General features: G+C 58.5%; 49 protein-coding genes and 1 pseudogene (2 of these 50 running past the window's edge). 28 read left to right on the top strand and 22 right to left on the bottom strand.

The window, feature by feature from the left end; genetic code table 11:
* The 18 genes and pseudogenes from HJ583_RS01810 to HJ583_RS01895 form a co-directional block, all read left to right on the top strand.
* Window positions 1-787, top strand: partial view of an FkbM family methyltransferase gene (locus HJ583_RS01810; protein ID WP_170020004.1) — the 3' portion only. The gene continues 467 nt to the left of window position 1, outside the view; 787 of the gene's 1,254 nt are visible here — the last part of the coding sequence; its start codon lies beyond the left edge, outside the window; its stop codon occupies window positions 785-787.
* Window positions 787-3,300, top strand: coding sequence for a glycosyltransferase family 4 protein (locus HJ583_RS01815; RefSeq protein ID WP_170020006.1), 2,514 nt, complete (start codon window positions 787-789; stop codon window positions 3,298-3,300). Before HJ583_RS01810 ends, HJ583_RS01815 begins: the two co-directional genes overlap by 1 nt.
* Window positions 3,290-4,645 (top strand): nucleotide sugar dehydrogenase, encoded by a 1,356-nt coding sequence (locus HJ583_RS01820; protein WP_328824799.1) that lies wholly within the window; start codon window positions 3,290-3,292, stop codon window positions 4,643-4,645. The genes HJ583_RS01815 and HJ583_RS01820 overlap by 11 nt, the downstream gene beginning before the upstream one ends.
* A gap of 21 nt (window positions 4,646-4,666) precedes the next feature.
* Window positions 4,667-5,314: a class I SAM-dependent methyltransferase gene (locus tag HJ583_RS01825; protein ID WP_170020008.1), complete on the top strand. Its 648-nt coding sequence runs from the start codon at window positions 4,667-4,669 to the stop codon at window positions 5,312-5,314.
* A complete protein-coding gene (locus HJ583_RS01830) occupies window positions 5,311-6,285 on the top strand; it encodes a glycosyltransferase family 2 protein (protein WP_170020010.1) in 975 nt (324 codons plus the stop codon). The genes HJ583_RS01825 and HJ583_RS01830 overlap by 4 nt, the downstream gene beginning before the upstream one ends.
* Before the next feature lie 17 nt (window positions 6,286-6,302).
* The gene (locus tag HJ583_RS01835; protein WP_170020012.1) at window positions 6,303-8,228 is read left to right on the top strand and encodes a hypothetical protein; all 1,926 of its coding nucleotides are present in this window, start codon (window positions 6,303-6,305) and stop codon (window positions 8,226-8,228) included.
* Window positions 8,229-8,232: 4 nt separating this feature from the next.
* On the top strand, window positions 8,233-8,616 hold the full coding sequence (locus tag HJ583_RS19390; RefSeq protein WP_170020014.1) for a GtrA family protein: 384 nt from the start codon (window positions 8,233-8,235) through the stop codon (window positions 8,614-8,616).
* A gap of 3 nt (window positions 8,617-8,619) precedes the next feature.
* Window positions 8,620-11,121 (top strand): hypothetical protein, encoded by a 2,502-nt coding sequence (locus HJ583_RS01845; RefSeq protein ID WP_170020016.1) that lies wholly within the window; start codon window positions 8,620-8,622, stop codon window positions 11,119-11,121.
* Window positions 11,122-12,146: pseudogene (locus HJ583_RS01850) on the top strand (UDP-glucose dehydrogenase family protein).
* A complete protein-coding gene (locus tag HJ583_RS01855) occupies window positions 12,146-13,084 on the top strand; it encodes a UDP-glucuronic acid decarboxylase family protein (RefSeq protein ID WP_170020018.1) in 939 nt (312 codons plus the stop codon). Before HJ583_RS01850 ends, HJ583_RS01855 begins: the two are co-directional and overlap by 1 nt.
* On the top strand, window positions 13,081-14,049 hold the full coding sequence (locus HJ583_RS01860) for a glycosyltransferase (protein ID WP_170020020.1): 969 nt from the start codon (window positions 13,081-13,083) through the stop codon (window positions 14,047-14,049). Before HJ583_RS01855 ends, HJ583_RS01860 begins: the two co-directional genes overlap by 4 nt.
* Complete coding sequence (locus HJ583_RS01865) at window positions 14,042-14,419, top strand: GtrA family protein (RefSeq protein ID WP_170020022.1); 378 nt, start codon at window positions 14,042-14,044, stop codon at window positions 14,417-14,419. Before HJ583_RS01860 ends, HJ583_RS01865 begins: the two co-directional genes overlap by 8 nt.
* Window positions 14,416-15,006 carry a hypothetical protein gene (locus HJ583_RS01870; protein WP_170020024.1) on the top strand — a complete coding sequence of 197 codons (591 nt, stop codon included), beginning with the start codon at window positions 14,416-14,418 and terminating at the stop codon, window positions 15,004-15,006. The genes HJ583_RS01865 and HJ583_RS01870 overlap by 4 nt, the downstream gene beginning before the upstream one ends.
* Window positions 15,000-17,015 (top strand): hypothetical protein, encoded by a 2,016-nt coding sequence (locus HJ583_RS01875; RefSeq protein WP_170020026.1) that lies wholly within the window; start codon window positions 15,000-15,002, stop codon window positions 17,013-17,015. Before HJ583_RS01870 ends, HJ583_RS01875 begins: the two co-directional genes overlap by 7 nt.
* Window positions 17,016-17,019: 4 nt before the next feature.
* Window positions 17,020-18,054 (top strand): GDP-mannose 4,6-dehydratase, encoded by a 1,035-nt coding sequence (gene gmd, locus HJ583_RS01880; RefSeq protein ID WP_170020028.1) that lies wholly within the window; start codon window positions 17,020-17,022, stop codon window positions 18,052-18,054.
* Window position 18,055: 1 nt separating this feature from the next.
* Window positions 18,056-18,958, top strand: a complete 903-nt coding sequence (locus HJ583_RS01885; RefSeq protein ID WP_170020030.1) for an NAD-dependent epimerase/dehydratase family protein — start codon at window positions 18,056-18,058, stop codon at window positions 18,956-18,958.
* Window positions 18,898-20,115: a glycosyltransferase family 4 protein gene (locus tag HJ583_RS01890; RefSeq protein WP_328824800.1), complete on the top strand. Its 1,218-nt coding sequence runs from the start codon at window positions 18,898-18,900 to the stop codon at window positions 20,113-20,115. The genes HJ583_RS01885 and HJ583_RS01890 overlap by 61 nt, the downstream gene beginning before the upstream one ends.
* A gap of 66 nt (window positions 20,116-20,181) precedes the next feature.
* Window positions 20,182-21,369 (top strand): glycosyltransferase, encoded by a 1,188-nt coding sequence (locus tag HJ583_RS01895; protein WP_217423234.1) that lies wholly within the window; start codon window positions 20,182-20,184, stop codon window positions 21,367-21,369.
* Between the two features lie 77 nt (window positions 21,370-21,446).
* Here the strand turns inward: HJ583_RS01895 and HJ583_RS01900 are convergent, their stop codons facing one another.
* Window positions 21,447-22,679 carry a D-amino acid dehydrogenase gene (locus tag HJ583_RS01900; RefSeq protein ID WP_170020034.1) on the bottom strand — a complete coding sequence of 411 codons (1,233 nt, stop codon included), beginning with the start codon at window positions 22,677-22,679 and terminating at the stop codon, window positions 21,447-21,449.
* 221 nt (window positions 22,680-22,900) lie between these two features.
* On the opposite strand from HJ583_RS01900, the gene HJ583_RS01905 reads away from it, so the two are divergent.
* Entirely contained in the window at window positions 22,901-24,514 is a 1,614-nt protein-coding gene (locus tag HJ583_RS01905; RefSeq protein ID WP_170020036.1) for a methyl-accepting chemotaxis protein, read from the top strand.
* A gap of 3 nt (window positions 24,515-24,517) precedes the next feature.
* Here HJ583_RS01905 and HJ583_RS01910 read toward each other — a convergent pair whose 3' ends face one another.
* From HJ583_RS01910 to HJ583_RS01930, 5 genes are all read right to left on the bottom strand, one after another.
* On the bottom strand, window positions 24,518-25,387 hold the full coding sequence (locus HJ583_RS01910; protein ID WP_170020038.1) for a lysophospholipid acyltransferase family protein: 870 nt from the start codon (window positions 25,385-25,387) through the stop codon (window positions 24,518-24,520).
* Window positions 25,388-25,544: 157 nt separating this feature from the next.
* Window positions 25,545-26,303 (bottom strand): GNAT family N-acetyltransferase, encoded by a 759-nt coding sequence (locus HJ583_RS01915; RefSeq protein ID WP_101941849.1) that lies wholly within the window; start codon window positions 26,301-26,303, stop codon window positions 25,545-25,547.
* A 107-nt stretch (window positions 26,304-26,410) separates the two neighbouring features.
* Entirely contained in the window at window positions 26,411-26,944 is a 534-nt protein-coding gene (locus tag HJ583_RS01920) for an outer membrane lipoprotein (RefSeq protein ID WP_217423235.1), read from the bottom strand.
* Window positions 26,945-26,963: 19 nt separating this feature from the next.
* Window positions 26,964-27,899: a carbohydrate kinase family protein gene (locus HJ583_RS01925; protein ID WP_101941848.1), complete on the bottom strand. Its 936-nt coding sequence runs from the start codon at window positions 27,897-27,899 to the stop codon at window positions 26,964-26,966.
* A gap of 85 nt (window positions 27,900-27,984) precedes the next feature.
* The gene (locus HJ583_RS01930) at window positions 27,985-28,353 is read right to left on the bottom strand and encodes a diacylglycerol kinase (RefSeq protein WP_170020040.1); all 369 of its coding nucleotides are present in this window, start codon (window positions 28,351-28,353) and stop codon (window positions 27,985-27,987) included.
* Between the two features lie 113 nt (window positions 28,354-28,466).
* Here HJ583_RS01930 and HJ583_RS01935 point away from each other — a divergent pair, with 113 nt between their 5' ends.
* Window positions 28,467-29,066 (top strand): DUF4254 domain-containing protein, encoded by a 600-nt coding sequence (locus HJ583_RS01935; protein WP_235943690.1) that lies wholly within the window; start codon window positions 28,467-28,469, stop codon window positions 29,064-29,066.
* Window positions 29,067-29,318: 252 nt separating this feature from the next.
* The gene (locus HJ583_RS01940; RefSeq protein WP_170020044.1) at window positions 29,319-30,365 is read left to right on the top strand and encodes a hypothetical protein; all 1,047 of its coding nucleotides are present in this window, start codon (window positions 29,319-29,321) and stop codon (window positions 30,363-30,365) included.
* 43 nt (window positions 30,366-30,408) lie between these two features.
* Here HJ583_RS01940 and HJ583_RS01945 read toward each other — a convergent pair whose 3' ends face one another.
* The 4 genes from HJ583_RS01945 to HJ583_RS01960 are packed head-to-tail and all read right to left on the bottom strand — an operon-like array spanning window position 30,409 to window position 34,547.
* Complete coding sequence (locus HJ583_RS01945) at window positions 30,409-31,623, bottom strand: FtsX-like permease family protein (RefSeq protein WP_170020046.1); 1,215 nt, start codon at window positions 31,621-31,623, stop codon at window positions 30,409-30,411.
* Window positions 31,616-32,305: an ABC transporter ATP-binding protein gene (locus HJ583_RS01950; RefSeq protein ID WP_170020048.1), complete on the bottom strand. Its 690-nt coding sequence runs from the start codon at window positions 32,303-32,305 to the stop codon at window positions 31,616-31,618. Before HJ583_RS01950 ends, HJ583_RS01945 begins: the two co-directional genes overlap by 8 nt.
* Before the next feature lie 4 nt (window positions 32,306-32,309).
* Window positions 32,310-32,768 (bottom strand): hypothetical protein, encoded by a 459-nt coding sequence (locus HJ583_RS01955; RefSeq protein ID WP_170020050.1) that lies wholly within the window; start codon window positions 32,766-32,768, stop codon window positions 32,310-32,312.
* Window positions 32,769-32,771: 3 nt separating this feature from the next.
* Window positions 32,772-34,547, bottom strand: a complete 1,776-nt coding sequence (locus HJ583_RS01960; RefSeq protein ID WP_170020051.1) for an alkaline phosphatase — start codon at window positions 34,545-34,547, stop codon at window positions 32,772-32,774.
* A gap of 172 nt (window positions 34,548-34,719) precedes the next feature.
* On the opposite strand from HJ583_RS01960, the gene HJ583_RS01965 reads away from it, so the two are divergent.
* From HJ583_RS01965 to HJ583_RS01975, 3 genes are all read left to right on the top strand, one after another.
* On the top strand, window positions 34,720-35,748 hold the full coding sequence (locus HJ583_RS01965; RefSeq protein ID WP_170020053.1) for a threonine aldolase family protein: 1,029 nt from the start codon (window positions 34,720-34,722) through the stop codon (window positions 35,746-35,748).
* A gap of 160 nt (window positions 35,749-35,908) precedes the next feature.
* The gene (locus HJ583_RS01970; RefSeq protein ID WP_170020055.1) at window positions 35,909-36,526 is read left to right on the top strand and encodes an OmpW/AlkL family protein; all 618 of its coding nucleotides are present in this window, start codon (window positions 35,909-35,911) and stop codon (window positions 36,524-36,526) included.
* A gap of 160 nt (window positions 36,527-36,686) precedes the next feature.
* A complete protein-coding gene (locus HJ583_RS01975) occupies window positions 36,687-40,064 on the top strand; it encodes an EAL domain-containing protein (RefSeq protein ID WP_170020057.1) in 3,378 nt (1,125 codons plus the stop codon).
* A 48-nt stretch (window positions 40,065-40,112) separates the two neighbouring features.
* Here the strand turns inward: HJ583_RS01975 and HJ583_RS01980 are convergent, their stop codons facing one another.
* Window positions 40,113-41,486, bottom strand: coding sequence for a phosphomannomutase/phosphoglucomutase (locus tag HJ583_RS01980; protein WP_170020059.1), 1,374 nt, complete (start codon window positions 41,484-41,486; stop codon window positions 40,113-40,115).
* Between the two features lie 176 nt (window positions 41,487-41,662).
* On the opposite strand from HJ583_RS01980, the gene HJ583_RS01985 reads away from it, so the two are divergent.
* From HJ583_RS01985 to HJ583_RS01995, 3 genes are all read left to right on the top strand, one after another.
* Window positions 41,663-42,145 (top strand): MarR family winged helix-turn-helix transcriptional regulator, encoded by a 483-nt coding sequence (locus HJ583_RS01985; protein ID WP_170020061.1) that lies wholly within the window; start codon window positions 41,663-41,665, stop codon window positions 42,143-42,145.
* 98 nt (window positions 42,146-42,243) lie between these two features.
* A complete protein-coding gene (locus HJ583_RS01990; protein ID WP_101941836.1) occupies window positions 42,244-42,669 on the top strand; it encodes an organic hydroperoxide resistance protein in 426 nt (141 codons plus the stop codon).
* A gap of 206 nt (window positions 42,670-42,875) precedes the next feature.
* Window positions 42,876-45,449, top strand: coding sequence for a pectinesterase family protein (locus tag HJ583_RS01995; protein ID WP_170020063.1), 2,574 nt, complete (start codon window positions 42,876-42,878; stop codon window positions 45,447-45,449).
* Between the two features lie 60 nt (window positions 45,450-45,509).
* On the opposite strand, the gene cynS is transcribed toward HJ583_RS01995, so the two are convergent.
* The 6 genes from cynS to HJ583_RS02030 all read right to left on the bottom strand — a co-directional run bounded on the left by cynS (window position 45,510) and on the right by HJ583_RS02030 (window position 50,856).
* Window positions 45,510-45,953: a cyanase gene (gene cynS / locus HJ583_RS02000; protein WP_170020065.1), complete on the bottom strand. Its 444-nt coding sequence runs from the start codon at window positions 45,951-45,953 to the stop codon at window positions 45,510-45,512.
* Window positions 45,954-45,964: 11 nt separating this feature from the next.
* Window positions 45,965-46,837 (bottom strand): ABC transporter ATP-binding protein, encoded by an 873-nt coding sequence (locus HJ583_RS02005; RefSeq protein WP_170020067.1) that lies wholly within the window; start codon window positions 46,835-46,837, stop codon window positions 45,965-45,967.
* 3 nt (window positions 46,838-46,840) lie between these two features.
* Window positions 46,841-47,683, bottom strand: coding sequence for a nitrate ABC transporter permease (gene ntrB / locus HJ583_RS02010; RefSeq protein ID WP_170020069.1), 843 nt, complete (start codon window positions 47,681-47,683; stop codon window positions 46,841-46,843).
* A 138-nt stretch (window positions 47,684-47,821) separates the two neighbouring features.
* Entirely contained in the window at window positions 47,822-49,171 is a 1,350-nt protein-coding gene (locus tag HJ583_RS02015; RefSeq protein WP_170020071.1) for a CmpA/NrtA family ABC transporter substrate-binding protein, read from the bottom strand.
* Between the two features lie 20 nt (window positions 49,172-49,191).
* Window positions 49,192-49,869, bottom strand: coding sequence for a DJ-1/PfpI family protein (locus HJ583_RS02020; RefSeq protein ID WP_170020073.1), 678 nt, complete (start codon window positions 49,867-49,869; stop codon window positions 49,192-49,194).
* A 594-nt stretch (window positions 49,870-50,463) separates the two neighbouring features.
* Window positions 50,464-50,856 (bottom strand): winged helix-turn-helix transcriptional regulator, encoded by a 393-nt coding sequence (locus HJ583_RS02030; RefSeq protein WP_170020075.1) that lies wholly within the window; start codon window positions 50,854-50,856, stop codon window positions 50,464-50,466.
* Between the two features lie 90 nt (window positions 50,857-50,946).
* On the opposite strand from HJ583_RS02030, the gene HJ583_RS02035 reads away from it, so the two are divergent.
* On the top strand, window positions 50,947-51,831 hold the full coding sequence (locus HJ583_RS02035; protein WP_170020077.1) for an SDR family NAD(P)-dependent oxidoreductase: 885 nt from the start codon (window positions 50,947-50,949) through the stop codon (window positions 51,829-51,831).
* A gap of 491 nt (window positions 51,832-52,322) precedes the next feature.
* Here the strand turns inward: HJ583_RS02035 and HJ583_RS02040 are convergent, their stop codons facing one another.
* The 5 genes in view from HJ583_RS02040 to xdhA are tightly spaced (at most 9 nt apart) and all read right to left on the bottom strand, a layout consistent with a single transcriptional unit that may run on beyond the window.
* Window positions 52,323-52,958, bottom strand: a complete 636-nt coding sequence (locus HJ583_RS02040; protein WP_170020079.1) for a response regulator — start codon at window positions 52,956-52,958, stop codon at window positions 52,323-52,325.
* Complete coding sequence (locus HJ583_RS02045) at window positions 52,955-54,124, bottom strand: PAS domain-containing sensor histidine kinase (RefSeq protein WP_170020081.1); 1,170 nt, start codon at window positions 54,122-54,124, stop codon at window positions 52,955-52,957. Before HJ583_RS02045 ends, HJ583_RS02040 begins: the two co-directional genes overlap by 4 nt.
* A 9-nt stretch (window positions 54,125-54,133) precedes the next feature.
* Complete coding sequence (gene xdhC, locus HJ583_RS02050; protein ID WP_170020083.1) at window positions 54,134-55,117, bottom strand: xanthine dehydrogenase accessory protein XdhC; 984 nt, start codon at window positions 55,115-55,117, stop codon at window positions 54,134-54,136.
* Window positions 55,114-57,399 (bottom strand): xanthine dehydrogenase molybdopterin binding subunit, encoded by a 2,286-nt coding sequence (gene xdhB / locus HJ583_RS02055; protein ID WP_170020085.1) that lies wholly within the window; start codon window positions 57,397-57,399, stop codon window positions 55,114-55,116. Before xdhB ends, xdhC begins: the two co-directional genes overlap by 4 nt.
* A protein-coding gene (gene xdhA / locus HJ583_RS02060) for a xanthine dehydrogenase small subunit (RefSeq protein ID WP_170020087.1) crosses the window boundary here: on the bottom strand, window positions 57,396-57,671 show its 3' end. Its footprint extends 1,191 nt past the window's final position; the window shows 276 of its 1,467 coding nt (coding positions 1,192-1,467); its start codon lies off the right edge, out of view — the gene reads right to left on this strand; it ends in the stop codon at window positions 57,396-57,398. Before xdhA ends, xdhB begins: the two co-directional genes overlap by 4 nt.

Raw genomic sequence — 57,671 nt, forward strand, 5'->3', positions numbered from 1 at the left:
ACGGTTTCGTCCTTGGATACTGGTAATAGAGGCGACGCGTCCGAATTCAACTGAGGAAATTCACGAGGAGTGGGAGGAGGGGGTTTTATCTTCGGGGTATGTTTTTTCATATTTCGATGGTCTTAATAGATTTTATATCGCTGAAGAGCATTCTGAGTTAAGAACTTTTTTTAATTGTCCCCCGAATGTATTCGACGAGTTTGTTCGATTCGATCAGCTGAGCTCAGAACTTAGAGCGGGGCAGGCCGAGATCCAGTCTGCGCAGGCGGAGACTCGTGCTACGCAGGCGGAGACCCGTGCTACGCAGGCGGAGACCCGTGCTACGCAGGCGGAGATCCGTGCTACGCAGGCGGAGACCCGTGCTATGCAAGCAGAGAGTGCTATGGCTCAAGCACAGCAGCAAGTTCATCAATGGCACCAACGTATCCTCCAGGTGCATGCGAGCACATCATGGCGAGTTACGAAACCACTTAGGCTTTTGAAGCGCCTAATTTGTCGTGATTCGACTGCCGTGGCCGGAGTTCGTAAAGCTGTTAATAAAAAAATCCGCGAAATTCTTGTTCGTATTTCAGAGCGCCTAAAAAAACAAATTTTTCTCCGAAAAATAATTTTAAATTTTCTTCGAATATCTCCGACTCTTCATGGCCGATTGGTAGCGTATATCCGCCGCTCTGAGTGCGACGGTGAACGAGATTTTCTTCAGGGGAGGGGGGATATGCCCCCTCGCGCAAAAGAAATTTTTGAACAACTGACAGCTCTAGTTGACTCCGAAACAAAGGGTTCTTAATGAGAATAGTCGTTGATATGCAGGGTGCCCAAACCGGCAGTCGGTTTCGTGGCATAGGGCGATATTCTTTGGCGCTGACCAAAGCAATGCTCAAGGAGGGGAGGGGGCATGAATTTATTTTGCTCCTTAATGGGCTGCTTGATGAAAGCATTCCTTTTATTCGAAGTGAGTTTAGAGGGCTGTTGCCAAACGAGAATATCCGCGTATGGAATTCTCATGGGCCGGTATATGGTTTTGATTCAAGAAACAGTCACAGGAAAAATGTAGCCGAATTAATCCGAGAGTCGTACATTTCTGGGCTGAAGCCGGATGTTTTACTTATTACTAGCATGGTCGAAGGGTTTGGAGATAATGCGGTTCATAGCGTTGGCCGCATTCCTAGTGGCTACGCTACGGCAGCAATTTTTTATGATGCAATTCCCTTGATTCAAAGCGATGTGTATTTAAAGCCAAATCCTGACTTTGAGCCGTTATACCGGGAAAAAATCGATTATTTGGGCAAGGCTGATTTGCTTTTGGCTATATCTGAATCGTCTCGCGGCGAGGCTATTTCGTACCTTGGAGTGGCAGAAAGTTCTGTGGTTAATATTTCTGCTGCGGTGGATGATGGTTTTGGCGTAATGGAATTTACGTCGGAGGCTGAGAGTGAAATTAGGAAAAAGTTTGGGTTGGATCGTCCTTTTTTGATGTACTCAGGAGCGACAGATGACCGGAAAAATCATTTTTCACTTTTTGATGCGTATGCGTCAATCCGTATTGATTTAAGAAGGCGGTATCAGTTGGCAATCGTAGGTGGGATGCCTGAGGATCATTTAGATAGATTTTTTGCATATATCGGAAAAAAAGGACTCTCCCGTAATGATGTTCGTTTTACGGGGAGGGTGTCTGACGACGAACTGGTCGCTTTATATAATTTGTGTCATTTGTACGTATTTCCTTCTTTGCACGAAGGTTTTGGTTTGCCAGCACTAGAGGCAATGTCGTGCGGAGCCCCGGTAATTGGGTCGAATTTAACCAGTATTCCAGAGGTGATCGGGACGGCTGATGCGTATTTTGATCCAAGTTCAATAACCTCAATCGCAAGAAAAATTGAAGAGTATTTGCTTGATGACGATAAGCGCTTGGCACTAAGGTCGCATGGGATTGAGCAGGCAAAAAAATTCTCTTGGGAGAATTGCGCGCGCCGAGCGCTGGGCGCGATGGAGGCCTGTGTCGGTTATCCGGGCTTGCTTGAAAAAATAGGCGACAGCAGCGAGCAGGAGGCTGAGGAAGGCAAACTTATTAGACTGATCGCTGATGAGTCTAGAGGAGTTAGTCGTGCTGAGTTGGCCGGGGTGGCCCTGGCTATTGCGCGAAACGAAGAGCCTGATTTTCGACGATTGTTTATAGATGTCTCGGAGATGGTCCAGCGAGACTCGAGGACGGGCATTCAAAGGGTCGTTAGGAGTATTTTAAAATGCTTGCTCGAAAGTCCTCCAGACGGATTTGTGGTTGAGCCTGTCTTTGCGACAGAGGATGGCGTTGGCTATCGATATGCCAATAGGTATAAACATGTCATTTTAGGTGATGGCGAAAGTCTGAACGATGGAAAGCCAATAGATTTCAGCCGTCGCGACGTATTTGTTTGCTTAGATATGCAACACAACGTCCAGCCCGCGCAACGTGGCTTTTATGCCAAACTAAGAGCCTCGGGTGTAAAGACGGTTTTTGTGCTGTACGATCTTTTGCCTATTTACATGCCTCAGTTTTTCCCGGCCGATACCTATTCGGATCACTCGAGGTGGCTTGGTGTTGTGGCTGAATTTGATCAGGTTGTTTGCATATCTAAAGCGGTTGCAAGTGATTTTGAGCAATGGATTATTGAAAATAAGCCTGAGTCACAGGCTAGTGTAAATATTGAATGGTTTCACATTGGCGCAGATATTGATGCGTCTGTTCCGACAGCAGGGGTCTCAGAGCAGGAGAGAGTTGCAATTCAAAAACTATCCACAACGAGAGTTTTTTTGACTGTTGGAACACTTGAGCCCCGCAAATTCCAGACTCAGGTCTTGGGAGCTTTTGAGATATTGTGGTCTCGAGGGCTTGATTTGACTTTAGTTATTGTTGGAAAGCAAGGCTGGGATGTACTGCCGCTCGTTTCTCGGATTAAAGATCACGAAAGATTTGGGGAGCAATTGTTTTGGTTTGATTCAATTAGCGATGAGTGTCTAGCTAATATTTATGAGTCAAGCGACTGTTTGATCGCTGCGTCCATGGGTGAGGGATTTGGTTTGCCACTCATTGAGGCCGCGCAGTCCAGTATGCCCATTATCGCTCGAGATATTCCTGTTTTTAAAGAGGTGGCGGGTGATTTTGCATTTTATTTCTCTGGTGTTGAAGATATTGATTTGGCTGAGGCCGTTCAAACGTGGTGTGATTTGTATGATACGAACAGAGCCCCGAGTTCCAAAGGCATGAAATGGAGTTCTTGGGAGCAAAGTACTCAGCGGTTGGTTTCCTTGATTGGAATTTGAATTCTTCATGCATGCTTGTACGAAAAGAGGGGATATGAATAGCGGTTTGATTAAAAAAATCGAAGACAAATCTTGTGTAGTCGGTATTGTTGGACTTGGATACGTCGGTATTCCGCTGATGCTACGCTTTGTTGAGGCCGGTTTTAGTGTTGTCGGTTTCGATATAGATCAGGACAAGGTTGACGTACTCAATTCTGGAAGAAGTCCGATTGAGCATATTCCCAGTGCAGCAATTGCAAGTGCCATTGACTCCGGATTCAAGGCTGTTTGTGGTTTTGAGGGGGTGAGAGAGGCCGATGCATTGATTCTGTGCGTACCAACGCCTTTGAATAAATATCGAGAACCTGATATCTCTTGCATCATTTCTACTGTTGACGGGATTGTTCCTCATCTTCGTGCTGGGCAGTTGGTTTCACTGGAGTCAACAACTTATCCAGGAACGACGGAAGAGGAGTTGTTGCCACGGATGCAAAGTTCTGGGCTGAGAGTCGGAACTGATGTTTTTCTGGTGTTTTCGCCTGAGCGCGAAGATCCGGGCAATCCGGACTATACAACTCGTACCATTCCAAAAGTGTGTGGTGGTGTTACGCCTGCATGTAGCGAGGTTGGCTGTGCGCTGTATGGCATGGTGATTGACAAAGTCGTTCCAGTTTCCAGCACACGGGCTGCGGAAATGACTAAGTTGCTCGAGAATATTCACCGAGCAATTAACATTGGCCTTGTTAACGAAATGAAGATTGTTGCCGATAAAATGGGCATCGATATTCATGAAGTTATTCGCGCCGCCGCGACAAAGCCATTCGGTTTTGTGCCTTATTATCCCGGTCCTGGCCTCGGTGGGCACTGCATCCCAATCGATCCATTTTATTTGACATGGAAGGCAAGGGAGTTTGGTGTGCATACCCGGTTTATTGAGTTGGCGGGGGAGGTTAATAGCTCCATGCCAGAATGGGTTGTTCAAAAAATAATTCAGGCGCTTAACGACCGGGGGATGGCGGTAAAGGGAGCGCGTGTGTTGGTGCTTGGCGTTGCCTACAAAAAGAATGTCGATGACATGCGTGAGTCTCCGGCTATTCGCTTGATGGAGTTGCTTAAAGCGCGGGGCGCTATTCTTGAATATAGTGATCCTCATGTACCTGAGTTCAGGTGTGATCATAGCCAGACTAGCTTTTCTGACCTGAAGAGCGTTCCGTTAACTTCTGAAATTATTTCTGATTTTGATCTTTTGTTGCTGACCACGAATCACGATAGGTTTGACTACTCCTTGATCAAGGAAAATGCAAAACTTATTGTGGATACTCGTGGAGTTTTTTCTGGTGCTTTGCCAAATGTGGTCAAAGCATAAGGCGCTGTTTAGGAGAGACGTATGAGTTACAAGAGTGATTTAAATGAAGCTCTACCAGTTTTTTCAGGTGTTGCGCACGCAGAAAAGTATCAGTCAGGCAACTGGATTGCGAATAGATTGGTAATAAATTTCTTGAAAGGAATTGTCGGTGCAGTAAGTGAGGCCGGCAATAAGGATGTTCACGAGATCGGTTGTGGTGAGGGGCATATTCTCGGCGTACTGGCTTCCGCAGGCTACTCGGTCCGTGGCTGTGATATTTCGCAAAGCTCAATTGAGGTGGCACGACAGGAGTCCGTTCGGCACGGATTTTCTATTCAGATCGAGGAAAGAAGTATTTATGATCTTGATGAGAAAACCGATGCTGCGGACACGATTGTTTGCTGTGAGGTTCTTGAGCACCTGACAGACCCCGCCTTGGCCCTTAAAAAACTGCTGTCTGTAACACGTCGTGACCTCATTTTAAGTGTTCCAAATGAGCCCGTTTGGCACTTGCTCAATATGGTAAGGGGGAAGTATTGGAATGCTCTGGGTAATACGCCGGGGCATTTTCAACACTGGACCTCGGGACAGTTTTTAGCATTTGTTTCCGAGCATGCGGACATAGTGTCGGTTAAAAAGCCGTTGCCTTGGACGCTGATTCATTGTCGTCCTAGGAGCCCACGCCAATGAAGAAGCCTGTCATTGAATTGCGGCTGCTCGTAGCCGTTCCTTGCTTGAATGAGGCAGCCACCATTCTGTCGCTCGTTGAGGATATTCCAAGAGCTATTGATGGCGTGGGGGCTGTTGATGTGTTAGTGGTTGATGATGGATCAACTGATGAAACTGCTGATCAGGCACGCGCTGGCGGTGCGACTGTGCTTTCTCATGGAGTAAATAGAGGAGTGGGAGCCGCTTTCCAGTCGGCGGTTTCATACGCAGTCACGAATCGATATGACTTAATGGTGAATATTGATGGCGATAGACAGTTCAATCCTTTGGATATCCCTAAACTAGTGACGACTGTTCTGAATGGTCATTCAGATATGGCGACGGCCTCTCGTTTTGTCGATCCAGATTTTACGCCTAATATGCCGCGTGTGAAGTTGATCGGGAATCACATGATGTCCTATCTGATCAGTCAACTTGTGCAACAGCGGTTTAAGGATGTTTCTTGTGGTTTTCGCTGCTACAGCAGGGAGGCGTTGCTAAATTTGAATTTGCACGGGGCGTTTACTTATACGCAGGAAACCTTCCTTGATTTTTGCGCTAAGAATCTCAGAATTGTCGAGGTGCCGGTCCGTGTTGTGTATTTTCCCGAGCGAAAGTCCAGGGTCGCCGGAAGTATTTTGAAGTATGCGGTCAGTACAGCTAAAATAATATTTAGAGGTTATAGGGATTATCATCCGCTACGTTTTTTTTGGAGTATATCTGCCTGCTTTTTTGTGCCGTCACTTCTACTGGCGGCATTATTTTTTGCGCACTATTTGATCACCGGTCAATTTTCAGGTTATTTATTTGCAGGTTTTGGTTCGGCCTTCTTGATGACAATGGCCATTGTTTTCTTTGTTGTCGGGATCGTTACGGACATGCTGGACAGGGTTCGTAGTAATCAGGACCGAATTCTTTATCTTCTAAAAAAATCAGCCACGGCTGAGCGTTAAGTGAGCGCGGGGGTTTTATGTGCGGAATTTTCGGATTTGTTGCGTCAGATCGTTTTTCTGCGGGGGCTGATCAGCTTGGGAGGCTTGCTGCCGGGCTCTTTCTGTTGTCCGAAAGTCGCGGAAGTGAGGCGGCTGGCCTTGCAATTTCTAACGGCGTTGAGTTGTCGATGTTTCGTCGGGCGCAGCCTGCAAGTCGAATGCTTGGGACCCCTGAATATAAGGAATTCGTAGGTAGTCGGTTTTGCTCTACATCGACTGGGGCCAACACCCTAGTGATAGGCCACTCGCGTCTGGTGACGAATGGCTCTCAAGGGATTGAGGAAAATAATCAGCCGGTTTCAAGTGATCACTGTGTTGGTGTTCATAACGGCATTATTGTTAACGATAAAGAACTGTGGGAACTTAACCCGGATCTCGTGCGTCGTTCTCTGGTTGATACTGAGGTGTTCTACAGGTTGTTTGACAAGAACTTTTCTCTCTCAGGCGACGTAGTCGGCTCGTTATGTAATGTATTTGGCGCAATTAAAGGCGAAGCAAATATTGCATTTCTTCATGACTCAATGCCTTCCCTTTTCTTGGCAACAAATGTCGGCTCGCTCTATTGGCTTAGGGCAAAAAAAACAGGCCTGTTTGTTTTCGCTTCAGAACGTCATTTCCTCACCAGTTTAATTCTTCAGTTTCGGGATTTATTCTCTGAGTGTGATTTGAATGATGTGCAGCAGTTACGCGTAGGGGAGGGGGTTTGTGTATCTCCAAACGAGCTGAGCATTGAAGCCTTCGAGCTTTCGGCGGCGCAAGCTACGTCGTTGTCTGAGAAACCCGTTTCCGCAGCCAAACCCATTTTAGACCATTCGCCGAAGCGCAAGGAGTTGTGCCGGTGTACTCGATGTATTCTTCCGCATAGTTTTCCTTTTATTAGTTTCGACAAGGATGGTGTTTGCAATTTTTGTCGTGAAGGCGCTCCGATTCGTAGAGATGATCGTCAGACACTCGAGGCACGAATTTCTGGCTTTAGGTCTAAGGATGGCAGTCCCGACTGCATTGTCGCATTGAGTGGTGGGCGAGATAGTTGCTACGGACTGCATGTGATTAAAAAAGAGCTTGGTTTGAACCCCATTGCATACACGTATGATTGGGCAATGGTGACCGACGAGGCGAGGCGAAATTCCGCGCGCATGTGTGGCGAGTTAGGTGTGGAGCACATTATTCGCTCGGCAGATATTATTTCAAAGCGCAAGAATATTCGGATCAATATCGAGGCTTGGTTGCGCCGGCCGGAACTGGGCATGATTCCGCTTTTTATGGCTGGAGATAAGCAGTTTTTTCATTATGCCAGTCAAGTAAGCAGGCAGACGTCAGTTCCTCTCGTGATATTTTGCGGAGGAAATAATCTGGAGATAACGAGATTCAAGGCTGGTTTTTGTGGCGTGCAGGACCGTAGCGTCAATACAATGGTTGGACTTGATTTGCCAGGCAAGCTAAGGCTTCTGGCGTATTATGCGAAGAATTATATTCTTAATCCGTCGTATATAAACCGTTCTGTGCTGGATACCCTTTTTGCTTTTTACTCAACGTATGTTAATAGGCAAGATTTCTTGTATCTTTACCAGTATGTTGATTGGGATGAAAAGGTTATTGCCAAGACCCTGTCTGATTCGTATGGTTGGGAAAGTTCTGGAGACTCCAATAGCACTTGGCGTATTGGTGATGGTACCGCTGCATTTTATAATTACATCTACTATACAGTTGCCGGTTTTTCTGAGCATGACACCTTTCGAAGCAATCAAATTCGCGCAGGTTTAATTACTCGCGATGAAGCCTTGCGACTCGTAGAGCAGGAAAATCAGCCGCGTTATCTTGCCATGCGGGAGTATGCTGCTTTGGTTGGGTTTAGTTTGGACGAGGCCTTGACGGTTATTAATAATATTCCGAAGTTAGGTTAGATTTGTGAGATATTTTTCTAATACATTTTTTCGTGACTCTGCGGCATATGCCTTTGTTAGTCTTCTGGCCTATGGGCTTGTTTTCGGGTTAATGTATTTTTTTGTGGATCTCGTTGGTATTGGAGAGCCTGCTGCATTTTTTTTTACGTATGCAATCGCCTATTTTTTTGATTATATCATGAATTTGAGAGTGGTTTTTCGTAGGGAGCATGCGGGCCATCGCCTAGTAAAGTACATTATATATTTGGTGGTCTTTTTTATTCTGGCTAACGCGATTTTTTATATCGCCAATAATTTTAATTTGCATTATCTTTGGGGGACGTTTTTAACACTTGCCGTCCTTTTTCCACTCCGATTCTGTGCGTTACGCTATGTTGTTTTTCGTTGAACCTTGATTGCCATGATAAATTTCCGCGACGTTTTTTTGCTCGATAATTCGGAGCCTTTTCGCCTCGACGTTGATGCGCATGCATGGCTGGTATTGTTTGTGTCCTTGGTTAGTGTTTTCGGTATTTTTCTGCTTAGCATCTCTTTCTTTTCGGTGCCTTTTCTGCTTTGCCTTTCGGTTAGCGCAATCGGAATCGTCCATGTGTTTGTTGGCGCGCGTATCACGTGGAAGAACTTTAGGCTTAACTGGGTGTTTTTCCTCATTCTGTTGTGGGGTGGGTTCTTTCGCTTCGAAGTCTATCCACACATGATGGGTGGCCAAGATCAAGGGCTGTATACGAACTTCTCCGTAACAATGTTGCGTGAGGGTGCGTTAAATTATGTTGACTATTTTAGGTCTGAGTTACCAGAGAGCCTGAGGTTGGCATATGACGATGTTTCGATGTCGTCGGTCCGTATGTTGGACACAAATAAATCATTGATGACCATAGATTTTTATCCGCTACACCCAATGTGGATGGCGATATTTTCATGGGGTTTGGGTGCTGAGTCGAAAACGTTGTCTTTGCTGTTTTTTTCGATCGTCGGTATATGGTCCGCGAAAAAGCTGGCGCAAGAGATATTTGCGTCTGAGAAGGCAGGGCTTTTAGCGGCCTTTTTATTGGCTACAAATCCTGTCTTGGTTTTTTTTTCAAAGTTTCCCGTGACTGAAATGGTTGCGATGACGTTTTCAATTAACGGGTTTTTGTATCTGCTGGTGGGGATTAAGCGGAAGGAGTTGCTAGGGAAGGTTTTTTTCTGTGGATTGGCTATTCTGTGTTTTTGTGCATTTTTCTTCATCAGATTGCAGTTCATGATGTACCTCCCATTCTTTTCCTTGTTGTTTGCTGGGGCTGCGCTTTATGGCTGGCGGCAGTGTTTTCGAAGTGGCCTTATCCCCGCCGTTGCCACGCTGTTCGTTTTGTTCGGACTGAGTCTATTCTGGTACTACATTTTTCAGCGAGATCTGGTTTCGTCTTTGTTTGAAAATCATCTGTCCCGACTGCTGAGTTTTAAGTTTTTGGTGCTGGCCGTCCTGGTATTCTGTACTTTTTTGCTCGGAGTGTTGGCGATACGGCGATTTATACGTCCTGATCATCTTCGAGCGGCGGGGGAGTGGGTGCTTAAGCACGCCGGTAAATTGTTTGTACTGGTGTTGTTGCTGTCGGGTTATTCGCTCGTGAGGTTGTACTCCTCTGGGGTGATGCCTCCATTTGATCACTGGACTCTGGATATCAGTGATCCGTTTTTGTTTCGGTTTCATGTCGCCTATCGTTTCCTTCTCTTTGTGTCGCCGGCTGGGTTGCTGGTATTGGTTTTTGGGGCATTGTTTTGTAAAGTCCGTACGAAGGCTGGCGGTCTTTTGTTCGCGTTTTTGGCTACAGCTTGGGGTGTGTTGTTGTTACAACCATGGATCCCCTATTTGTACTATTACGGACGATATTTGGCGGGTGACATACTTCCTTATTCTTTGATAGCCCTGGCGGGGGTGTTGGTGTATTTGGCTAGGATCAGAGGGCTTGTTTTATCTGGTTTTTTGATCGCGATCATTGGTTCGTATCAGCTGTACTTTTCAGCTTCACAACTTTCGTTTGTAGAAAGTGAGACTCTTGGGTCTTACAATGAATTTCTCTCGCATATCGATCCGAGCGATGTCGTACTCGCCGTTGGGATGGACGACCGTATACTTGTCCCCCTTCGGATTGCGCATGAGGTCCGTGTTTTTTCTGTTAAGGGCATGAATTCCACTGCGTTTATGACCTCGCAGTATTTGGTTGATTTGCAATCATTTGTTGTGAGTAAAGGGGGGCGGCTCTTGATTCTTTCTTCGTTAGATGCGCCGTTGCGGCTTGGAAGGTTTGTTGGAGGGGCGACATTCAGGAATTCTTTTTTTTCTAACGGAGAGCATATCCGCGGCGCGCATGGGATTCAGAAAGTCGGTGACATTGCGACCTTGCTTTTACCATTGGCGCGTGAAGTAAAGGAGGAGCGCTGGGTGTTTTATGATGCAACTGCTGTGGATTTCAGTGCCGTGGCTGGAGGGGGGCCTTGTGAAGGTTCGTTCGATCTATCAAAGTCATCTAAGTCGCCACTGTTTGCGTTTTCTTTGTCAGGGTTTTCTCATCCAGAGGACGAGGGGCGATGGACGATTGGCGAGCATGCTTCAATTCGATGCACATTAAGGGATGGCGTTGACCCGAAAAAAATTCGTATTAATGCCTTGGCGTTTGTTAACGGTGAGTCTAGCCTAGGGCTGGCGGTCTCTATTAATGGTGGTCGGAGGCATGATTTTCGTTTTAGTGGGGCTCAGCGCTACCACGATTTTTATGTGCCTGTTGAGAACATAGGTAATGGGAAGTTAAGCGTAGAGTTTTTTATTGAAAATGCGCGTTCTCCTGCTGATTTTGGGTTAAGTGCGGACTCGCGAAAGTTGGGTGTTAGCGTTAGATCAGTATCTTTAGAGTAAATATTTTTTGTAGTTTATTGTGATTATGTTGTCGCGAAAATTACCGTAGTAGGTACCGGCTATGTCGGTTTGGCGTCGGGCGCGTGCCTGGCAGAAGTGGGCAATGACGTGCTTTGCCTGGACGTCAATCCGGAGAAGATCCGCGCCCTCAAGGAAGGCGGCATCCTATTCATGAGCCGGGTCTGGATCAGGTCGTGGCACGCAATGTGGTCGCAGGTCGTCTGCATTTCATGACTGATATTGAAGAGGCTGTGCGTTTTGGCACCATTCAGTTCATTGCCGTGGGGACGCCGTCTGATGAGGATGGCTCGGCCGAGCTGACCAAATATGCAGCCAATGCCATGCTCGCCACACGCATCTCATTCATGAACCAACTGGCAGTGCTTGCAGAGAAGCTCGGTGCTGACATCGAGCAGGTGCGCCAGGGGATCGGCTCGGACCCGCGTATCGGCTGGCACTGCCTGTACTCGGGTTGTGGCTATGGCGGCTTGTGCTTCCCGAAGGACGTGAAGGCGTTGATCCGTACCGTGGCTGATGCTGCTGGGTATCATCTTAAGCTGCTTCAGGCGGTGGAGGGCGCCAACGACGCGCAGAAGGAAGTGCTGGTGAACAAGATCGTTACGCGCTTTGGCGAAGACCTTTCGGACCGGCATTTTGCCCTCTGGGGCCTGGCCTTCAAGCCCAACACCGACGACATGCACGCAGCGCCGAGCCAGGTGATCATCGACGAACTCTTCAGGCGTGGCGCTACCGTGACCGCTTACGACCCGGTGGCCATGGAGGAGGCACGCCGCATCTTGGGTGACGAGCCTCGTCTGCGCTATGCCGACCGGCCGATGAGCGCCCTGAAGGACGCGGATGCGCTGGTGATCGTGACCGAGTGGAAGGAATTCCGCAGCCTCGATTTTGCGGCTATCAAGGCGACACTCAAGAGCCCGCTGATATTTGACGGGCGCAACATGTTTGATCCGGCGCTGCCGCGTGAGGCGGGGCTGGAGTATTCGGCTATAGGGAGAAATCAATAATGGCAAGGATATTGGTTACCGGCGGCGCCGGTTTTCTGGGCTCTCACCTGTGTGAGCGTCTGCTCGAAGCAGACCACGACGTGCTGTGCGTAGACAACTACTTCACCGGCTCCAAGCGCAACGTTGAGCATCTACTGCAAAACCCACGCTTTGAGGTGTTGCGCCACGATGTAACGTTTCCGCTGTATGTGGAAGTTGACCAGATCTACAATCTGGCCTGCCCGGCATCGCCCGTGCATTACCAGTTTGATCCGGTGCAAACCACCAAGACTAGCGTGCATGGCGCAATTAACATGCTTGGCCTTGCCAAGCGTGTGAAGGCGCGTATTTTGCAGGCATCCACCTCCGAAGTGTATGGCGACCCGGAGGTGCATCCGCAGCCCGAAGGCTACTGGGGCAAGGTGAATCCCATCGGAATTCGCAGCTGCTATGACGAAGGCAAACGCTGTGCCGAAACGCTGTTCTTCGATTACTGGCGTCAGCACCAGCTCGAGATCAAGGTTATGCGCATCTTCAATACTTATGGCCCGCGCATGCACCCTTCCGACGGCAGGGTGGTGAGCAATTTCGTTGTGCAGGCATTAAAGGGCGAGCCCATCACGATTTATGGTGATGGCTCGCAAACGCGCAGCTTCTGTTATGTGGACGACCTTATCGAAGGCATGATCCGCTTGATGAATACTCCAGCCGATTTCACCGGCCCGGTCAATATTGGCAACCCGGGCGAATTCACCATGCTGCAACTGGCCGAGCGTGTGATCGCGCTTACCGGCAGCAAATCGGAGCTGGTGTTCCATCCGTTGCCGCAAGATGATCCCAAGCAGCGCCGTCCGGACATATCTCTGGCGCGTGAAGTGCTCGACTGGCAGCCCACTATTGCGCTCGAGCAGGGCTTACAGAAAACCATCGACTACTTCGCGAAGGTGGTGAAGGCATGATTCCGACTGGTGTCGAGCTCATCGTGGTGACGCCGGTGTATGAAGACCTTGAAGCGTCGTCGCGGCTCTTTCGGGAGCTTGATGCCGCGTTTGGCGGCAGGCTTTTCATTCTGGCGGTAGATGACGGGTCTGTACGTCAGCCGTTGCCGGGCAATGCGTTTGCAGGGTTGAGCGCGCACGGCGCTGTTGTAAAGCTGCGCCGCAATGTGGGGCATCAGCGCGCCATCGCCATCGGACTGGGGGTTGCGGCCGATTACATGACCGAGAAACAGTGCGTGGTGGTCATGGACTCTGACGGCGAAGACTTGCCGGGCACGATCCCGCCTTTGCTCGCGGCGCTGAATGATCCCCAGGTGGACGTGGCGGTGGCTCAGCGCAAGAGCCGCGTTGAAACTCTCCGGTTCAAGGCGTTTTACGAGGTGTACAAGCGCCTGTTTGCGTTCATGACCGGTCGCGCCATAACTTTCGGCAATTTCATGGCATTCAGCTTCTCAGCGGTGCGCCGCCTTGCTGCGATGCAGGAGTTGCCCATTCACGTGGCGGCAGCCACCTTGGCGTCAAAGCTGCGTCTGCGCGTTTGTCCGCTCGATCGCGGCCCTCGCTATGCGGGGCAGTCCAAGATGAACTTTGTGGGCCTGGCATTGCATGGCTTTCGTGCCCTGATGGTGTTCGCCGAAGACGTGCTGGTGCGTGTAGGCCTGCTGTGCGTGGCCATTGCCGCCTTCTCGGTGCTGGGCGGAGCGCTTGCGATAGGGCTGAAGCTGGCGGGCTTTGCCACGCCCGGATGGTTTTCGGTGGCCTTCGGCATCTTGCTGCTCACGCTGCTGCAAACCGGCACGCTGGCTCTTATGATGCTGATGCTGACGGGGGTGGTGCGGAGCGGCTCGGTCACGTCTGCGGCCGGCTACAAGGAGTTCATCGACTGCGTGCTGGTGTCTGGAGAGCGGGTGCGGCTCAATGGGTGAGTTGTTCCGGTATGTGACCAATGGCTTGGTTGCAACCGGCGTGCACTATTCGGTGCTGGCCTTCAACCTGCATGTGCTGGGGTTTTCGTCGGCGGGGCTGGCCAATCTGGTTGCGGCCATGTTTGGCATTGCCGCGTCATTCGTGGGTAACCGTTATTTTGTGTTTGCCAACGGTGGTGAGGCGCCATGGCATGGGCAGGCAGCGCGCTTTGTACTGCTTTACGGGGCCATCGCTTTGCTGCATGGCGCCGTGATGTGGACCTGGGCCGACTGGCTGCAGCAGGATTATCGTATTGGCTTTCTGATCGCAACTGTCATGCAGTTTGTACTCAGCTATATCGGAAACAAGCGTCTGGTGTTCAAGAAATGAAATTCAGGTCTTTTTTCGGATTCAATGTGCTGTTTTTCGGCTTGCTTCTGGTGATTTACGTGGCGCACGTCAACTGGATTAAGGTGGATGTGGTGTTTTATGCCGCCATTGCTGATGCCGTGCTGGCGGCTTGTCTGGCATTTGCCGTACTGTTGTTGCCGATTGGCAGGGCGTTCAACCCCTTCGAAAAATTGCAATTGTTTGTTATATGGCTGTTAATGGGCTATTCGTTCGCGATTTCTGTTCCCACCGTGATTGACCGATCGTTGTCGTTTTATATCCTCGAGAAAATTGCCCAGCGTGGCGGTGGAATTCGACAGGACGCCATGAGTGATGTGTTTACTAAGGAATACATGAAAGAACACCGCTTGGTTGATGTGCGTTTGACCGAGCAGATCGAGTCCGGCACGGTCGTCATTGAAAACGGATGTGTCCGTCTTACGGATAAAGGGCGGTTATTGTCTAATTTGAGCCGAAGTTTCAGGATGAATTTGCTGCCCAAAAGGAGGCTGTTGATGGGCGAGTACTCTGATGATCTAACCGACCCGTTTAGATTTGGTGTTCGTGCGTTTGATTACGGGTGCTGATGGTCGTGGCTATAAAATTTCGGGCTGAACTTCCTTTTATTTTATTTTTGTTATTGGCTGTGTTTGGGTATCTAATGCCCGCGACAGCTTGGTTTTCAAGCATTCCAGGAGATCTTGGGGATTCAAGGTTTAATTCTTTTATTCTTGAGCATTTTTATGCTTGGTTGGTTGGGGCTGCAGAAAGTTTGTGGAGCCCGATGTTTTTTTATCCTTTTGAAGATGCTTTGGCTTTTAGTGACAACTTGTTTGGGTCTGCTCCAATCTACGCTTTGTTTCGACTGGTTGGGTTTGGTCGGGAAGGGGGGTATTTAGGATGGTTTGTGTGTGGGGCATTGCTTAACTATGTTTTTACATATTACGCATTGCAAAGACTTTGTTTTTCAAAATTCTCTTCTGCTTTTTGTGGTTTTGTATTTGGTTTTGCATTGCCGGCGTTGGTGCTGGAATCTCATGCGCAGTTGATGTACCGCTTTGCAATTCCGCTCGCTGTGTCAGAGATTGGTGTTTTGATTCGCGATGGCCATTCTCGCTCTGTCGCGCGCACCGCTTTTTTTGTCGCCCTTCAGTTTTATTTTTCAATATATTTAGGCGTTTTTCTTGTTGCGCTGGTTGTGGCTATTTTTGTTTCGCTGCTATTGATTTATTGGTTTAAATGGCGGGGGCTTGAGGGTGGTTGTTTTTATGTCTTTCGTCAGATGTCATGGCGAGAGATTGCGGTAGTAGTGTCGTCGTTATTGGCTGTCGTGGTGTTGCTTGGTAAGTACATGTTGGTTGCGCGTGCATATGGTTTTTCGCGGAGTCCTGCGGACGTTATTTCGATGTTGCCGACGATGGGGTCCTACCTGATCCAAGATTTTTCTTCACTGTATTCGTTTTTAGGCGAGAGTATTTTTGTTGAGATGAGACAGGAGCACCAGCTTTTTGTTGGGGCGGGAGTGGTTTTTTTTGCTTTCTTTGGCGCTTGGGTGGCTGTTCGCGATAGGGTGGTGATTGGGGGCGTGTGCATTCTTGTTCTCGCCATTGTTTTTTTTGCGACCTTGAGGGTTGGTGATTTTTCTATCTATAAAATGTTTTTGTACCTGCCTGGTGTTTCGTCAGTCAGGGCGGTCAGTCGAATTATTTTGGTTGTGCTTTTCCCTTTGGGAGCTTTAGGGGCTATTGGTATTGATCGATGCTCTTGTTTTTTGTCTTCGCGTGGTTGGGGCTGGTTGAAATACGTTGTTTTTTGTTTTGTATTCGTTGTTTTGTCTGCTGAGACCTTTACTTACTCTTCATACACCACCCCCGTTTCCGAATGGTTGGTTCGAAAAGAGCGGATTTTGAATGTATTGCCAAATGTCTGGCCAAACTCTCCTGTGCTCTATGTTCAGACGGCAGGCGGAGCGAGTTGGTATTTGGATGAATTGGATGGAATGATTGTCGCGCAGGATTTGCGTCTTCCTACCCTAAACGGGTATTCTGGCAACTTTCCTCCCGGCTACCTATTGGTAGGAGAGGATGTGCGCAATTGTTTGTCCCCTCAAAATCGAATTGATGCATATAGGGAGCATGCTGCACTTGCTCCAGGTTTTGAGGCCCTCATGCTTGAGCGTCTTGTGGTAGTGCCTTCGCTTGCGTGTGGTGTGGTTCGAAGGGTGGTGCCGAGTGTCGCTGCAGCCTTTGTTGCAAAGGCGTCTCTTTCTCAAGAGATTGGAGGGCCGTGGTTGCATGCCGAGTTCGAAAATCGTTCCGAGCGTCCCTTGGCTTTTCCAGCGAATAGCCCGCTTCGAATGTCTTGGCGCTTTATTCCCGCCTCGGCTTCGAGTGAGGAGATTGGTTGGTTGCCTAGGCATGACCTGCCACTGATCGTTGGCGCGGGTGATAGAATTAAGGCTGATGTAAAGATTGATATGCCAAGTGCGAATGGCGAGTATCGCTTGGAGGTAACTCTGGTTCAAGAGGGGGTTGCTTGGTTTGATGATCTCGGCATGAAAGTTGGTGGTGTTTCTGTAAACGTGAGTAGAGAATAAAATTATGAAAACAGCTGTTGTAACAGGCATTTCCGGTCAAGATGGCGCCTATCTGGCCGAGCTTCTGTTAGGCAAGGGTTACAAAGTGATTGGAACCTTCCGTCGCACCAGTTCCGTCAATTTCTGGCGCATCGAAGAGCTCGGTATTCAGAACCATCCCAACCTGCAGTTGGTGGAATACGACCTGACAGACCTGTCCTCCAGCATTCGTCTGCTTCAAACCAGCGGCGCAACCGAAGTGTATAACCTCGCCGCTCAGAGCTTTGTTGGTGTCTCCTTCGAGCAACCCCTCACTACTGCCGAAATAACCGGCGTAGGCTGCGTGAACCTGCTTGAAGCCATCCGTATCGTCAACCCCAAGATCCGCTTCTATCAGGCGTCCACCTCCGAAATGTTCGGCAAGGTTCAAGCCATCCCGCAGATCGAAAGCACCCCCTTCTACCCGCGTAGCCCCTATGGTGTTGCCAAGCTCTACGCTCACTGGATGACCATCAATTACCGCGAGTCCTACGGCCTGTTCGCATGCTCCGGCATCCTCTTCAATCACGAATCCCCCTTGCGCGGCCGGGAATTCGTCACCCGCAAGATCACCGACTCTGTCGCCAAGATCAAACTTGGTAAGCTCGACGTCCTTGAGCTCGGCAACTTGGATGCCAAGCGTGACTGGGGCTTCGCCAAAGAATACGTCGAAGGCATGTGGCGCATGCTCCAGGCTGATGAGCCTGATACCTTCGTGCTCGCCACCAACCGCACCGAAACCGTCCGTGACTTCGTCACCATGGCCTTCAAAGCCGTCGGCATCCAGATCAACTGGAGTGGTAAGGACGAAACCGAACAAGGAACTTGCGCCCAAACCGGCAAGGTCCTCGTTCGTGTCAATCCCAAGTTCTACCGCCCCGCAGAAGTCGAACTCCTCATCGGCAACCCCGCAAAAGCCCAAGAGGTCCTCGGCTGGGCACCCAAGACCACCCTCGAAGAGCTCTGCCGGATGATGGTTGACGCCGATTTGCGTCGCAACGAAGTTGGGTTTTCGTTCTGATATGTCGGTCAAGCGCGCCCTGATTACGGGGCTGGGAGGCTTTACTGGCTATTACATGGCGCTTGAACTCGAATCGGCTGGTTACGAGGTGCATGGTTTGGGCAGTGAAGAGTCTTCGCAGCCCAACTATCATCGTGCTGACCTGACCGATGCAGGGAGCTTGCGCGCGGTGATGGATCGCCTGCGTCCGGCTGTAGTCGTGCATCTTGCGGGCATTGCGTTTGTTGGGCACGGTAATGCCGACGCATTCTATCGCGTGAATCTGATGGGCTCTCGCAACCTGCTTGAGGCTTTGTCGGGCGTTGCTGATGGGCTTGACTGTGTGTTGTTGGCAAGTAGTGCCAACGTCTACGGTAATCGCACGGAAGGCGTGATCGGCGAAGATGTTCTGCCAGATCCGGCCAATGACTATGCCGTCAGCAAGTTGGCGATGGAGTACATGGCGAAGCTTTGGCTGCCAAAACTGCCTATCGTGATTGCCAGGCCCTTCAATTACACCGGAGTTGGACAGACCGAAAGCTTCCTGCTGCCGAAGATCGTTGGTCATTTTTGTCGCCGTGCTCAACATATCGAACTGGGTAACCTGGATGTCTGGCGGGATTTCAACGATGTCCGGCGTGTGGCTTCCGCGTATCGTGGGATGATCCAAGCATCTGTGCGTACGGTGGGGCAGGTCTTTAATGTCTGCTCTGGGCGGGCTACGTCCTTGCGGGAAGTGATTGCGTTGATGGAAGAGATTGCGGGTTACAGCATCGATGTGGCGGTGAATCCGGCGTTTGTTCGCGCCAATGAGGTTAGGACGCTGACAGGTAGTGCGGCGCGATTGAATGAGGTGATCCCGGAGTGGCAGCCTTTGCCACTCAAGGACACTCTGACTTGGATGTACGAGGCTGGTTGCAGATGAAGCTTGTGTTAGGGGTTGATGCTGTCCGTTATCCGCTGACCGGGATCGGCCGCTACACTTATGAGCTCGCTCGAGGTCTTGAACAGAAATCGGAGATAGAGCATCTGCGTTACTTCGCAGGTCATCAATTGCAAGCGGCTTTGCCTGAACCGCACTTGTCTGGCAGCGAGCAGGCTAGGGCGGACTCCGTGCGATCCATGAAGTTGATGCTGTTGAAGAGCCGGTTAGCGGTTGGATTACATCGTGGGCTAAAGTCTGTTTTGCAGGCTAGAGCCTTGAAGAGCTTGAAGGATTATGTCTACCACGGGCCGAATTACTACCTGCCTCCGCACGGTGGGCCTTGTGTCGCGACTTTTCACGATCTGTCGATGTTCAAGCACCCTGAGTTCCATCCACCGGAGCGTGTCCGCTATATGGCGCAGGAGTTGCCGGTGGCACTCAAGCGGGCCAGTGTTTTGCTGACAGACTGTGAATACACGCGGCAGGAAATTATTGAGTATTCAGGCTTCCCTGCTGACCGGGTGCTCTCCGTGCCGTTGGCGGCTTCTGGTGATTTCCGTCCGCGAACTCATGATGAGTGCATCGCTGTTCTTGTGCGCCTAGGGGTGGAATACAAGCGTTTCGTGCTTTTTGCTGGGACGATTGAGCCTCGCAAGAATATTTCAGGCCTTCTGGATGCCTATGAACGTTTGCCCGAAGCTACGCGGAAGCATTACCCTCTCGTGATTGCGGGTTATCGTGGATGGCGTAGCGAAGAACTCCATGCAAGGATTGTCTCGGCCCAGGAGCAGGGTTGGGTGCGTCACCTAGGGTTTGTTCATAACGCTGATTTGCCTGTCTTGTTTTCGGCTGCGCAGGCATTTGCATTTCCATCCTTTTATGAAGGCTTCGGTTTGCCCGTGCTGGAGGCAATGGCTTGTGGTGTGCCAGTAGTCTGTTCGAATGCCTCGAGTCTGCCTGAGGCTTCGGGGGGCTACGCCCTTTCTTGCGATCCTGAAGATATCGAGACCCTCACGATGCTACTCGTACGGGCAATTGAAGATGAGGGATGGCGTGCTGAGGCCCGCATCAATGGCGTGGCGCACGCGGCGACCTTTTCCTGGAGTCGCGTTGTATCGGAAACCATGCACTCTTATCGCCTAGCGCTGACTCTTTGATATATGTATTCGGATCCTCAAGCCCTGTTGCCCCAGCCTTCACTCTCAGGTAATAAGACACCCCGCTTGGCTCGTGAAGTGGAAGGCGCGGAGGCATTTGTGCATTCCGTTGTTCACACAGGCCCCCGGGTTCTGCACATTTACCGCACTTATTTTCCTGAAACGCAGGGAGGCGTGCAGGAGGCTGTTCGGCAGTTGTGCCTTGCAACGGCAGATCATGGGTGCCGCAATACGATTTATTCGCTTGCAAAGAATGCGTTGCCACAGGTGATGCGTTTGCCGGAAGGCGTGCTTGTTCGCAGCCGTAGCGTGTTTGAAGTTGCGTCTTGCGATTTCGGCTCGCCTTTATCCTTCGTTCGTTTGCGTGCCTTGGCCAAGCGTGCCGATATCATTCATTGCCACTATCCGTGGCCGTTTGGAGATTTGCTGGCGCTGCTTGGGGCTTCGCGTACCCCCATGATTGTGACCTACCACTCGGATATTGTCCGCCAGCGGCTTCTCGGCAAGGTGTACAAGCCCTTGCAGGACCAGTTCTTCCGTCGTGCGGCGGCGGTTGTGGCGACTTCGGATGCCTATAAGTCCAGTAGTTGTCTGCTTCAGTCCATGGGGGAGAAAGTCACGACGATCCCTTTGGCGCTGGATTGTCGAAAGCTGCCAACGCCAAATATTGAGCGAGAGGCTTCTTGGCGTGCTCAGCTTGGGCAGGGGTTTTTTTTGTTTGTAGGTGTGCTGCGTTATTACAAAGGCCTACATTTTTTGGTCGAGGCGGCACGCAGGACTGGTTTGCCGGTTGTCATCGTGGGGGATGGGCCGGAGCGTGAGCGCTTGCAGTCACAGGCTGCCGGGCTGTGCAATGTCCATTTCCTTGGTTATCGGGATGATGCGGATAAGTTCGCGTTGATCCGGCTGGCACGGGCGATGGTTTTCCCGTCTCACCTGCGTGCAGAGGCTTTCGGGGTTTCGTTGCTGGAGGCTTCGGCAATGGGGCGTCCGATGATTACAACCGATATTGGAACCGGAACCTCTTTGGTGAACGCTCACGGCGAAACGGGTCTGGTTGTGCCTCCAGGGGACATTGAGGCTTTGGCTGCAGCCATGCGGCACTTGGAAGACAACCCGCTCCTGTGTGATCGAATGGGGGAGGCTGCAGGTAAGCGCTGCCGTCGTTTGTTCTCGGCTGATGTGGTCGGGGCGGCGTACAGTAAGCTGTATGACCGAGTGCTTGGCGAGCACCTGCCAAGCAGCCGTAGCTGATCTCCATCTCGGGAGAAGGACCGCCTGAGTATTGTTGCGCCTATGTTCAGGTGTTTTGTCTGTAGGGGCGCCCTGCTTCAGACCTCGCTTGTTAGCCCATCAATGTTGTTGGCGAGTTTTCGGGCTGACCCCGCTGCCAGAGTCCACCCCAGGGTGCCGTGTCCCGTGTTGTAATAAAGATTCTCCAGTCCGCCACGCCCGATGATTGGGAGGTTGCTGGGGGTGGTTGGGCGCAGGCCAGCCCAGTAGTTGGGCTCGCTGGCGTCGCAGGCGCCGGGGAAGAGGTCTTCGGCCCAGCGCAGCAGGGCGCTACAGCGCTCCGGATCGAGTTCGGTGTTGTAGCCGTTGAGCTCCGCTGTGCCGGCAATGCGCAGGCTGTCGCCGAGGCGGGAGCAGACGATACGCCGGGATTCATCGGTGAGGCTGACCGTTGGTGCGCGGGCGGGATCTTTTAGTTTGAGCGTGGTGGAGTAGCCCTTGACCGGGTAGATTGGCAGCCGTTCGCCCAGTGGCCTTACCAGCAAGGGGCTGTAGCTGCCGGCGGCGATGACGTAACTGTCGGCTCCGAGGGTTTCACGTTGCCCGTCTCGTTCGATCTCGATTCCGCCGACCCGTTTGTTGTCACGAATCAGGCTGCGGACGCGTGCGTTGAACAGGAACTCGACGCCGATGTCGCGACAGCGCTCAGTCAGTTCAGTGACGAAGCGCTGGGCATCGCCACTTTCATCCTCGCTTCCGAGCATGCCGCCAACCAGGCGCGTTTCAACGTGCGCGAGACTGGGTTCCTGATCCACACAGGCTGAGGGGGTGAGCATCTTCGAGGCGATGCCGAGCTCGCTCAGCACGCGTTGCTGGGCTTCGCCGTGGAGGTAGTTCTCCTTGGCGAAGTAGAGGTGCAACACACCGCGCGAGAGACTGTTGTAGTGAATGTCGGTGGCTTCACGCAGGGCGCGCAGTTCGTGGCCACTGAATGCGGCCAGACGCGCAATCGCAAGGGTGTTGCGACGGGTACGGTGGGGCAGGCATTCGTGCAGGAACTGCAATCCCCACTTGATGCGGGCGGCCTCGGCGGGCCAGCGAAAAAGCAGCGGAGCATCCTTGCGGCCCAGCCACTTCAGGATGGTGAGCGGTGCGCCGGGGTTGGCCCAGGGTTCGGGGTGGCTGATGGAGATCTGGCCACCGTTGGCAAAGCTGGTTTCGAGGGCGGGAGCGGCATTGCGCTCGATGACGGTGACGCTGTGACCGGCGGTACGCAGGTACCAGGCGGCTGTCACGCCGGCGAGTCCTGCACCAACGATAAGGATATGCATGGTGGGAAGCTACGGGTTCGGGCGCCGCCACGCAGCGGCAAGCGCGATTATTGCCGATTCCCGTCCGCGTGGTATGACCTGTGCCAAGTCGGGCCACTATGTCCTTAGGTTCAGGTGTCCCAATCTGTGATCAAGTCGTGACCCCGGCGAGCCGTAAAGCAGGCTGTTGATCCGCTTTGTCGGCGAAGGGCGCAAAAATGAAGATCAGAACGAAATTGCTCATGATCCTGCTGCTGGGGGCTGCGATTATTCTCGGCCAGGGGCTGTGCGGGCTGTGGCAGATGCAGCGCCTGGAGGGCAAGCTGGATGCTGGCTTGGAAAGCCGGCTGGTGGCGGCTGAGCTTGAAAAGACCGGAGCGGAGGCGCAGGTGGCCTTCAAGACCCAGGTGCAGGAATGGAAGAACATTCTCATCCGGGGCAATGACAAGGCACTTTACGAGCGCTATCTCAAGCAGTTTGGAGAGGAGGAGGCGCGGGTGGCCAAGGCCCTGGCTATCCTGGATGCGGGGATGCAGCGAGTGGGACTGGATGCCGCTCCAGTGCGCAAGGCGGATAGCGAACTCAAGGCCTTGGGTGAAAAATACCGCAGTGCTCTGCAGCAGTTCGATCCGGCCGATCCGGAGGCGGGCAAGAAGGTGGATGTGGCGGTACGTGGCATGGACCGAACCCTGGCTGCGGCAATGGCCGAGCTGGACAAGGTGATTGCGACCTACGCTCTTGAGCAGACCGAGCACTTCAGGGCGGAGGCCGCCAGCATCATGCATAACGCACAGTGGCTGACTGCGGCAGGCGTGGTGCTGGTACTGGCTGGACTGGCAGGGGTCGGCTGGTTCCTGCTGCAATCGATCATGCGCTCGGTGTCCGGCCTGCGCAGCACCATGTTGCAGGTGGAGCAGGACTGGGATTTGACTCACCGCGCGCCGGTGAGCGGTAAGGATGAGCTGACGGAATGCGGGGTAGCGCTTAATCAGATGCTCGAGCGTTTCCAGCAGATCGTGCGGGAGATCCACACACGCATGGATGAGCTTGCCCGGCAGACTGCGTCGATCGCCAGTGCGGTCGATCAAATGGGACATTCGAGCAATGCCCAGAGCAGTGCGGCCAGTTCGGTGGCCGCAGCGGTCGAGGAGCTGACCGTCAGTGTCGGTCAGGTGGGTGATGCGGCGCAGGAGGCCGAGCAACTGGCGGGACGCTCACGCAGCAGCGCGCTGAACGGGCACGGCGCTGTCGAGCAGGGCAATGCTCAGTTGCAACGCACCTCCTTGCGCGTGCATCAGACGGCTGCGGTACTGGAGGAGCTTGGAACGCGCTCTGACGCCATTTCCGGCATCGTGCAGACGGTGAAGGAAATTGCTGACCAGACCAATTTGCTGGCCCTGAACGCCGCCATTGAAGCGGCGCGAGCCGGTGAGCAGGGGCGTGGGTTTGCGGTAGTAGCCGACGAGGTGCGCAAGCTGGCGGAGAAAACCACCAGCTCAACCGCTCAGATCAATGCGTTGGTAAAACTCATCCAGGAAAGTTCGGTGCAGGCGATTGCCGATGTGCGCAGCGTGGTACAGGCCTTCGAGGAGCAGTTGGGGCTGGCTTCGCAGGCTGAGCAATCCATCGGTGAGATCAGTCAGGCCGCAGATCAGACCACCGAAGCCAGCATGCGTATCAATGCCGCCTTGCGCGAGCAGAGTTCGGCCAGTCAGCTGATTGCGCAGCAGGTCGAGCAGATTGCCAGCATGTGCGAGGAGAGCAACGGCGCGGCACAATCCGTGGACCACAATGCGCGCAGTCTGGATCAGCTGGCCGTCGCGCTGGTGGAGACGGTGCGGCGTTTTCGCGTCTGAGGCTCAGCCAGCTACGGCCGGTAAGGCTTCGGACAAGGGATCGGTGGGCTCGGTCGGCGCCAGTTGGGCTTGTGGCGTGAAGCCCAGCGCGCAGGCAATGATCTGCTCACTCTGGCTGGCCAGTTCGCGCCGGCTCTTGCTTGGTTCTAAGGGGCTCAGTACCTGCAGCCGCGCACGCAGGCCTGAAGCACTGGCAATCGCGAGCATGCTTGCGCCAAAACTGATGTCACCATCGTAAGCTGGCGCAAGGCTGAGTTCATCGTGCCGGCCGAGGTAGCGCAAGCCCAGCGGCTGGACCCCTGACGCTGCCTCCACTGCCGCTTCAAACAACGCCGGGCGAAAAGGCAGCATGGCGTGGCCTTGAGTGGTGGTGCCTTCCGGGAACACCGCAATGCGCTCGCCCTCGCGCAGGCGCTGGGCCATTGCTGCGGCGGAACGGGCGGCAGCTGCGCGGTTGCCGCGCTCGATGAAGAGTGTGCCCGTATGCGCTACCAGCCAGCCCAGTGCGGGCCAGGCACGTACGTCATCCTTGCAGACGAAGGTGGTGGGGGCCACGGCATTGATTACGAACACGTCCAGCCAGGAAATATGGTTACACACCACCAGGCTTTGTGGAGGGATCTCCTCCATGGGAGCTTCGAGCGTTACGCCTAGCGAGTCGACCAGGAAGGCTGCCCACAGTTGTTTGACACGTCGCTGGTGGGAGGCCGACCAGAATGGGAAGAAGAAGCGCACGATGAGCAGGCCGCCGAGCACCAGGATGACGACTTGGGTCAGACGCCAGGTGGTGCGCAGGGCGCGAAAGGGGGCGGTGAATGCGCTGCGCAGCGTTTGGAGGGACGCGGGAAGGGTGGGGGCCTGAGACGTGGTCATGTTTTGATCAAGGGCGGCTGCCCATTTACGTTTTTGGGGGCGGGCGCAAGGGCCGACATGGCGCCTGAGCGAACTGTGGCTCGGTGCCGCCCCGTTTCCCGCTCGGGGCCAACCTGCTGAGGTCGGCAGCCCGGGCGGATGGTCCGTGGCCGCGCGCTCAAGCGCCCTGGCGTTCCACGAAGTGCTTGGCGTAGCGCGCATCGACGCGCGCCATGTTCAGCAGGATCAGCAGATCGGCGGTATTGAAGTCAGGATCCCAGGCCGGTGCGCCGCACACCTGAGCACCTGCGCGCAGATAGCCCTTGAGCAGCGGCGGGATTTCGGCGCGGGCCTCGCTGGCCAGCATTTCGACCGGCAAAGGATGGCGCGGGAAAACGTGGTATTCCACCGGTGCCAGCTTGTCTGCCAGCGCCTGGAATATATTCGCCGCGTTATGGCCACCGTCGGCCATACCGATCGAGGCGCATCCCATCATGTATTCGTAGCCACCGCTCTGCATGAAGCGGGCAAGGCCGTTCCACAGCAGGGTGATCACGGCGCCGGTACGGTATTCGGGATCGATGCAGGAGCGGCCGACCTCGACCAGATTCGGGCGCAGATGCTGCAGGCGGGTCAGATCGAATTCGGTTTCGGAGTAGTAGCCGCCGATCTTGCGTGCTGCTTCCGGGGTGAGGATGCGGTAGGTGCCGACGATGCGGCCATGCGCTTCATCACGCACGATCAGGTGCTGGCAGTAAGCATCGAAATGATCGCGGTCCACACCCGGTGTACGCGGGTTGAGGCGGGCGCCCATCTCTTCGGCAAAGACGCGGTAGCGCAGTTTCTGCGCGGCCAGGATTTCGGATTCGGTGGCCGCGAGGCCTACCCACAGCGAGCGGGACTTTTGTTCGGAGGTTTGCGGGCTGACACGCAACATGATTTTGATCCTCGAGTGGCTGCAGGGCTCATGCCTGCCGTGCCACTCTAGGAGGATCGTGTTGCGTGCCGGTTACCGGCTGGTTGCGCGGAAATTACACCGCGCTTTCAGAGGCTGGTGGTGCTGCCCTTGCTGTCTTTGGCCGGGCTGGGGGCAGGGGCAGGGGCAAGCGGTGCGGTGGCCGGAGAGACGCGGGTTTCACCACTGCTCTGGAGTACGCGCACATGGTCGCCCGGGGCGAACTTGTCTTCCTTGCCGATCCCCTGCACTACCACCATGGTTTCACCGCTGGTCATGCGGACGGTGAGTTCCCAGGCATTCTCGCGGGTATAGCCTTCCTCGGTCGCCGCACCGGCCACGCCGCCGACGACAGCACCGACAATCCCGGCGACGATGGCGCCGCGTCCGTCACCAATGCCGCTGCCGGCCACGCCGCCGATGGCAGCTCCGCCCAGCGCGCCGAGGCCGCTCTTGGTTCCTTCCAGGCGAACCTTGCGCACCTCGAGCAAGGTACCTTCGCGGTAGCTGATCGGCCGCCGAGCTTCTGCGCGTGAATACACATCCCCGGCCTTGCTGCTGGCGCAGCCGGCGGAGACCACTGCGGTGGCGATCAGGGCGAGGATCAGGAGCGGGTTCTTCATCTGCGGCTTTCCTTCGTGCTTACCAGGGGGCGCTGCCGTAAGCCTTGGCGTAGCGGGCAGCGATCTCATCCCGGCTCGGGTTGTAGTTCTGGCCCCCCCGGCTGGCGATCTTGAGAGCGCCCATGGTCGAGGCCAGGCGCGTGGACTTTTCCAGATCCCAGCCGTTCGAGAGGCCGTAGAGCAGGCCGCCGCGATGGGCATCGCCGCAGCCGGTTGGGTCGACGATGTCGTCGGCCGTTACGCCGGCGACTTCAATGACGCGGCCTTCGGTGTAGATCCGGGATCCTTGCGCACCGAGTGTGACCACCAGGCCCTGCAAACGTTCCGCCAGTGCCTCGAGGGAGAGCCCCGTCTTTTCGCAGACGAGCCTGGCCTCGTAATCGTTGAGGGTGCACCAGGTTGCCAGATCCAGACACTCAAGCAGCTCGTCGCCGGAGAACATTGGCAGCCCCTGGCCCGGATCGAAGATGAAGGGCAGGCCGGCAGCAGCGAAACCGCGTGCGTGGTGGAACATGCCGTCGCGGCCGTCCGGCGACACGATGCCGATCTTGATGCCCTCTGCGTCGCGCACGCTATTGCGGTGCGAGAAGCTCATTGCGCCTGGGTGGAAGGCGGTGATCTGGTTGTCGTCCAGATCGGTGGTGATGAACGCCTGGGCGGTGAAGCTCTCCGGCACCTGACGAATGTGGCGGGTGCCGATGCCCTGTTCTTCGAGGCGGGCCAGGTAGGGACCGAAATCGTCGCCCACGGTGGCCATGATCTGCGGCTCTCCACCCAGCAGTTTCAGCGACCAAGCGATGTTGCCGGCGCAGCCGCCAAAATCGCGGCGCATTTCCGGCACCAGGAAGGATACATTCAGGATGTGGATCTGCTCGGGCAGGATGTGTTTCTTGAACTGGGAATGAAACACCATGATGGTGTCGTAGGCCATCGAGCCGCAAATGAGGACGGACATGGTCGGAATCCGGGTGTAAAAGTGCGCGGATTGTAGCGCATGGGGCGCTCCCGGGCCTGTCAGGGTATTTGCCGGGCGTCAGTCCCTAGCCGAAAAACACCAGCCCCCACACTGCAGCCAGATTGATGAGGGTGATCAGCACGGCGGCGCTGCCGATATCCTTGGCGCGCTTGGCGAGCTCGTGGCGCTCCAGCGAGACGCGATCCACCACGGCCTCGACCGCGGAGTTGAGCAATTCCACGATCAGTACCAGCAGCACACAGGCGATCAGCAAGGCTTTTTCCGGGCCGCTGCGGGCTGAGAGCAGGGCAAGGGGGATCAGCAGAATGGCCAGCAGCACTTCCTGCCGGAAGGCGTCTTCGAGTTTGTAGGCAGCGCGGAGGCCGTCCAGTGAATAGTTGAAGGCATTCCAGATGCGGACGATGCCAGTCTTGCCTTTGAAGGGACTTTCCATTTGGGTGGGCTTCTCCATGCGGGGCTGCCAGCGTATGGCGCCCGTGTTACGGCACGCTTACCGCGGCAGGGCGTAGAATGCCGCACCTCCGATTGAATGCACAGAGCCGCACCATGACCAAGCTGATCGATAGCGCCGAAATCATTGCTTTCCACGATGCCTGCGTGGCCAACCGCTGCTGGGCCAAGTCCGAGCCGGCCCGCTTTGCTGAAGGCCTGTGGCAATTCCTGGAACTGAATCACCGCTTCAACAACCTGCTCTGGGACGAAGAGGATCTGGCCCGCCGCAAGGACGTGGCCGATAGCGAAATTGCCGCCAACAAGCGCGCCATCGATGGCTACAACCAGAAGCGTAACGATGCCATCGAGCGCATGGACGAAGTCTTCCTCTCCGCCCTGCCGCCGGCAGTGACGGGCAGCCGCCTGAATTCCGAAACGGCGGGCAGCATGATCGACCGCATCTCCATCCTCGGCCTGAAGATCTTCCACATGGGCGAGCAGACCCGGCGCAGCGATGCCTCGGTTGAACACGTCGCCACCTGCCAGGCTAAGCTTGAACGCCTGCGTGAGCAGCGTGCCGATCTGGCCGCCTGCCTGGAGCAGCTGCTGGCCGATTGCGCGGCCGGGCGCGCGCATTACAAGGTCTACCGCCAGTTCAAAATGTACAACGACCCGACCCTGAACCCCTATCTCTACGGGGCCAAGAAGAGCTGATCCGGATGAGGTAGCGCAACAACAGGGCCGCTCCATGGAGCGGCCCTGTTGTTTTCGGATGGGCGCTTCTCGCTTCTGATGGACGTCCGGGATCTGGTGCCGGGCGCTTATTGATGCCGGTCATGCCCGGCGCGAAAAGCGTGATGGGAGAGGGTTTTCCGCCGCGTCAGGGGCTGTCGATCGAGGCTCGGAACACCTATCCTGACGAAGTGGTTTTGCGTGTGCAAACGACGATCCGGAGCGGAGTTTTCCATGAAGAGAATGATCAGTCTGGTGCTGGCCCTGATGGCGGCCGCACTCCTTACGCCGAGTCTCGCGGCCGAACCTGCTGCGGCGCAGAGCAAACCTGCTGGCGCGCGTATCGAGATGGGCGTGGGGCACTTCAACCGGGATGGCAAGGCCTTCCATTACTGGGACAAGGCGGCAGAAATTCCCGCCGGCTGCGCCCGCTGCCATGCGGCCCAAGGTGTGCCGGAGTATCTGGCGAATGGCAAGAACGCCCCCGCCAAGCAGGTGAAGAATGCCTATGCCTGCACCAACTGCCATGCCGACATGCTCAGCTACGAGCGTCACAAGGTCAGCAAGCTCACCTTCGCCAGCGGGCTGGAAGTGGATGCCGGCCTCAATGACGCCAACCTGTGCATGACCTGTCACCAGGGGCGTGAGTCCACGGCCAGCGTGAACAAGGCGATTGCCGGTAAGGCACTCGACACGCCGGATCCGGCGCTGGCCTTCATCCATGTGCATTACTTCCCGGCGGGCGCGACGCTCTTCGGCACCCAGGCCAAGGTGGCTTACGAGTTTGCGGGTAAGACCTATGACGGGCGCTACAAGCATCCCAAGCAGCTGGATAACTGTCTGGCTTGCCATGATCCGCACAGCGGCCAAGCCAAGGTCGAGAAATGTGACAGCTGCCATACCGACAAGGGTGATCGCATCGCGGACTACCGCAGCGAGCTGAAGCAGAGCATGGATTCGCTGTATGCCGGCATCCAGCAGTATGCGATCAAGGTCGGAGGTGTGCCCCTGGCCTACTCTTCCAAGGCCTCTCCCTACTGGTACACCGACAGCAATGGCAACGGTGTGGTGGATGACGACGAACTCAAGCCGACGAACAGCTACAAGGCCTATACGCCGCGTCTGCTGCAGGCCGTGTTCAACTACACCTTCCTGTTGCGCGACCCTGGTGCTGCTTTCCACAACCGTAGCTATGCCGGGCAGATCGTTCATGATTCGCTGGAGAGCCTCGCCGCGAGCGGGCAATCCGGTGTGAACATGAAGGGCCGGACCCGCCCCTGAGGCCTTGCCGGATGCTGAAAAAGCCCGCCGCGTGCGGGCTTTTTCATGCCTTCAAGCCTGTGGCAACCGGCCGGCGGAGGGACAGCCAGGCCGGCAGGATTGCAATCAGCAGTCCGGCGGCGGCGAGTGCGCTGGCGAGCAGGAGCTCCTCGCTGCCGAGGGATACTGGCATTGCAAAACCCATGCGCGGAGCGATCCACTGCATCAGCAGCCACGAGGCGGCGTAGCCCAACAGCAGGCCGAGGGCTGCGCCGCCAGCCACCAGCAGGCTCACTTCGAGCCAGATCACGCTGAACACGTAGCGGCTGCCGGCGCCGATGGCGCGCAGCACGGCGAACTGGCGGGCGCGGGCGAGAAAACCGACGAGCAGAGCCATCAGCACTGCGATCACAACGAGGACCTGGCTGGCTAGCGCCAGGATCGACATCAGATCGCGCACATCGCCCAGCGTGCTGTAGAGCTCGTTGAGCACTTCGGCGGGAAACAGCGCCATGCTCTCGTTCGTGCGTAGCTGGCCGCGCAGACCGTAAGCTGCGGCGACCGACTCGGGCTTGATGGCAATGGCCGGTACGCCCGGCACCCGGGTGGCATCCCAGGGTGGCCCGATCTGCGTGCTGCCTGGCGGGTGGCCCGAAGGTAGTTCATGCACGGACCATACATCTTCGACGGGTACGAGGATGGCGCTGTCCCACACGTTATGCCGTGCGGGCAGGCGACCGACCACGGTGTAGGCGAGCTCATGTTCGTGGCCCTCCTCATCGTCGTCATGGTGATGGGCGCCATGTTCCGGGTGTATCCGGGCTCCGATTGCCAGCGGCACCTGGGCGCCGATCACCGCTTCGCCGCGCTGGCGAAACGGGCGCCCCTCAAGCGGCGGCAGGCGTCCGCCGCGATGGGCGAAATCTTCGATCGTGCCCACGATGGGATGGCCCTGCCAGTTATCGCCGAACGCGATTGGCGCGGCATAGCGTATGCCGCGCGCCGTACTGGTTTTGACGAGCACTTCGCCGCTCACCAGAGGGATCGACTGCAGCTTCAGATAGACGCTGGTCAGCACCAGTTGGGTGGGGCTGCCGGGCGCGCCGACGAGCAGGTCGAAATCGTCCGCCGCACGCGCACTGCCCTGGCGCAGCGCGCGCTCCTGCGCAATGACGGCCACCCCGATGGCGACTGCGAGGGCGATCAGGGCGAGGGTGATGCCGACCAGCAGACGGTTGCGGCGGTAGTCGGCGAGCACGACGGGTAGGGGATTAAACATGGGCGGCCTCCGCAGCCTGCAGCGTGCCGCTGCGCAGTTCGAGCACGCGATCCATGCGGTGGAGCAGCGCGTTTTCGTGGGAAACGACGATCAGCGTGGCACCGTGCTCGCGCACCAGTCCGCAGAGCAGGTCGGCGATGATTTCGCGGTTTTCCGGGTCAAGGCTGGCCGTGGGTTCATCGGCCAGCACCACCGGCGGAGCGAAGAGCAGCGCACGGGCCACGGCGACACGCTGGCGCTCGCCGCGTGAGAGCAGTTCCGCACGTCTTGTTGGCTCCGCAATTCCGACCCGGCTGAGCAGACGGGTTGCCCGCGAACGCAGTGCGGGGGCGATGCGCCAGCCAGTGAAGCTGGCGGGCAGGAGCACGTTGTCCAGCGCCGAAAGGCCTTCGACGAGGTGAAAATCCTGGAACACGAGCCCGAGCTTTTGCTGGCGCCAGCGCGTCAGCCCAGCACCTGGTAACGCGGTGATATCCGTGTCGTCCCACACGATGCTGCCGGTAGTGAGTGGCTCAATACCGGCGAGGCAGTGCAGCAGGGTGGTCTTGCCTGCGCCGGAGGCACCACGGATGCCCAGCATGTGGCCGGCGGTGAGTTCGAGGCGGTCGAGGGCGAAAAGATCGGTGGTTTGGCCGGTGAAGCGGAAGCGCAGGCCGGTGGCGCGCAGGGTGCCGGTGTTCATGGGTTCAGCGAAGCTTGTTGAAGCTGGCATCGCGGATGCGCAGCTGGCTGACGAAGCCGGTCGCGGGGTCGGTATGGCTGCCGACTTCCAGCGTGCCTTCGACTTCGATGCGCTCGGAGAAGTTGGTGGGAATCACCGTCTTGCTGGCGTAGATGACCACGATGTCGACCGGCCATTCTGCGTCGGACGAACAGAAGGGGCAGATCGAAACCGGCTCGCGGGTGAGGACGAAGAACTTGCTCTCGGGCTTGAGCGGCGGCGCCATATAGCCGCGCAGGCGCACGTTCTGGCCTTTCAGCGCCAGGGTGCGCTCGGCGAACTTGAGGCCCAGCACGGTATTGGATTTGTAGAGCCCGTCAAAACTCAGGAGCTCGGCCGCACGCAAGAGCGGGCTGGCGAGCAGGACTGCCAGGCCAAAGAAAAACCGGCGGCGTGAGCCGCCGGCAAACTGCGAGGAGAACATTGCTTACTTCTTGCCCGTTGCAGCGGGCTTGCCGAGTGCCAGTGCGTCGGCGATCACGCGGAACAGGTCCGTGTTTTCCATCTGGCCATGCACGGCCGCCGAGCCGGGGCCGCCAGCGGTGAGCACCACGTCATCGCCGGTATGTACGCCTTGATTGGCGCCGCGCGGGCCCACGTTGGGCAGGTTGCCGGTGCGGAATACTGCGCCGGGCACATCCTTGTACTTCTCGTTGGCCACCATCACGCCCTCGGCATTCTTGATCGCCGGCACGTTCTCTCCGTCCAGGTAGGGGCGGAAGGTTTCGTAGTAGTCCGGGGTGTTGGCGAACACCAGGCGGATACGCTTCGAGACATCGACTTTCTCCGGATAACCTTCGGCGTTCGGCGCCGGGTAGTTCGGAAAGCCAGCATCTTCATAGGTGCCGATCTTGTTGCGCATGTCGCTGCCCGGCGCATCGTCATTGACCGTACCGACGACGCTGACGCCGTGGCTGTGATCGGCGGTGACGAGGATCAGGGTGTTGTTGCCGTTGGCCTTGCTCCAGCGCTTGGCTTCGGCGACCGCCTTGTCGAGCATGATCGTGTCGTAGATGGCGCGTTCGGCATCCATCGAGTGCGAGTACTTGTCGATGCGGGCGGACTCGACCATCAGCACGAAGCCCTTCTTGTTGCGCGACAGGATCTTGATCGCGGCCTTCATTTCTTCGACCACGTCCGGCTGATCCGGGAACTTGCTGACCGAGCCCTTCTTGAGGAACTTCAGATCCAGCGCGCCATCGATGTTGCCGGTGTTGTAGAGGCCCAGCAGGCGGGTGGTTTTCTTGTCGTCAGCCGCGGCGGCCATTTCGGCCTTGGTGGTGGTGAAGGCGTAACCTGCGCCCTTGAATTGCTCGATGTAATCGACCTCGTCGGTGCGCTTGGAACCCGGCGTGGATTTGGGCAGGAAGTTCGGCGAGCCACCGCCCATGATCACGTCGATCTTGGTGTCGTAGAACATCTTCACGATGTCATTGAAGTCCGAGCGGCGACGGGTGTGGGCCACCATCGCGGCGGGCGTGGCATCTTCGATTTCGGAGTTGGTCACGGCGCCGACGGCAAGGCCGTTGCGCTTGGCCAGCTCGCCGAGGGTTTCAACCTTGGGGTGATCCAGCGAATTGGCGGCACGCGAGCAATACACGCCCAGCGCATTCACGCAGCTCTTGTGGCCGGTGGTGTAGGCGTGGGCGGCATTGGCCGAGTCGGTGATGATCGAGTCCGTGCCCTGGGTGCTGAGGAGCGCCATAGCCGGCAGTTCGTCCATGGCCAGCTTGCCCTTGAGTTTTCCGTCTTCAATGCCCTGCGACAGGATGCGCGCCGCAGTGCGGTGGGCGACCGAGAAGCCGTCGCCGATGAAGAGGATCACGTTCTTCGCGACAGGCTTGGCCGGCGTGGCGTAGACGTTCCAGACCACCTTGCGGGTGTTCGTGCCGTCCGAGGCTTCGACGCTGTACTGGCCCGGTTTGGTGAGCGTTACGTCACGCAGGATCAGGCTGGAGGCGCCCTTGCCGGTTTCGTCCGGGATCAGGCTAGCGGACTTGCCGAGCAGCTTGTGATAGTCCTGCCCGTTGAGGGTCAGTTTTACGCTGGCGGCATCGACCGGGCCGGGGAACTCGACCTTCAGGTCGAAGCGCGAACCGGCGAGAATTTCGGCGCGATTGATCGGGTAGAGGGTCTGCGCGGCGGCAGGCAGGCAAACAGCGGCGAGCAGGGCGGCCGCGACGGGAAGGCGGGCAAAGCGCATGGATGTGTTCCTTGTGAAGAGCGAGAGCGACATCCGGCAGGGTATGTGTTACAGGTTAAATATTTTTGACAGACGCCCGTCATTTAGCGGTAACCACTTCGTCATCTCTCGAGGCAGGCCGCTCGCCGGTGGATAATGCTTGGCTTGTGATCAGCCAGCAGCGGAGATTTTCATGGCCCAGCACTTTGCCAGCGACAACTATGCCGGGATCTGCCCGGAGGCCTTTGCCGCCTTTGCCGAAGCAAACTCAGACCACGCCATGGCCTATGGTGATGATGAGTGGACCCGGCGCGTATCGGATCGCATGCGCGCGATCTTCGAAACCGATTGCGACGTGTATTTCGTCTTCAACGGCACGGCGGCCAATTCGCTGGCGCTGGCCTCGCTGTGCCAGTCCTATCACAGCGTGATCTGCCATGAGGCGGCGCATGTGATGACGGATGAGTGCGGGGCGCCGGAGTTCTTCTCCAACGGTGCCAAGCTGCTGGCGGCCGCGGGCGAGTTTGGGCGGATCAGCCCGGACGAGGTGACGCGTCTGGTCGAGCGCCGCAGCGATATCCACTACCCGAAGCCGCGCGTGGTAACGCTCACCCAGGCGACCGAGCTGGGCACCCTGTATCGCCCCGAGCAGATCGCGGCGATCAGCGAGCGGGCACGCCAGTATGGCCTGCGCGTGCACATGGATGGCGCGCGCTTTGCCAACGCGGTGGCCTCGCTGGCGGTGAAGCCGGCGGACATCACCTGGCGTGCCGGCGTGGATGTGCTGTGCTTCGGCGGCACCAAGATGGGTTTGCCGGTGGGCGAGGCGGTGGTGTTCTTCGACCGGCGCCTGTCCGAAGATTTCGCCTATCGCTGCAAACAGGCCGGCCAGCTGGCGTCGAAGATGCGTTTTCTGGCTGCGCCCTGGCTGGGCATGCTGGAGGACGGTGCCTGGCTGCGCCGCGCCGCGCATGCCAATGCGATGGCCGAGCGTCTCTCGCGCGGGCTGGCGGACTTACCGGGGCTGCGCCTGATCGCGCCAACCGAGGCCAATGGTGTGTTCGTGGACTTGCCGGCCGAGGTCGCGGCGGGCCTGCGTCGGCGTGGCTGGCGCTTCTACGATTTCATCGGCAGTGCGGCACGCTTCATGTGCGCCTGGGATATCGAGGCGGAAACCGTGGATGCGCTGCTGGAGGATGCACGTTCCCTGTGTGAGGCTTGAGCTTTCCCTGCGGGAAAGCGTGTAGGGGCAATTCCCATTCTTGCGAAAAGGTCTTTTTGATTAAGATCAACTCCGCAATTTGAGGGACGCGGAGAGGGGCGTGCAGGAGTGACCTTCTTCAGCGACGGAAATGTTTGCCTAACCTACAGAGGAGAGACTCATGAATAAGAAGATGCTGGCGGCTGTGCTTGCCCTGCTGGCGGCTACGGCCATGCCTGCCGCACATGCCGAGGAGAGCCCGTGGTTGCTGCGGGTGCGCGCGGTCTATGTTGATTTCGATAACAAGCAGTCCGACGGTTTGCCGCTGGGGGGCTCGACCGCCATCGAGGCGAAGAGCCGCTGGATTCCCGAGTTCGATATCAGCTACTTCTTTACCAAGAACATCGCCACCGAACTGGTGCTGACTTATCCGCAGGAAGTCGACATCAAGGTGGGGGGCAGCAAGCAGGGCACGATCAAGGCCTTGCCGCCTTCGCTGCTGCTGCAGTACCACTTCACGGATCTGGGGGCTTTCAAGCCTTACCTCGGGCTGGGTCTGAACTACACCCTGTTCTCGGATCGCAGCAATATCCTTGGCGGGGCAGCCGAAGTCGAAAGTTCCAGTATCGGGCTGGCGGCTCAAGCGGGGCTGGACTTTGCCCTGAGCCGGAACTGGTCATTGAATCTGGATGTGAAATACCTCCAGATGGATACCGACGTGAAAGTGGGCGGCACCAAGGTCGGCAATGTGGGTCTGAACCCGATCACCTGGGGCCTCGGGGTGGGTTATCGCTTCTGAATGCTCTTTTGTCTGAGACTGGAAAGGCGCCTGCGGGCGCCTTTTTGCATGCCGGCGGATGGGCTTGAGGGTGTGTGCGTTGCTGTTGCAGAGAGGATTGACGCAGACTTGAGGGTGACCACGGATGATCGTGCCGGGGGCTTTGGGAACGGACCACTCGATGATATTCACTCCGCGACAACGCTTCATTGCCTTGGCTAGCCTGGGTTATGCCGTTTTTGCGCTGGCCTGGATCTTCCTGTCCGACCAGTTGCTGGCCGAGTTTACCGACCTGTCACGCATCGTCTGGCTGTCGACGGCCAAGGGCGTGGCTTTCGTGTTCATTACCACAGCCATGCTGTTTTTCGCCTTGCGCGCCGTGCCGGCCGCTGATGCGCTGCGCGCGGTGGCAACGCCAATGAATGGTCTGCGCCCACTGCTGGGCTGGCCCCGCTGGCTGCAATATGGATTTGCCCTTGTCTCCAGTCTGAGCTTTGCCTTCATGCACTTCAGCCTGGCGCATGGACCGGAGACGCCGGTTTTGCAGATCCTGATCTTGCCGATCATCGTCAGCGCGGCCATTGGCGGCCTGTGGCCGGGTTTGTGGGCCACGGCCCTGGGAGCGAGTGCCTCCCTGTTGTTGATGCCGCCGGAAGCGGCGGCCCAGTTGCTGTCCATCCCGAGTGAAAAGCTGCGCTGGGTTTTTCTGCTCGCCAATGGCCTGCTGATCAGCGTGTTATGCGAAACCCTGCATCGCGCCTGGTTCCGTCTAGAAGCCAGCCGGAGCACTCAGGCAGCGATCCTGCGCAGCGTGGGCGATGCGATCATTGCGGTCGATGAGCGAGGTCAGATCAGCTATCTCAATCCGGAGGCCGAGCGGATCACCGGTTGGCCAATGGGCGAAGCGCTCGGGCAGGAGATCGGAGCTGTGTTGCGTCGCTCTGGGCAGAACGCCGTGCACGCTGCCGCGCTCTCGGGGGATCTGACCCTGATCCGCCGCGATGAGGCGGAGATTCCGGTGTCCCTGCGCGAGACGGCGATTCATCATGACGATGGACGGGCCGCCGGACGGATTTTCGCCTTCAGCGACGAGCGTGAGCGGCGGCGCATGGAGGCGGCCCTGCAGCATCAGCACGATTTGCTCAAGGACATGAGCGCGATGGCTGAGCTGGGCGCCTGGGAGGTGGATGCTGCGAGCCTGCAGGGGCCGCTTAGCGAGGAGGTGGCGCGGATTTGCGGCCTCGATGCCGCCGCACAGCCCCCCTTGCTGTTTGGTCCGCATCTGTTCAGCGAGCGCTGGCGGCTGTTGTTCGAGTCGGCCATGGCGCGCCTGTTTGGGGAGGGCAGCGCCTGCGACATGGTGCTGGCACTGCAGACGCCCGGCGGTGTAGAGAAGTGGGTGCGCCTGGTGGCCGAGCCGGTGCTGGTTGAAGGGCATATCGTGGCCGTTCGCGGTGCGATGCAGGACATCAGTGCCCAGCGACGAGCCGAGGATGCCCTGCGCGAGAGCGAGGCCCGCTATGCCCGGGTCATCGAAGGCTCGGAGCAGGGTTTCTGGGTGTGGAATGTGCAAACCAACCAGTTCGATATCAGCCCGCGTTTCGCTTCGATGCTGGGCTATCAGTTCGGCAAGTGGGATATTTCACCGGCCCGTTGGGTCGATTATCTGCAGCCGCAGGATCTGGCGCGGGCGCAGGCTTCGATCGAGGCGCATCTGGCCGGACGCACGCCACTCCACGAAGTGGAGTTCCGGATCCGCACGGCCAGTGGGCAGTGGAAATGGATTCTGACGCGTGGCCGTATCGTCGAGCGAGATGCCGAGGGTCGGCCCCTGATCATGGCCGGCACCCATACCGATATTGCGGCGCGCAAGGAGACGGAGCTGGCCCTGCGCCGCGCGGCGGCCGTGTTCCAGAATGCGCGTGAGGGAGTGGTGATCACCGACGCCGAGCTGCGCATCGTGATGACCAATGCAGCCTTTACCGAGATTACCGGCTATAGCGAGGCTGAGGTGCTGGGCAAACCCGGCACCCTGATGCGCTCAAACCGCCACGATGAGGCGTTCTTCAAGGGAATCTGGGAGGCTGTTGCGCAGCACGGCCACTGGCAGGGAGAGTACTGGGGTCAGATCAAGGATGGCCGCGTAGCGCCGGTGTGGCTCAGCATCAGTGTGGTGCGCGATGAGCAAGGGGAAGTCTGTAACTATGTGCAGGTTTTCTCGGACATTTCCAGCCTCAAGGCTTCAGAGGAGCGCCTGGATCATCTCGCTCACCATGATGCGCTGACCCAGCTGCCCAACCGCCTGCTGCTGTTCACGCGCCTGGAGCACGCGCTGGCCATGGCGCAGCGCGATGGCAGCCTGTTGGCGCTGCTGATGTTTGATCTCGATCGCTTCAAGGATATCAACGACAGTTTCGGCCACCTTGTGGGCGACCAGCTCCTGCAACTGCTGGCTGACCGCATGGGGGCGCGGTTACGTAAAACGGATTTCTTTGCCCGTCTCGGCGGCGACGAATTCACCATCCTGCTCGAGAACCTGACGCGTCTTGAAGATGCGGCGCGGGTTGCGGAAGAACTGATTCACTCGCTTGAAACGCCTTTCCAGCTGCCCAACGGGATCGAGGTGCAATGCAGCGTCAGCATTGGCATCAGTCTGTTTCCCGGCTATGGCGAAACTGCCGAGGCCTTGCTGCAGCAGGCCGATGCTGCCATGTACCGAGCGAAGGCCGAGGGGCGCGGGCGCTTCCAGTATTACTCGTCAAGCATGACGGACGCTGCGCGCGACCGCATCAGCATCGATGCCCGCTTGCGCCGCGCCATCACCCGCGGTGAGCTGTTCCTGCATTACCAGCCGCAGATCGAGCTGCACAGCGGGCGCATCGTGGGGGCCGAGGCCCTAGTGCGCTGGCAGGATCCGGTGGAGGGGCTGCTGGCGCCGGCGCGCTTCATCCCGATAGCCGAGGAGACCGGCCTGATCCGCGAACTGGGGGCCTGGGTGCTGCGCGAAGCCTGTCGCCAGGGGCGAGCCTGGCTGGATGCCGGCCTGCCGCCGCTGCGCCTCGCGGTGAACGTGTCGGCCCAGCAGATCCGTCATGGCCAGTTTGATCAACTGGTGGAGCAAGTGCTGCGCGAAACAGGCTTTCCGGCCAATCTGCTGGAACTGGAGCTGACCGAATCGGTACTGATGGATGCCCATAGCGAGGTTGCCCGCCTGCTCGACAATCTGCGCGCTCGCCAGATCCGTATCGCGATCGACGACTTCGGCACGGGCTATTCCTCGCTGGTCTATCTGAAGCGCTTCCCGCTGGACGTGCTGAAGATCGACAAGGGCTTCGTTGACGGCCTGGTGCATGATCGTGACGACCGCGCCATCACCCTGGCCATCATCAGCATGGCGCGTGCACTGGGCTTCAAGGTACTGGCGGAAGGGGTGGAGGATCCCGAGCAACTGATGATCCTGCAGGCTCACGGCTGCGATTTGTACCAGGGCTACTTCTTCAGCAAGCCGTTGCCGGCGCAGGAGTTTGTGCAGCGCCTGCAGGTCCAGCCGGTTTCCTGAAAGCAAACGGCCCGCACAGGGCGGGCCGTTCAGGCCGAGTGCCAAGCTTCAGAAGGGCAGTTCGATGCCCGGCCAGGCGCTGCCGATCTTGCTGCGGAACTCGTTCTGGATGCGTTCCAGCGCGGCGGCATCATCGGCCTCGAAACGCAGGACTACCACAGGAGTGGTGTTCGAAGAGCGGGCCAGACCGAAGCCATCGGCAAACTCGATGCGCAGACCGTCGATGGTGATGCGCTCGACTTCGCCCTCAAACTTCACCGTCTTGAGCTTTTCGACCAGCGCCACCGGCTCGCCTTCGCTCATCTTGATGTTCAGCTCTGGCGTGCATACTGCGTCCGGCAGCGCCTTCAGAATGGCGTTGGCATCCGGGCTGCGCGACAGGATCTCGAGCAGGCGCACGCCGGTGTAGAGACCGTCATCGAAGCCGTACCAGCGCTCCTTGAAGAACATGTGGCCACTCATCTCGCCGGCCAGCGGGGCGCCGGTTTCGCGGAGTTTGGTTTTCACCAGCGCGTGGCCGGTATTCCACATCACCGGTTCGCCGCCATGCTTGCGGATCCACGGGGCGAGGTTGCGGGTGCACTTCACGTCGTAAATGATCTGGCCGCCGGGCACGCGCGAAAGCACGTCGGCGGCGAAGAGCATGATCTGGCGATCCGGATAGATGATCTCGCCATCCTTGGTGACCACGCCCAAGCGGTCGCCGTCGCCGTCGAAGGCCAGGCCGATTTCAGCGTCGCCTGCCTTCAGCGCGGCGATCACGTCTTCGAGGTTTTCCGGCTTGGAAGGGTCCGGATGGTGGTTCGGGAAATTGCCGTCCACTTCGCTGAACAATTCGGTCAGCTCGCAACCCAGACGCTTGAACAGTTCCGGTGCGGTGTTGCCGGCCACGCCGTTGCCGGAGTCGAGCACGATCTTCATCGGGCGAGCCAGCTTCACATCGCTCAGGATGCGTTCGATATAGGCCGGGCGCACGTCGGTGTGCGAAACGCTGCCGGTACCCTGAGCGAAATCGCCTTCCACAATGCGGCGGCGCAGATCCTGGATCATTGCGCCGTACAGCGTCTGGCCGCCCAGCACCATCTTGAGACCGTTGTAATCCGGCGGATTGTGGCTGCCGGTGATCGAGACACAGCTGTTTGCGCCCAGGTGATAGGCCGCGAAGTAGGTGATCGGGGTGGCGACGCAGCCAATGTCGATCACGTCGATGCCTGTGCTGGTGATGCCTTCGGCCAGGGCCGCCGCGAAGTCCGGGCCGGAGAGGCGGCCATCGCGGCCGATGACGATGGTTTTCTGGCCGCGCACCAGGGCTTCCGTGCCCAGTGCCTGGCCGATGCCGCGCACGGTTTCAACGGTGAGGGATTTGCCGACGATGCCACGGATGTCGTAGGCCTTGAAGATCTCGGGTGCCGGAGAAAACATGCGGATGCGCTCCTGATGGTTTGCCAAAGGCGGCGATTATACGGTGCCTCTGATGACAGGCCGTTAGTCCATAGCACGCTGCGTGCCAAGCAGGACACGGACTGAGGGGGCCAGCCCATCCAGTCCGTGTAATTTGGTGCTTGCAATTAAATTGTGTGCAATGTAATGTTCGAGCCATGAACTCCCGCGCTGCCTCTCCTGCCGATCAGCTCGACCCCGCCGCCTTGCTCAAGCTGGACAACCAGCTGTGCTTCGCGCTGTATTCCACTTCGCTGGCCATGACCAAGGTGTACAAACCCTTGCTGGCCAGGCTGGGCCTGACCTACCCACAGTATCTGGTGATGCTGGTGTTGTGGGAGCAGGATGGGCTGACCGTGTCGGCGCTCGGCGAGCGTCTGTTCCTCGATTCCGGCACCCTAACGCCGCTGCTCAAACGCCTCGAAGCGCAGGGCATGTTGCTGCGGGCGCGCAGCGCGGAAGACGAGCGCCAGGTGATCGTGAGCCTCAGCGAGACTGGCCGGGCCTTGCGCGAGGAGGCGCTGGCGGTGCCGCAGGCAGTGCTGTGCGCCACGGCCTGCACGATTCCCGAGCTGCAGACCATGACCGCGGAGCTGCAACTGCTGCGCCGCAAGCTGGGCGAAGCCTTGCTCAAAACCTGAATTCTCCGGAATTGAAGGTCGGTTGTTTTGGCCCGGCCTTCAGGTGCAAATTAATTGCACACAATTTAATAGCCAAAAATATGAAATGGAGTCCCAGCATGAAACTCGAACAAGTCGCCTACCGTGCCCAAGCCACCGCCACCGGCGGCCGTGATGGTCGTGCCGTGTCCTCGGACAACAGCTTCGATCTGAAGCTCACCACGCCGAAGGAACTGGGCGGCGCGGGCGGCGCCGGCACCAATCCGGAGCAGCTCTTCGCCGCCGGCTATTCGGCCTGCTTCATCGGCGCAATGAAGTTCGTCGCCCATCGCGATGGCATCAAGCTGCCGGCCGACCTCGCCATCACCGGCGAAGTGGGCATCGGCCCGATCCCGAACGGTTTTGGCATCGAAGTGGAACTGAAGATTTCCCTGCCGGGGCTGGACGAAGCCACTGCGCACACCCTGATCGAGCGCGCCCATGTGGTGTGCCCGTACTCGAACGCCACGCGCGGCAACGTCGAAGTCACCCTGACGCTGGTCTGATGTTTGAAGCCCTCCCGGCGGGTGTCGGGAGGGTGGTTTTGCGCAGGTGCCATGTCGCTTGTGTTTTTTTCCTTCTTCCCCTGAATTCTTGCTGATCCTTCCTCATCGGTCTGTTGCCACATGCCATCGTGATAGCGTGAAAGCGGTAACAGGCGCCGGGGGTATGAGCGCTTGTCCACACAGACAAGAAATACTCGGGAGGAAACATGAAGACTTCAATGCGCCAGCCTTTGCTGGCAGCAATCCTTGCGGCTGCAGGCATGCTGGCTGCTTGTGGTGGAGGAAGCTCTGGCAGTGCTGGCAGCGCGCCTGCCACATCGGCGGCGAGCAGTGCAGTGCTCAGCAGTAGTGCGAGCAGCAGTGAGCCCTCTGACAGTGCTGTCAGCAGCAGCGCAGCGGCCCAGTCCAGCACCGCCAGCGCCACTTCAGGCTGCAGCAGCAGCGTATGGTTCTGCGATGATTTCCAGAGCGGCACGGCCGATAACTGGGAACTTGCGCCAGCGGGCACCGGATCGGCCTTTGCGGTGGTGGATGAACCCGGCGTGACAGGCAACAAGGTGCTGCAATACACCGCCGGCAAGGCGGGGGGCGTGATCGCGCTGCTCAAGGATTCGGTCTGGGCGACGATTCCGAACAAGAGCGACTACTACGTCGAAGCCCGCATCAAGCCCCAGAACAACAGCACGACTGCCAACAAGCAGCTGTTCCTGATCGGGCGCTATCAGGATGCCAGCAACTGGATGCTTGGCGGTCTCAACGTGCAGAGCACCTCGGCCGCCACCCAGGTGAATGCCGGCTACAACAAGGCCGGCATCATCACTCGCCCGGTGGCGGTCAACAAGCCCATGGTGCTGGGCACCCAGGGCAGTACCGATGGAGAGTGGTACACCGTGCGTTTCGAAATGGTGGGCGCTGAGCACACCGTGTATTTCGAAGGCGAGAAAATCAATGCCACGCCGATTACCGACAGCAGCTTCGCAGCGGGCAAGATCGGCCTGTTCACCAACAATCGTTCCTTCCTGATCGATGACATCAAGGTTGGCGACCCCTCCATCAAGCCGGTGCAACTCACCCTAAGCCCCTCGGCAACGAGCTATGTCGCAGAGGTGGGCGATGCTCCCTATGCGGTGACGGTAACGGCCCGTACTGCTGCGGCCACTGAAGACAGTTTTACGGTCGTTTCCAGCAAGCCGGAAGTGGCGCAGGTCAGCGTGAACGGCAGTGCGGTCAGCATCACGCCGAAATCAGCCGGTACCGCCGTCATCACCTTTACCAGCGGATCGAAACCGGATCTGGTGCGCAGAATCACCGCCACCATCAACCCCGCATTCGTTCAGCCGGTAACGACTTACGGCAATCTGTCGGCACTGACCGTACCGGCCGCTGGCAGCGCGGCGGCTTACACCGATGAATTGCTGAGCCTGAGCTTTGATGCCGCCCCCACCCTGACCCAGAACGGCTCTATCCGGATCTTCAAGAACAGTGACGACAGTCTGGTGGATGTCATCAAGCTGGCCGATGAGAGCGATGCCGTTGGCCCGGCGGCAGACGGCTACTACCGAGGCGTGAAGATGCCGCTGGCGTGGGTGAGTGGCAGCAAGCTCTTCATGCGTCCGCACCAGGGCAAGTTGCAGTACGGTAGCCAGTACTACGTGGCGATCGCCGAGGGCGTGGTGACGGGTGCGAGCATTGCCGGCAGCAGTTTCAAGGGGCTCGGCAAGAGTGCGAACTGGAGCTTCAGCACCCGCACCGCACCGCTCACCACCCTCACCGATCTGGTGGTGGATGACGACGGCAGCACAGCAGACTTCCGCAGCATTCAGGGGGCCATCAACTATGTGATGAAGAACGTGGCCAAGGACACGGCAGCGAGCATCACGGTGAAAAATGGCAGCTATCCGGAAGTGCTGTTTCTGCGTAACAAGAACAAGCTCACGATCAAGGGCGAGAGCCGTAGTGGCGTGGTGCTCAGCTTCGACAATAACGATGGCCTCAACCCCGGCTCTGGTGCGAGTGTTGCGACCGCCGCGCGTTCCGGCGGCGGACGGGCAGTGTTTCTCGTGGAAGCATCCGACGAGCTGACTCTGGACAACTTCACGCTGCGTAATCCCCGCCTGCGTACCGGTGCGGGTGACCAGGCCGAGGTGATCTACTTCAATTCACCCACCGGGCGCCTGATCGCGAAGAACGCCGACTTCTACAGTGAGCAGGACACGCTTCAACTCAACGGCTATGTCTGGTTCTACAACGCGCTGGTGGCCGGCAATGTGGATTACATCTGGGGCAGTGCCAAAGCTGCACTCTTCGAGAACTGCGAGATCCGCACTGTGGGCGATAGCAAGACGCCGACCGTTGCCACCGGCGGTTACATTCTCCAGACCCGCGTCGCTGCCGCTACCGACAAGGGCTTCGTGTTTCTCAACAGCAGTCTGACCAGTGCTAACGGCCCGGCGGGGAACGCGGTGGCCAGCGGTAGTTCAGCCGCAACCTATCTCGCCCGCAGTGCCGGTAACGGCAGCTTCGACAACGTGGTCTTCGTTAACAGCAAGATCGGCGAACACATTGCGGCAACTGGCTGGTTGACCAGCACGAGTCCCACCCCGAATCCGGCGACTGCCACGAGCGGCTGGCGCGAGTACGGCAGCACGCGGCTGGATGGTTCGGCGCTGGATACCAGTGGGCGGGCTTCTGTGGCTCGGACGCTGAGTTCAGGCGAGGTGGCGCCCTATGCTTCGCGCGCCGCCGTGTTTTCGGCGATCAGCTGGGATCCGACGCCTTGATCGGTTGCGCCGCAGGGCCGCATTCAAGCGGCTCTGCGGCGCTTTCGCGGGTGCCTGATGTCAGTAGGTCTTGTAAGGCAGGAACTTGCCGCTCATGGTGATGCTCACCCGGTCGCCCATCGGGTTGGGTTCGCGCTGCAGGTCCATCTTGAAATCGATGGCGCTCATGATGCCGTCGCCGAACTCTTCATGGATCAGTTCCTTGAAGGTGGTGCCGTACACGCTGATCAGCTCGTAGAAGCGGTAGATCAGCGGGTCGGTGGGCACGGCGGTGGGCAGCGAGCCCTTGTAGGGCACGACCTGCAGCAGATTCACCGCTTCTTCCGGCAATTCGAACAGCGCGCCGACCTTGGCGGCCTGTTCGGCGGTGAGCGTCATCTGGCCCAGCAGCGCGGCGGTGGTCCATTCTTTGGACTGGCCGACCACTTCGGCGATCTGGCTCCACTTGAGCTTCTTGGCGATCTTCTTCTCGATGATCATTTCGGTCACGTCGTAACGCTTCATGGCGGGCTCCTTCAGGCTGCGATGGGATTGGAAGTGTCGGCGTCTTCGGCATCAAGGCCTGGACGCACGATGGGGGGATGCTTCGGGTCGTGGCCTTCCACCGCGTCGCCGGCATACAGCTTCGAGCGCTCGACGAGGAAGACCACCAGGTGATTGCGGATGCGGTAGTACTGCGGGTCGTGGTGGATCGAGGCGCGGGTGCGGCTGCGCGGCATCGTCACCTCCACGATCTCGGCGATCTTGGCCTGCGGGCCATTGCTCATGAGCAGAATCTTGTCGGCCAGCAGAATGGCTTCATCCACATCGTGGGTGATCATGAACACGGTCTGCTGCGTGGCCTGCACGATGCCCAGCAACTCGTCCTGAATCGTGCCACGGGTGAGCGCATCGAGCGCGCCGAAGGGCTCGTCGAGCAGCAGCATCTTCGGCTCGATGGCAAAGGCGCGGGCGATGCCGACGCGCTGCTTCATGCCGCCGGAAAGCTCGGCCGGCTTCTTGTGCAGGGCGTGGCCGAGGCCGACCATCTCCAGATACTTCGTGGCATGTGCGGCGACCTGCTCGCGGCTCCAGTCCGGCCAGCGCGAGCGCACGCCGAACTCCACATTGGCGAGCGTGCTCATCCAGGGCATCAGCGCATGGCTCTGGAACACCACGCCGCGATCCAGCGAAGGGCCGCGCACTTCGCGACCGTCCATGAACACATGGCCGCCGCTGGCTTCATCCAGCCCGGCCAGCACATTCAGGATGGTGGTCTTGCCGCAGCCGGAGTGGCCGAGGATGCACACGAACTCGCCACGCTCGATGCCGAAATGGATGTTCTCGAACACGGCCGGGCAGCTGCTTGCGTAACGCCGGGCGAGGGCTTCAACTTTTAGGAAGGACATGGCTTATTCCCTGTAGCTCACAAGCCTGGTCAGCTTCGCCAGCGCGGTGTCGAGCAGCATGCCGACCAGGCCGATCAGCAGGATCGCGGTGAAGATGTTGGTGATCGAGAGATTGTTCCACTCGTTCCACACGAAGTAGCCGATGCCGGTGCCGCCCACCAGCATCTCGGCGGCCACGATCACCAGCCAGGCAATGCCAATGGAGATGCGCATGCCGGTCATGATGGTCGGCGCCGCTGCCGGCAGGATCACCAGAAAGGCGGTGCGCAGGCGGCTCACTTCCAGCGTGCGCGCCACGTTGAGCCAGTCGCGCCGCACGCTGGCCACGCCGAAAGCCGTGTTGATCAGCATTGGCCAGATCGAGCAGATGAAGATCACGAAGATCGCCGAGATGCTCGAATCCTTGATCGTGTAGAGCGCCAGCGGCATCCAGGCCAGCGGCGAGATCGGCTTGAGGATCTGGATGAAGGGGTCCAGCGCGCGGTAGATCAGCGGCGACATGCCAATGGCAAAACCGAGCGGAATCGCCACCAGCGCGGCGAGCAGATAGCCGCCTAGCACGCGGGCGAGCGAGAAACCGATCTGGATGCCCAGACCCTTGTCGTTGGTGCCCTTGTCGTAGAACGGATCCTTGAGGTGCGACCAGATCTTGGCGCCCACCTCGCCGGGGCCGGGGAAGGCGCTCTTGGCGCCGGTCGCGGCCGCGCCGCCGACCAGTGCCGCATATTCAGGATCAACGATCACCGCCGCCTCCTTCGGGCGCGTGGCCAGATGCCAGGCGGCGAGCGTGAGCAGCAGGATCAGTAGTGAGAGGAGTGGCGCGAGCCAGGGTTTTTGTTTGGTCATATTCATCAGCAAAAACGAATCAGGCCGTCATCCCGGCGAAGGCCGAGATCCAGTCGTGGGCATGTGAAAGTCGCTGGACTCCGGCGAGTTTTGAAACACTCGCCGGAATGACGATCTATGTGGTGCATTCCTTTGTGATCAACTCCGTTTGATCGCAAAGCTCTTCAGGTAGTCCTCGGGCTTGGCCGGGTCGAATTCCTTCTTCATGATCATCACTTTCTTCATTGACACCTCGGGCGCCGGGAAGCCGTTTTCTTTCATGAGCCGTGCTGCATCGGTGGCGAGGAACACGTCGCGCGCGACCTTGCGGTAATCCACATCGCCCTTGATCTGGCCCCAGCGCTTCATCTGGGTGAGGATCCACACGGCGAAGCTTTCATACGGGAAGGGGTCGAATTCCAGACGATCCGGCACCTTCTGCACGCCGCCCAGACCGTCGGCAAAGGTGCCGGTGAGGATCTGGTCGATCACCACCTCGGGCTGGTTGAGGTAGTTGGCCGGTGCAATCGCCTTGGCGATGTCCTTGCGGTTGGCCGGGTTGCTGGCGAACTTGGTCGCATCGATGATGGATTTCAGCAGCGCCTGATATGTGTTCGGCATGCTGGTCACGAATTCCTTGCTGGCACCGAAGGCGCAGCAGGGGTGGCCGTCCCAGATGTCGCGCGAGAGCATGTGGATGAAGCCCACGCCGTCGTACACCGCACGCTGGTTCATCGGGTCCGGGCCGAGGAAGCCGTCGATGTTCTCGGCGCGCAGGTTGGCCACCATCTCCGGCGGCGGCACGGCGCGGATCTGCACATCGGTATCCGGGTCGAGACCGGCTTCGGCCAGGTAGTAGCGCAGCAGGTAGTTGTGCATCGAGAAGTCGAAAGGCACGGCGAACTTGAAGCCCTTCCACTGCTTCGGATCGCGCTTGTCCTTGTGCTTCATGGCCAGCGTGATCGCCTGGCCGTTGATGTTCTCGATGGCCGGCACGGTCCAGGGCATCGGGTTGGAACCCACGCCCATCGACATGGCAATCGGCATCGGCGAGAGCATGTGGGCGGCGTCGTATTCCTTGTTCATCGCCTTGTCGCGAATCACCGCCCAGCCGGCGGTTTTCACCACTTCCACATCGAGGCCGTACTTCGCGTAGAAGCCCATCGGCGCTGCCATGATGATCGGCGTGGCGCAGGTGATCGGAATGAAGCCCACCTTCAGCTTCTGCTTCTCCAGCTTGCCGCCGGTTTGCGCGAAAGCTTCCTTGGCCGCGCCGAGCGGGAAGATAGTCGAGATCGCCGCCAGCGCGGTGCCGGCGCCCACCGAGCGCAGGAAGTTGCGGCGCATGTTGTCGTCGGGGAAGAGGGCGCGCATCACCGCTCCTTCCACTGCGCGGTCCTGCGCGGCCTGCAGTTCCATGTCATGCGCGGCCTGGCTGCTGTGCTGGCCGCAGCTGCAACCCTTGTGCAGCCGGGTTTCAGGGTCAAAGGGGTTACGGAAGATCGACATGGGGACTTCTCCTTTCAGGTTCAGGCGGCTGCTTGGCAGGGGGCGGTGGCAAATTCGATATCGTCCTGATACAGATTCCAGGCGCGGTGGTATTCCATGATCCGGGCCACATCGGCGACGAAGGCCTTGTCGTAACCGGCGCGGGCCAGCAGATGCAGGCCCAGCTCCATGCCCGAGGCGATGCCGCCGGCGGTCACGATGCGGCCGGCATCCACCACGCGGGCGCGGCTGATCCGGCAGGCCGGCGCAATCTCGGCGAGGCGGTCAATTGGCGTCTTGCCCATGTGCGAGGCTTCGAGCCGGTCCGGCTCCTTGCGGTTGGTGGCCGGCAGGCCATCGAGCAGCCCCATGCGGGCGTAGATCCACGAGCCGGTGCACACGCTGGTCAGCAGGCAACTCTCCGGCAGGGCACGGATGTAGTCGTGCAGGCGGCGGTTGTGCATCTCCTGCCGGGTGCCGAAGCCGCCGGGAATCAGCAAGGCATCCAGCGCCGGCGCATCCGCAAAGCTGTAGTTCGGCATCACGGTGAGCCCCGCCTGGGTCTGCACCGGGCGCAGCGCATCGGCGATCAGGAATACATCGATCTCCGGGTCCAGCCGCCGCGCCACCGACAGCACGCCCGCCGGGGCGGCGTAGTCGATGATCTCCGCGTCCTTGAACACATAAATGCCGAGCCGGAATCCTGCCGTGCGTGCCATGGGGTGCTCCCTGTCTGATGGCTCCAGATTAGGGAGGGTGGGGCGAGGGCGGTATCACCGGATTCGTGATTGGGGTGTAGTGATTGCACTACAGGGGTAGTTGTAGGGCGAATTGATAACGCGCCATGAACTCGCTCGGCGCCAGAAGTTGGATCTGATGATTCACTCAGGACCTAGCCAGTGGGCGGTGTCTGCTGTTCGGTCTTTGCCGTCATTTTGGCCTGCAACAGACTCGGTCAGCTAAGCGGCGAAAAGCTGCCGTTCCGATAGCGCCCCAAAAATTGAAGGAAGCCTGACCTATGTACATCCTGGCGAATTCGAATTCACGATTGGCGACGAAACCAAGATCGTGAAGGCCAGCGATACGCTTTACAAAAAAACCAACATCATGCACGGCCGTATCTGCAAGAAAGCCGGTTCGCTGATCGACACCTTCACTCCGATACGCGAAGACTTCCTGAAGAAGTAAGCACCCCTTCCTGAGACAGAATCCCGGGCGAAGGCTGTTTTCTGGAAAGCCTAGAACGCGGCCGAGAAATCAGCCTGGAGCGGACAGGCACTCCATGCAGGATGCATTTCCGCTCGGTCACTACCTCACAAGTTTTCCTGCGCGGAGTCATAGGCGTCTTGCGCGGTTTCAATCGCGCTCTGGTAGGCCATTGCCCAATCGGATAAAACGCGCAAAGGCTCAGTCAGGGTCTGGCCTATGGGTGTCAGCGCATAGTCAACGCGGGGCGGAATCGTCGGATACACCGTTCGGGTGACCAGACCATCCCGCTCCAGCCCCCGCAAAGTCAGCGTCAGCATTCGCTGCGAAACGCCGCCGATCAACCGGCGCAGGGCATTGAACCGCATCGGCCCGCGAGAGAGCGCCCCGATGATCATGACGGTCCACTTATCGCCGATCCGGTCCAACACCTTTGCCAGACGACGACATTGCTCATGCTCGTCGCTGCCTGAATCCTCTGCCTGATCGGGTGGTAACAAAGATGTGCCCTCTTGTGCCGCGTTTCACGGGCTCATATTGTAGCCCTGGGTACAAATTGTGCCTGACTGGCGGGACTGGAGAAATTACAAGTGGATAAGCCGATTCAAACAAGGCTGGAACGCAGCGTGGTCGACAAGAATTTTGTGTTCTTCGGCGGCAGCACCGGGATGGGCAAAGCGGCCGCGCTGGAGCTGGGCCGTCGGGGCGCATCCATTCTGATCGTGGGTCGCTCAAGGGAAGCGGGCGAAGCGGCGGTCGCAGAAATCCGCCAGGCCGGCGCCGGCTCTGCGGCCTTTTTACAGGGGGATCTCTCGACTGTGGCCGGCGTCGCGACCGTGGCCGCCGGTGTGAAAGCCTGGCGCCCGGTTCTGCATGGCGTCATGCATACGGCCATGTCCGCGTTCCCGCGGCGGATGGATACGGTCGATGGCTTCGAGTTTGCCTTTGCCCTGCAATACTTCGCCCGCGCGGCATTGAACCGGCTGCTGCTCGACGCCCTCGCGGCCTCGGGCGACGGGCGAATTGTGCATATTGGGGGCGACGTGCCGGGCTTGATCAAGGCCGATCTGGATGACCTGCAATTTCAGCAACGCCAATGGGGCTTCATGAAGTCGATTTTGACGACCCATGTTCTGGGCGCCTTGAATGTTCAGGAAGCGGCACGCCGCTGGCATGATCTGCCGGTCAGCATTGCGGTTTCCTGTGTGGGCAGCACCAAGACCAAGGCCATGCTCGACTCAAACATGCCCTGGTTCATGCGTTTGATGGGCCGGTTCGGCGCCAGCCCTGAGTTTTCCGCCCGCAACGCCGTGCGCTTTCTCACCGCGCAGGATGTCCAAGACGCCAATGGCGCGAGTTTCCGCAAACCCAAAGTCTATAAACCCGAGCCCATCAGCAAGAATCCCGATGATGCGGCGCGGCTTTGGCACATCACCGGTGAACTGGCTGCGGAACGTGGCCTCAGCTTACCTTGAGGGGCAAAAGAGTGTGATTGAGTCACGCCCGCGAACGAGGCTCTGCTGTCGCTTCCAGATTCAAGGATGCAGTCAAGTCCTGAGAAAATGCGAAATCTGATCCTTCGCGAGCACTTGCGGGCTAGCTTGATCACCACGCCGGCGGTATCTGCGCACGCCACTGAGTAGGCAGAGCAGCGCTTGATGCTGACAGGACTGGGGCAAAAACTGCGGCCTCAGCCTCAAGCACGATCCCGACTCAAATCGAAGCGCCAGGTTGATCCTCGGCTAAGTTGCCGAGAATTACATTGAGGCCGCAAGGTGAGATCTGATCAACGGCAGCTATGTGCTAGAGGTCAGACAGATCCGGCCTACTAGTCGAATGATCGTTTAGGCCGAGCTTCGGGCACTGACGTATAAGACTGCGGGGTTGGGGCTACGTTTCTGTTCCGATCCATTTGCGTTGATCGAGGCGGCGCAGTGTTCACTGCGCCCTACGCCCTACGTCCGTCTCATGCCCCCAGCAACTGATGCCGCGCGGCGTAATGCGCGATTTCGAGGGCATTGCGCAGGCCGAGCTTTTCGCAGATGCGGGCGCGGTAGGTGCTGATGGTGTTGGCCGAAAGCGAGAGCTGCTGGGCGATGTCGCCCACAGTGCGCCCTTGCGCGAGTAGCTGGAGCACCTGGAATTCGCGGTTCGACAGGGTTTCGTGCGGGGCGCGGGCGTGGTCGCGGCGGATGTCCTGCGTCATCAGTTCGGCGATCTCTGGCGTGATGTAGCTGCCGCCCTCGGCCGCACGGATCAGCGCGGCGAGCAGGGTTTCCGGCGCGCAGCCCTTGTTGAGATAGGCGGCTGCGCCGCTGCGGATCGCGCGCAGGGCGAACTGGCTTTCGGGGTAGACCGAGAGCATCACCACGCCGCACTTCGGGAACTCGTTGCGGATGCTGCCGAGCACGTCCAGCCCGTCGCGCTCGCCGAGCGCGATGTCGAGCAGCACAGCGTCGAAGGCTTGTTTGCGTAACAGGCTCAGCGCGGCGGGGCCGTCGGCGGCTTCGTGGATTTCGCCGATGCGCGCGTCCTCGGCGAGGATCTGGCGCAGGCCACGGCGGATGATCATGTGGTCATCCACAATCAACACGCGGATCATGCGAAGACTCCCTTGAGCGTGACGCGCACCGTGGTGCCGGCGCCTTGTGTGCTGTCGATTTCCAGCTCGCCACCGAGTGCGCGGGCACGCTCCTGCATGCCGAGCAGGCCGAAGCTGGTGGGCTGGGCGGGGGCGATCATGCCGCGCCCGTCATCGCTGATTTCAAGCATCAAGTCGCGCCCGATGGCGCTGGCATGCAGGCGGACGGCGCTGGCCTGGGCGTGGCGGCTGACATTGGTGAGCACTTCCTGCGCGATGCGATAGAGCGCGATTTCGGCTTCGCGGCCGAGGCGGCATTGCTCGATATGCGGCGCGCAGTCGTAGTGGCAGACGAGGCCCGTGCGTTGCTGGAATTCGGTGAGCAGGGCTTCGAGCGCGGCCCACAGGCCGAGGTGGTCCAGCACGCCGGGACGCAGGTCGGTGAGGATGCGGCGCACCGCGCCCATCGCGTTGCCGGCGATCTCCAGCATGTCGTCGAGCTTGGTTTGCATGGCCGGCGCGGGCAGCTGGCGGCGCAGCCAGTTCATTTCGAGTTGCAGGGCGGTGAGCGAGGCGCCGAGCTCGTCGTGGATATCGCGGGCGATATGGCGGCGCTCTTCTTCACGCACCGCATTCGAGTGCGCCGAGAGGCGTTGCAGCGCGGCGTGCGAGGCGCGCAGCTCTTCGCTGGCGGCTTGCAGCTCGGCAGTGCGAGCGGCGACGCGGCGCTCCAGCTCGTCGTGCGCGGCCTGCAGGGCGGCTTCGGTGCGCTTGCGCTCGGAGATGTCGCTGAAGGTGACGACCGCGCCGACCACGTTGCCGCCATGCTCGCCATCGCGGATCGGGTAGGAGGCGTACTCGGCCGGGAAGGCGCTGCCATCGCGCCGCCACAGCACTTCGTCATCCACGCGCACGCCGCGCCCCTCCTGAAAGGCGCGGAAGATGCGGCAGTCATGCACCGGCATCAGGGCGGAATCGGCGTGGGAGTGGTGGATCAGGTAGTGCATATTGCGGCCGAGCACTTCATCCGGCGTGTAGCCCAGCATCTCGGCACCGGCGCTGTTGATGAAGATGCAGCGGCCGCGCAGGTCGATGCCGTAGATGCCTTCGCCAGTGGATTCCAGCAGCATTTCCAGCTGGCGCCGCCAGGCGTGGTGATGGGAGAGCTGGTGGAGATCCGCGAACATGAGGCGGCGTCAGTTGCTGCGCATCCGCGCATCCAGCCCTGTGCGTGTCGGAGTGATGAGCGCTTCGCGCCATTGCAGTACCTGGGCCGCCACACCGATGGCAATCGCCTGCGGGGTTTTGTCGCGAATCCCGGGCACGCCGATCGGGCATTGCATGCGTTCGATCTGCGCGGGCGTGAAGCCGCGTGCCGCGAGTTGCTGACGGAAGCGGGTACGTTTGCTCTGCGAGCCGATCAGGCCGAAGTGGGCGAAGTCGCCCCGGCGCAGGATGGCTTCAGTGAGCGCGAGATCCAGCGCATGGTCGTGGGTCAGCACCAGATGGCTGCTGCCGGTGGGGGCGCTGGTGACGGCTTCGTCGGCAGCGTCGCAAGGCTGGCATTCGACACCGGCCGGCGCAGCTGCCAGCAGGTCGGCACGCGGGTCGATCCAGCGCAGGCGCAGGTTCAGCGGGGCCAGCAAGTTGACTAGCGCCGTGCCGACATGGCCGGCGCCATACACATTGAGGCAGAAGGCCGGCGGGGTGAGCGGTTGGGTCAGCGACCAGTCGCGCGCGCTTTCCGTGGCGGGAAGTTTCAGCGCGCCGCTGGCCGTTCCGGCGGACCAGCGTGAGGCCGCCGCATCACCATCAAGCTGGCGCAGCAGGGCAATGCCTGAGGCATGTTGGGTGGCACGTCCCTGCCAGGCGTCCGCATCTTCTGGGAGCAGGGTTTCGTAGGTCAGCCAGACGATGCCGCCGCAACACTGGCCGAGGCTGGCGGCCAGCGCATAGCGGCGCAGCTCGGGGCGACGGTGGCCGGTGAGCAGCATGGCGCGGGCTTCGGCCATGGCCTCCCATTCGAGATGGCCGCCGCCGATGGTGTCGACCACGAAATCGGCGCCGACCAGCATTGAAGCTCCGGCCTCGCGCGGCGCCGAGCCACGCACCCCCGCCACCGAGACCAGTACCAGCGGGCTGCGGGCGAGGTGGGCCGGGAGTTGGGTTAGCCAGTTCACGGCATGCCTCCGATGGCGCGCAGGATGGCCTCTGGCGTGGCCGGCGCCTGCAGCGGCGCTGGGGCGCCGAGGGCGGCCGAGCAGGCATCGCGCAGCGCGAAGAAGACCGCGAAGCCGTGAACCAGCGGCGGCTCGCCAACGGCCTTGCTGCGATGCACGCTGTTTTCGGCATTGATATTGTCGAAGAGCTTAACGTTCAGCACCGGCGGGCAATCCGAGGCGGCCGGGATCTTGTAGGTGGAGGGGGCGTGGGTGCGCAGGCGGCCCGCGCCGTCGAAGACCAGTTCCTCGCTGGTGATCCAGCCGGCGCCCTGGATGAAGGCGCCTTCGACCTGGCCGATATCCAGCGCCGGATTGATCGAGCGGCCGGCGTCGTGAAGGATGTCGGCGCGCAGGATGCGCGATTCGCCGGTGAGGGTGTCGATCACTACTTCGGCGCAGCAGGCACCGTAGGCGAAGTAGAAGAAGGGGCGACCTTGCAGACTGGCCGGGTCGTAGTGGATCTTGGGGGTGGCGTAGAAGCCGGAGTCCCACAGCTGGACGCGGGCGCGATAGGCGGCGGCGGTGAGGGTGGTGAAATCCTCGCTGATCTCGCCGGCGCTGACCTTGCCATCGGCAAACTCGATCTTGGCGCCGCGCAGGCCGTGGCGGGTCGAGAAGAAGTCGGTGAGGCGCTTCCGGATCTTGCGCGCGGCGGCGAGTGCGGCCTGCCCGTTCAGGTCGGTGCCGCTGGAGGCGGCGGTGGCCGAGGTGTTGGGCACCCGGCTGGTGTCGGTGGAGGAGAGGCGAACCCGGTCGATGGAGAGGCCCAGCGCCTGGGCGACGATCTGGGCGATCTTGGTGTACAGGCCCTGGCCCATTTCGGTGCCGCCGTGGGTGACCAGCACCGAGCCATCGGCATACACACAGACCTGGGCGCCAGCCTGGTTGTAGTGCGTGGCGGTGAAGGAGATGCCGAACTTCACCGGGGTGAGCGCGATGCCGCGCTTGAGCACCGGGCTTGTGGCATTGAAGGCGGCAATCGCGGCGCGGCGGGCGCTGTAATCGCACTCCTGCGCGAGCTGGTCGACGAGCTGCGGGGCGACGTTGTCCTGCACCGGCATGCCGTAGTGGGTGGTGGTGCAGGCGTCGTTGCCGGGCAGGCCGTAGAAATTGCGCCGGCGCACTTCGAGCGGGTCGAGGCCCAGATGATGGGCGATGTCGTCGAGGATGTACTCGATGGCGAAGATGCCCTGCGGGCCGCCGAAGCCGCGGAAGGCGGTGTTCGACACGGTATTCGTGCGGCAGCGCAGGCTGCGGATCGCAACAGCATCGAGGTAGTAGCAGTTATCCAGATGGAAGATGGCGCGGTCATTGACCGGGCCGGAGAGGTCGGTGGAAAAACCGCAGCGCGAGGCGAGCGTGATCGCCAGCCCCTGTAGTTGGCCGTGGTCATCGAAGCCAGCTTCCCATTCGTAGGCGAAGTCGTGACGCTTGCCGGTGATGAGTATGTCGTCATCGCGGTCGAGGCGCAGCTTCACCGCGCGGCCGGTTTTCCAGGCGCCCAGCGCGGCGGCACTGGCGACTTGGGCCGACTGCGATTCCTTGCCGCCGAAGGCGCCGCCCATGCGGCGGCACTCCACGCTCACCTGATGCGCGGCCCAGCCAAGCATGTGGGCAATCGTTTGCTGCATTTCGGTGGGATGCTGGGTGGAGCTCTGCACATGCAGGCTGCCTTCTTCGCGCGGGATGGCCAGTGCGATCTGGCTTTCGAGATAGAAGTGTTCCTGCCCGCCCAGTGTGGCGCGGCCTTGCAGGCGATGCTGGGCGCTGGCCAGCGCCTTGTCGGCGTCACCACGCTGCACATGCACCGGCGGCATCAGCCAGGATTCGGCGGCAATCGCGCTGGGGATGTCGAGGATGGCGGGCAGGGCCTCAACATCGACCTTCGCCAGGCGTGCGGCGCGGCGGGCCTGTTCGTGGCTTTCGGCGAGCACCAGGAATAGTGGCTGACCCATGAAGTGGACCAGGCCGTCGGCGAGGATCGGGTCGTCATGCACGATCGGGCCGCAATCGTTGCTGGCGGGGATGTCCTGCGCGGTGAGCACCGCCACCACGCCCGGCGCGGCGAGTACGGCAGCAAGATCCATCGCGAGGATGCGGCCATGCGCGATGCTGGCAAGGCCGAAGGCGGCGTGCAGGCAGCCCGCTGGAGCAGGCAGATCGTCGATATAGCGGGCAGCGCCCTGCACATGCAGGGTGGCACTTTCATGGCGCAGCGGCGCGCCAACAGGATGGGTCATGCGAAAACCTCGGTGATGCGATCAACGCGCAGCTGGGCCTGGGTGCTGTGCTCAAGCCACAGGCGGCGCAAAAGGTTACGGGCTACCTGCTGGCGGTAGGCGGCGGAGGCGCGCATGTCGGCAATCGGCTGGAAATCCTGTTCCAGCGCGTCCATTGCCGCTTCGATGCTGCGCAATTCGAGCGGCTGGCCGCGCAGGGCCGCTTCGGCTGCCAGTGCCCGGCGCGGGGTGGCGGCCATGCCACCGAAGGCGAGGCGTGCGTCGCTGATCAG

It is taken from the genome of Uliginosibacterium aquaticum (assembly GCF_012972705.2).
GTDB classification, from domain to species: Bacteria; Pseudomonadota; Gammaproteobacteria; order Burkholderiales; family Rhodocyclaceae; genus Uliginosibacterium; species Uliginosibacterium aquaticum.

Excerpts from the sequence above, each read along its gene's own strand:
- HJ583_RS01870 (WP_170020024.1), top strand. The coding sequence starts at position 14,416 with ATGAAATTCAGGTCTTTTTTCGGATTCAATGTGCTGTTTTTCGGCTTG.
- HJ583_RS01885 (WP_170020030.1), top strand. The coding sequence starts at position 18,056 with ATGTCGGTCAAGCGCGCCCTGATTACGGGGCTGGGAGGCTTTACTGGC.
- HJ583_RS01860 (WP_170020020.1), top strand. The coding sequence starts at position 13,081 with ATGATTCCGACTGGTGTCGAGCTCATCGTGGTGACGCCGGTGTATGAA.
- ntrB (WP_170020069.1), bottom strand. The coding sequence starts at position 47,683 with ATGACCAAACAAAAACCCTGGCTCGCGCCACTCCTCTCACTACTGATC.
- gmd (WP_170020028.1), top strand. The coding sequence starts at position 17,020 with ATGAAAACAGCTGTTGTAACAGGCATTTCCGGTCAAGATGGCGCCTAT.
- cynS (WP_170020065.1), bottom strand. The coding sequence starts at position 45,953 with ATGAAGCGTTACGACGTGACCGAAATGATCATCGAGAAGAAGATCGCC.
- HJ583_RS02020 (WP_170020073.1), bottom strand. The coding sequence starts at position 49,869 with ATGGCACGCACGGCAGGATTCCGGCTCGGCATTTATGTGTTCAAGGAC.
- HJ583_RS01825 (WP_170020008.1), top strand. The coding sequence starts at position 4,667 with ATGAGTTACAAGAGTGATTTAAATGAAGCTCTACCAGTTTTTTCAGGT.
- HJ583_RS01915 (WP_101941849.1), bottom strand. The coding sequence starts at position 26,303 with ATGTTGCGTGTCAGCCCGCAAACCTCCGAACAAAAGTCCCGCTCGCTG.
- HJ583_RS01910 (WP_170020038.1), bottom strand. The coding sequence starts at position 25,387 with ATGACCACGTCTCAGGCCCCCACCCTTCCCGCGTCCCTCCAAACGCTG.
- HJ583_RS01945 (WP_170020046.1), bottom strand. The coding sequence starts at position 31,623 with ATGTTTAATCCCCTACCCGTCGTGCTCGCCGACTACCGCCGCAACCGT.
- HJ583_RS02040 (WP_170020079.1), bottom strand. The coding sequence starts at position 52,958 with ATGATCCGCGTGTTGATTGTGGATGACCACATGATCATCCGCCGTGGC.
- HJ583_RS01985 (WP_170020061.1), top strand. The coding sequence starts at position 41,663 with ATGAACTCCCGCGCTGCCTCTCCTGCCGATCAGCTCGACCCCGCCGCC.
- HJ583_RS01955 (WP_170020050.1), bottom strand. The coding sequence starts at position 32,768 with ATGTTCTCCTCGCAGTTTGCCGGCGGCTCACGCCGCCGGTTTTTCTTT.
- HJ583_RS01905 (WP_170020036.1), top strand. The coding sequence starts at position 22,901 with ATGATCCTGCTGCTGGGGGCTGCGATTATTCTCGGCCAGGGGCTGTGC.
- HJ583_RS01815 (WP_170020006.1), top strand. The coding sequence starts at position 787 with ATGAGAATAGTCGTTGATATGCAGGGTGCCCAAACCGGCAGTCGGTTT.
- xdhB (WP_170020085.1), bottom strand. The coding sequence starts at position 57,399 with ATGACCCATCCTGTTGGCGCGCCGCTGCGCCATGAAAGTGCCACCCTG.
- HJ583_RS01900 (WP_170020034.1), bottom strand. The coding sequence starts at position 22,679 with ATGCATATCCTTATCGTTGGTGCAGGACTCGCCGGCGTGACAGCCGCC.
- HJ583_RS01995 (WP_170020063.1), top strand. The coding sequence starts at position 42,876 with ATGAAGACTTCAATGCGCCAGCCTTTGCTGGCAGCAATCCTTGCGGCT.
- HJ583_RS01935 (WP_235943690.1), top strand. The coding sequence starts at position 28,467 with ATGACCAAGCTGATCGATAGCGCCGAAATCATTGCTTTCCACGATGCC.
- HJ583_RS01965 (WP_170020053.1), top strand. The coding sequence starts at position 34,720 with ATGGCCCAGCACTTTGCCAGCGACAACTATGCCGGGATCTGCCCGGAG.
- HJ583_RS01925 (WP_101941848.1), bottom strand. The coding sequence starts at position 27,899 with ATGTCCGTCCTCATTTGCGGCTCGATGGCCTACGACACCATCATGGTG.
- HJ583_RS01970 (WP_170020055.1), top strand. The coding sequence starts at position 35,909 with ATGAATAAGAAGATGCTGGCGGCTGTGCTTGCCCTGCTGGCGGCTACG.
- HJ583_RS01950 (WP_170020048.1), bottom strand. The coding sequence starts at position 32,305 with ATGAACACCGGCACCCTGCGCGCCACCGGCCTGCGCTTCCGCTTCACC.
- HJ583_RS02005 (WP_170020067.1), bottom strand. The coding sequence starts at position 46,837 with ATGTCCTTCCTAAAAGTTGAAGCCCTCGCCCGGCGTTACGCAAGCAGC.
- HJ583_RS01990 (WP_101941836.1), top strand. The coding sequence starts at position 42,244 with ATGAAACTCGAACAAGTCGCCTACCGTGCCCAAGCCACCGCCACCGGC.
- HJ583_RS01975 (WP_170020057.1), top strand. The coding sequence starts at position 36,687 with ATGATATTCACTCCGCGACAACGCTTCATTGCCTTGGCTAGCCTGGGT.
- HJ583_RS01930 (WP_170020040.1), bottom strand. The coding sequence starts at position 28,353 with ATGGAAAGTCCCTTCAAAGGCAAGACTGGCATCGTCCGCATCTGGAAT.
- HJ583_RS01855 (WP_170020018.1), top strand. The coding sequence starts at position 12,146 with ATGGCAAGGATATTGGTTACCGGCGGCGCCGGTTTTCTGGGCTCTCAC.
- HJ583_RS01865 (WP_170020022.1), top strand. The coding sequence starts at position 14,042 with ATGGGTGAGTTGTTCCGGTATGTGACCAATGGCTTGGTTGCAACCGGC.
- HJ583_RS01940 (WP_170020044.1), top strand. The coding sequence starts at position 29,319 with ATGAAGAGAATGATCAGTCTGGTGCTGGCCCTGATGGCGGCCGCACTC.
- HJ583_RS01980 (WP_170020059.1), bottom strand. The coding sequence starts at position 41,486 with ATGTTTTCTCCGGCACCCGAGATCTTCAAGGCCTACGACATCCGTGGC.
- HJ583_RS01830 (WP_170020010.1), top strand. The coding sequence starts at position 5,311 with ATGAAGAAGCCTGTCATTGAATTGCGGCTGCTCGTAGCCGTTCCTTGC.
- HJ583_RS01920 (WP_217423235.1), bottom strand. The coding sequence starts at position 26,944 with ATGAAGAACCCGCTCCTGATCCTCGCCCTGATCGCCACCGCAGTGGTC.
- HJ583_RS02045 (WP_170020081.1), bottom strand. The coding sequence starts at position 54,124 with ATGTTCGCGGATCTCCACCAGCTCTCCCATCACCACGCCTGGCGGCGC.
- HJ583_RS02015 (WP_170020071.1), bottom strand. The coding sequence starts at position 49,171 with ATGTCGATCTTCCGTAACCCCTTTGACCCTGAAACCCGGCTGCACAAG.
- HJ583_RS01960 (WP_170020051.1), bottom strand. The coding sequence starts at position 34,547 with ATGCGCTTTGCCCGCCTTCCCGTCGCGGCCGCCCTGCTCGCCGCTGTT.
- HJ583_RS01835 (WP_170020012.1), top strand. The coding sequence starts at position 6,303 with ATGTGCGGAATTTTCGGATTTGTTGCGTCAGATCGTTTTTCTGCGGGG.